62 protein-coding genes and 1 pseudogene (2 of these 63 running past the window's edge) are annotated in these 52,844 nt (G+C 69.0%); 35 read left to right on the plus strand and 28 right to left on the minus strand.

The features are described from left to right. A protein-coding gene (locus DU502_RS03150; RefSeq protein ID WP_121919823.1) for a helix-turn-helix transcriptional regulator crosses the window boundary here: on the plus strand, positions 1-520 show its 3' portion. The gene continues 257 nt to the left of window position 1, outside the view; the window shows 520 of its 777 coding nt (coding positions 258-777); its start codon lies beyond the left edge, outside the window; its stop codon occupies positions 518-520. 38 nt (positions 521-558) lie between these two features. Next, a complete protein-coding gene (locus tag DU502_RS03155; protein WP_121919822.1) occupies positions 559-1,086 on the plus strand; it encodes a DUF5817 domain-containing protein in 528 nt (175 codons plus the stop codon). Between the two features lie 202 nt (positions 1,087-1,288). Here DU502_RS03155 and hmgA read toward each other — a convergent pair whose 3' ends face one another. Further along, the gene (hmgA, locus tag DU502_RS03160; protein WP_121919821.1) at positions 1,289-2,506 is read right to left on the minus strand and encodes a hydroxymethylglutaryl-CoA reductase (NADPH); all 1,218 of its coding nucleotides are present in this window, start codon (positions 2,504-2,506) and stop codon (positions 1,289-1,291) included. A gap of 80 nt (positions 2,507-2,586) precedes the next feature. On the opposite strand from hmgA, the gene DU502_RS03165 reads away from it, so the two are divergent. Continuing rightward, positions 2,587-3,039 carry a YbhB/YbcL family Raf kinase inhibitor-like protein gene (locus tag DU502_RS03165; RefSeq protein WP_121919820.1) on the plus strand — a complete coding sequence of 151 codons (453 nt, stop codon included), beginning with the start codon at positions 2,587-2,589 and terminating at the stop codon, positions 3,037-3,039. On the opposite strand, the gene DU502_RS03170 is transcribed toward DU502_RS03165, so the two are convergent. Further along, positions 3,036-3,557 carry an archaemetzincin family Zn-dependent metalloprotease gene (locus DU502_RS03170; protein WP_121919819.1) on the minus strand — a complete coding sequence of 174 codons (522 nt, stop codon included), beginning with the start codon at positions 3,555-3,557 and terminating at the stop codon, positions 3,036-3,038. The genes DU502_RS03165 and DU502_RS03170 overlap by 4 nt on opposite strands. A gap of 39 nt (positions 3,558-3,596) precedes the next feature. Between DU502_RS03170 and DU502_RS03175 the strand changes: the two genes are divergently transcribed. The 6 genes from DU502_RS03175 (at position 3,597) to npdG (ending at position 6,969) form a co-directional block, all read left to right on the plus strand. Further along, on the plus strand, positions 3,597-4,010 hold the full coding sequence (locus DU502_RS03175; protein WP_121919818.1) for a UPF0146 family protein: 414 nt from the start codon (positions 3,597-3,599) through the stop codon (positions 4,008-4,010). A gap of 56 nt (positions 4,011-4,066) precedes the next feature. Then, positions 4,067-4,681, plus strand: coding sequence for a beta-class carbonic anhydrase (locus tag DU502_RS03180; protein ID WP_121919817.1), 615 nt, complete (start codon positions 4,067-4,069; stop codon positions 4,679-4,681). A gap of 48 nt (positions 4,682-4,729) precedes the next feature. Next, positions 4,730-5,095 carry a VOC family protein gene (locus tag DU502_RS03185; protein WP_121919816.1) on the plus strand — a complete coding sequence of 122 codons (366 nt, stop codon included), beginning with the start codon at positions 4,730-4,732 and terminating at the stop codon, positions 5,093-5,095. A 46-nt stretch (positions 5,096-5,141) separates the two neighbouring features. Next, the gene (locus DU502_RS03190) at positions 5,142-6,002 is read left to right on the plus strand and encodes a TIGR01548 family HAD-type hydrolase (RefSeq protein WP_121919815.1); all 861 of its coding nucleotides are present in this window, start codon (positions 5,142-5,144) and stop codon (positions 6,000-6,002) included. Positions 6,003-6,004: 2 nt separating this feature from the next. After that, the gene (locus tag DU502_RS18105) at positions 6,005-6,178 is read left to right on the plus strand and encodes a DUF7534 family protein (protein ID WP_166033616.1); all 174 of its coding nucleotides are present in this window, start codon (positions 6,005-6,007) and stop codon (positions 6,176-6,178) included. 122 nt (positions 6,179-6,300) lie between these two features. Next, on the plus strand, positions 6,301-6,969 hold the full coding sequence (gene npdG, locus DU502_RS03195; protein ID WP_121919814.1) for an NADPH-dependent F420 reductase: 669 nt from the start codon (positions 6,301-6,303) through the stop codon (positions 6,967-6,969). Here the strand turns inward: npdG and hisE are convergent. The 4 genes from hisE to DU502_RS03215 form a co-directional block, all read right to left on the minus strand. After that, positions 6,966-7,274, minus strand: a complete 309-nt coding sequence (hisE, locus tag DU502_RS03200) for a phosphoribosyl-ATP diphosphatase (RefSeq protein ID WP_121919813.1) — start codon at positions 7,272-7,274, stop codon at positions 6,966-6,968. The genes npdG and hisE overlap by 4 nt on opposite strands. Then, positions 7,271-7,900: a pyridoxal 5'-phosphate synthase glutaminase subunit PdxT gene (pdxT, locus tag DU502_RS03205; RefSeq protein ID WP_121919812.1), complete on the minus strand. Its 630-nt coding sequence runs from the start codon at positions 7,898-7,900 to the stop codon at positions 7,271-7,273. Before pdxT ends, hisE begins: the two co-directional genes overlap by 4 nt. Then, positions 7,901-8,062, minus strand: a complete 162-nt coding sequence (locus DU502_RS03210) for a preprotein translocase subunit Sec61beta (RefSeq protein WP_049935049.1) — start codon at positions 8,060-8,062, stop codon at positions 7,901-7,903. Between the two features lie 73 nt (positions 8,063-8,135). Beyond that, entirely contained in the window at positions 8,136-9,542 is a 1,407-nt protein-coding gene (locus DU502_RS03215) for a hybrid sensor histidine kinase/response regulator (protein WP_121919811.1), read from the minus strand. Positions 9,543-9,769: 227 nt separating this feature from the next. On the opposite strand from DU502_RS03215, the gene DU502_RS03220 reads away from it, so the two are divergent. After that, positions 9,770-10,036 carry a thioredoxin family protein gene (locus tag DU502_RS03220; RefSeq protein WP_121919810.1) on the plus strand — a complete coding sequence of 89 codons (267 nt, stop codon included), beginning with the start codon at positions 9,770-9,772 and terminating at the stop codon, positions 10,034-10,036. A 74-nt stretch (positions 10,037-10,110) separates the two neighbouring features. After that, a complete protein-coding gene (locus tag DU502_RS03225) occupies positions 10,111-10,731 on the plus strand; it encodes a methyltransferase domain-containing protein (protein ID WP_121919809.1) in 621 nt (206 codons plus the stop codon). A 36-nt stretch (positions 10,732-10,767) separates the two neighbouring features. On the opposite strand, the gene DU502_RS03230 is transcribed toward DU502_RS03225, so the two are convergent. After that, the gene (locus DU502_RS03230; RefSeq protein ID WP_121919808.1) at positions 10,768-11,220 is read right to left on the minus strand and encodes a type IV pilin; all 453 of its coding nucleotides are present in this window, start codon (positions 11,218-11,220) and stop codon (positions 10,768-10,770) included. Positions 11,221-11,235: 15 nt separating this feature from the next. Continuing rightward, the gene (locus tag DU502_RS03235; RefSeq protein ID WP_121919807.1) at positions 11,236-12,678 is read right to left on the minus strand and encodes a DUF7096 domain-containing protein; all 1,443 of its coding nucleotides are present in this window, start codon (positions 12,676-12,678) and stop codon (positions 11,236-11,238) included. A gap of 212 nt (positions 12,679-12,890) precedes the next feature. Between DU502_RS03235 and DU502_RS03240 the strand changes: the two genes are divergently transcribed. The 4 genes from DU502_RS03240 to DU502_RS03255 all read left to right on the plus strand — a co-directional run bounded on the left by DU502_RS03240 (position 12,891) and on the right by DU502_RS03255 (position 16,801). Then, a complete protein-coding gene (locus DU502_RS03240; RefSeq protein ID WP_121919806.1) occupies positions 12,891-14,063 on the plus strand; it encodes a helix-turn-helix transcriptional regulator in 1,173 nt (390 codons plus the stop codon). A gap of 45 nt (positions 14,064-14,108) precedes the next feature. Further along, a complete protein-coding gene (locus DU502_RS03245; protein WP_121919805.1) occupies positions 14,109-14,900 on the plus strand; it encodes an electron transfer flavoprotein subunit beta/FixA family protein in 792 nt (263 codons plus the stop codon). Further along, the gene (locus DU502_RS03250; RefSeq protein WP_121919804.1) at positions 14,897-15,853 is read left to right on the plus strand and encodes an electron transfer flavoprotein subunit alpha/FixB family protein; all 957 of its coding nucleotides are present in this window, start codon (positions 14,897-14,899) and stop codon (positions 15,851-15,853) included. The genes DU502_RS03245 and DU502_RS03250 overlap by 4 nt, the downstream gene beginning before the upstream one ends. Before the next feature lie 105 nt (positions 15,854-15,958). Next, a complete protein-coding gene (locus tag DU502_RS03255) occupies positions 15,959-16,801 on the plus strand; it encodes a polyprenyl synthetase family protein (protein WP_121919803.1) in 843 nt (280 codons plus the stop codon). 15 nt (positions 16,802-16,816) lie between these two features. Here DU502_RS03255 and DU502_RS03260 read toward each other — a convergent pair whose 3' ends face one another. From DU502_RS03260 to DU502_RS03290, 8 genes are all read right to left on the minus strand, one after another. Continuing rightward, positions 16,817-17,938, minus strand: a complete 1,122-nt coding sequence (locus DU502_RS03260; RefSeq protein WP_121919802.1) for a DUF373 family protein — start codon at positions 17,936-17,938, stop codon at positions 16,817-16,819. Between the two features lie 61 nt (positions 17,939-17,999). Continuing rightward, entirely contained in the window at positions 18,000-19,907 is a 1,908-nt protein-coding gene (locus DU502_RS03265; protein ID WP_121919801.1) for a DUF2070 family protein, read from the minus strand. Between the two features lie 123 nt (positions 19,908-20,030). Then, positions 20,031-20,579: a GMP synthase subunit A gene (locus DU502_RS03270; protein WP_121919800.1), complete on the minus strand. Its 549-nt coding sequence runs from the start codon at positions 20,577-20,579 to the stop codon at positions 20,031-20,033. A 46-nt stretch (positions 20,580-20,625) separates the two neighbouring features. Then, positions 20,626-21,294 carry a DUF7097 family protein gene (locus DU502_RS18605; protein ID WP_241966786.1) on the minus strand — a complete coding sequence of 223 codons (669 nt, stop codon included), beginning with the start codon at positions 21,292-21,294 and terminating at the stop codon, positions 20,626-20,628. Between the two features lie 40 nt (positions 21,295-21,334). Continuing rightward, positions 21,335-22,489: a multicopper oxidase domain-containing protein gene (locus tag DU502_RS03280; protein WP_121919799.1), complete on the minus strand. Its 1,155-nt coding sequence runs from the start codon at positions 22,487-22,489 to the stop codon at positions 21,335-21,337. A 161-nt stretch (positions 22,490-22,650) separates the two neighbouring features. Beyond that, positions 22,651-22,821: a hypothetical protein gene (locus tag DU502_RS18110; protein ID WP_166033618.1), complete on the minus strand. Its 171-nt coding sequence runs from the start codon at positions 22,819-22,821 to the stop codon at positions 22,651-22,653. Beyond that, a complete protein-coding gene (locus DU502_RS03285) occupies positions 22,822-23,031 on the minus strand; it encodes a zinc ribbon domain-containing protein (RefSeq protein ID WP_121919798.1) in 210 nt (69 codons plus the stop codon). 84 nt (positions 23,032-23,115) lie between these two features. Continuing rightward, a complete protein-coding gene (locus tag DU502_RS03290) occupies positions 23,116-24,072 on the minus strand; it encodes a hypothetical protein (protein ID WP_158601146.1) in 957 nt (318 codons plus the stop codon). 169 nt (positions 24,073-24,241) lie between these two features. Here DU502_RS03290 and DU502_RS03300 point away from each other — a divergent pair, with 169 nt between their 5' ends. From DU502_RS03300 to DU502_RS03310, 3 genes are read left to right on the plus strand one after another with little or no spacing between them, the layout of a single operon-like run. Beyond that, a complete protein-coding gene (locus DU502_RS03300; protein WP_124897003.1) occupies positions 24,242-24,967 on the plus strand; it encodes a hypothetical protein in 726 nt (241 codons plus the stop codon). 30 nt (positions 24,968-24,997) lie between these two features. Beyond that, positions 24,998-25,342, plus strand: coding sequence for a DUF192 domain-containing protein (locus DU502_RS03305; protein WP_121919794.1), 345 nt, complete (start codon positions 24,998-25,000; stop codon positions 25,340-25,342). Between the two features lie 34 nt (positions 25,343-25,376). Further along, positions 25,377-25,715, plus strand: coding sequence for a cupin domain-containing protein (locus DU502_RS03310; RefSeq protein ID WP_121919793.1), 339 nt, complete (start codon positions 25,377-25,379; stop codon positions 25,713-25,715). A gap of 72 nt (positions 25,716-25,787) precedes the next feature. Here DU502_RS03310 and lysS read toward each other — a convergent pair whose 3' ends face one another. Together lysS and pyrH are read right to left on the minus strand one after the other, a co-directional pair. Continuing rightward, on the minus strand, positions 25,788-27,395 hold the full coding sequence (gene lysS, locus DU502_RS03315) for a lysine--tRNA ligase (protein ID WP_121920123.1): 1,608 nt from the start codon (positions 27,393-27,395) through the stop codon (positions 25,788-25,790). Beyond that, on the minus strand, positions 27,392-28,096 hold the full coding sequence (gene pyrH, locus DU502_RS03320) for a UMP kinase (protein WP_121919792.1): 705 nt from the start codon (positions 28,094-28,096) through the stop codon (positions 27,392-27,394). Before pyrH ends, lysS begins: the two co-directional genes overlap by 4 nt. Positions 28,097-28,286: 190 nt before the next feature. Between pyrH and DU502_RS03325 the strand changes: the two genes are divergently transcribed. The 3 genes from DU502_RS03325 (at position 28,287) to DU502_RS03335 (ending at position 30,844) form a co-directional block, all read left to right on the plus strand. Then, entirely contained in the window at positions 28,287-29,066 is a 780-nt protein-coding gene (locus DU502_RS03325) for a molybdopterin synthase (RefSeq protein ID WP_121919791.1), read from the plus strand. 310 nt (positions 29,067-29,376) lie between these two features. After that, positions 29,377-29,631 (plus strand): DUF7123 family protein, encoded by a 255-nt coding sequence (locus tag DU502_RS03330; protein ID WP_121919790.1) that lies wholly within the window; start codon positions 29,377-29,379, stop codon positions 29,629-29,631. Between the two features lie 85 nt (positions 29,632-29,716). Further along, on the plus strand, positions 29,717-30,844 hold the full coding sequence (locus tag DU502_RS03335) for a site-2 protease family protein (protein WP_121919789.1): 1,128 nt from the start codon (positions 29,717-29,719) through the stop codon (positions 30,842-30,844). On the opposite strand, the gene thiL is transcribed toward DU502_RS03335, so the two are convergent. Next, the gene (gene thiL / locus DU502_RS03340) at positions 30,841-31,710 is read right to left on the minus strand and encodes a thiamine-phosphate kinase (RefSeq protein WP_121919788.1); all 870 of its coding nucleotides are present in this window, start codon (positions 31,708-31,710) and stop codon (positions 30,841-30,843) included. The two genes, DU502_RS03335 and thiL, sit on opposite strands and share 4 nt — an antisense overlap. 87 nt (positions 31,711-31,797) lie before the next feature. On the opposite strand from thiL, the gene DU502_RS03345 reads away from it, so the two are divergent. From DU502_RS03345 to yqeC, 5 genes and pseudogenes are all read left to right on the plus strand, one after another. After that, a complete protein-coding gene (locus DU502_RS03345) occupies positions 31,798-32,841 on the plus strand; it encodes a lysylphosphatidylglycerol synthase transmembrane domain-containing protein (RefSeq protein WP_121919787.1) in 1,044 nt (347 codons plus the stop codon). A gap of 40 nt (positions 32,842-32,881) precedes the next feature. Further along, positions 32,882-33,337: a 30S ribosomal protein S19e gene (locus DU502_RS03350; protein WP_121919786.1), complete on the plus strand. Its 456-nt coding sequence runs from the start codon at positions 32,882-32,884 to the stop codon at positions 33,335-33,337. 57 nt (positions 33,338-33,394) lie between these two features. After that, the gene (locus DU502_RS03355; RefSeq protein ID WP_121919785.1) at positions 33,395-33,754 is read left to right on the plus strand and encodes a DNA-binding protein; all 360 of its coding nucleotides are present in this window, start codon (positions 33,395-33,397) and stop codon (positions 33,752-33,754) included. Further along, a pseudogene (locus DU502_RS03360) lies at positions 33,755-34,336 on the plus strand (DUF7411 family protein); the annotation flags it as partial. 83 nt (positions 34,337-34,419) lie between these two features. Continuing rightward, the gene (gene yqeC / locus DU502_RS03365) at positions 34,420-35,142 is read left to right on the plus strand and encodes a selenium cofactor biosynthesis protein YqeC (protein ID WP_121919783.1); all 723 of its coding nucleotides are present in this window, start codon (positions 34,420-34,422) and stop codon (positions 35,140-35,142) included. On the opposite strand, the gene mobA is transcribed toward yqeC, so the two are convergent. The 3 genes from mobA to hisS form a co-directional block, all read right to left on the minus strand. Next, the gene (gene mobA / locus DU502_RS03370; RefSeq protein WP_121919782.1) at positions 35,139-35,753 is read right to left on the minus strand and encodes a molybdenum cofactor guanylyltransferase; all 615 of its coding nucleotides are present in this window, start codon (positions 35,751-35,753) and stop codon (positions 35,139-35,141) included. The genes yqeC and mobA overlap by 4 nt on opposite strands. A 68-nt stretch (positions 35,754-35,821) precedes the next feature. Then, entirely contained in the window at positions 35,822-36,619 is a 798-nt protein-coding gene (gene truA / locus DU502_RS03375; protein WP_121919781.1) for a tRNA pseudouridine(38-40) synthase TruA, read from the minus strand. Between the two features lie 84 nt (positions 36,620-36,703). Further along, positions 36,704-38,002: a histidine--tRNA ligase gene (hisS, locus tag DU502_RS03380; protein WP_121919780.1), complete on the minus strand. Its 1,299-nt coding sequence runs from the start codon at positions 38,000-38,002 to the stop codon at positions 36,704-36,706. Between the two features lie 109 nt (positions 38,003-38,111). Here hisS and DU502_RS03385 point away from each other — a divergent pair, with 109 nt between their 5' ends. Next, a complete protein-coding gene (locus DU502_RS03385; protein ID WP_121919779.1) occupies positions 38,112-39,068 on the plus strand; it encodes an AEC family transporter in 957 nt (318 codons plus the stop codon). An 82-nt stretch (positions 39,069-39,150) separates the two neighbouring features. Continuing rightward, entirely contained in the window at positions 39,151-39,864 is a 714-nt protein-coding gene (locus DU502_RS03390) for a hypothetical protein (RefSeq protein WP_199722694.1), read from the plus strand. A 10-nt stretch (positions 39,865-39,874) separates the two neighbouring features. On the opposite strand, the gene DU502_RS03395 is transcribed toward DU502_RS03390, so the two are convergent. Next, a complete protein-coding gene (locus DU502_RS03395; protein WP_121919777.1) occupies positions 39,875-40,333 on the minus strand; it encodes a DUF3592 domain-containing protein in 459 nt (152 codons plus the stop codon). Positions 40,334-40,449: 116 nt separating this feature from the next. Here DU502_RS03395 and DU502_RS03400 point away from each other — a divergent pair, with 116 nt between their 5' ends. Both DU502_RS03400 and DU502_RS03405 read left to right on the plus strand, forming a co-directional pair. Continuing rightward, entirely contained in the window at positions 40,450-41,736 is a 1,287-nt protein-coding gene (locus DU502_RS03400) for a glucose-6-phosphate isomerase (RefSeq protein WP_121919776.1), read from the plus strand. A gap of 29 nt (positions 41,737-41,765) precedes the next feature. Beyond that, entirely contained in the window at positions 41,766-42,701 is a 936-nt protein-coding gene (locus DU502_RS03405; protein WP_121919775.1) for a CPBP family intramembrane glutamic endopeptidase, read from the plus strand. Here DU502_RS03405 and DU502_RS03410 read toward each other — a convergent pair. Further along, positions 42,698-43,672, minus strand: a complete 975-nt coding sequence (locus DU502_RS03410) for a hypothetical protein (protein WP_124897004.1) — start codon at positions 43,670-43,672, stop codon at positions 42,698-42,700. The genes DU502_RS03405 and DU502_RS03410 overlap by 4 nt on opposite strands. A 97-nt stretch (positions 43,673-43,769) precedes the next feature. Here DU502_RS03410 and DU502_RS03415 point away from each other — a divergent pair, with 97 nt between their 5' ends. Together DU502_RS03415 and DU502_RS03420 are read left to right on the plus strand one after the other, a co-directional pair. Then, complete coding sequence (locus DU502_RS03415; RefSeq protein WP_121919773.1) at positions 43,770-44,333, plus strand: NUDIX hydrolase; 564 nt, start codon at positions 43,770-43,772, stop codon at positions 44,331-44,333. Positions 44,334-44,339: 6 nt separating this feature from the next. Beyond that, complete coding sequence (locus DU502_RS03420) at positions 44,340-44,774, plus strand: desampylase (RefSeq protein WP_121919772.1); 435 nt, start codon at positions 44,340-44,342, stop codon at positions 44,772-44,774. On the opposite strand, the gene DU502_RS03425 is transcribed toward DU502_RS03420, so the two are convergent. From DU502_RS03425 to DU502_RS03440, 4 genes are all read right to left on the minus strand, one after another. After that, a complete protein-coding gene (locus DU502_RS03425; RefSeq protein WP_121919771.1) occupies positions 44,753-45,757 on the minus strand; it encodes an AIR synthase family protein in 1,005 nt (334 codons plus the stop codon). The genes DU502_RS03420 and DU502_RS03425 overlap by 22 nt on opposite strands. Positions 45,758-45,818: 61 nt before the next feature. Beyond that, on the minus strand, positions 45,819-47,045 hold the full coding sequence (locus tag DU502_RS03430; RefSeq protein WP_158601145.1) for an MFS transporter: 1,227 nt from the start codon (positions 47,043-47,045) through the stop codon (positions 45,819-45,821). A 25-nt stretch (positions 47,046-47,070) separates the two neighbouring features. Then, the gene (locus DU502_RS03435; protein ID WP_394338922.1) at positions 47,071-47,985 is read right to left on the minus strand and encodes an alpha/beta fold hydrolase; all 915 of its coding nucleotides are present in this window, start codon (positions 47,983-47,985) and stop codon (positions 47,071-47,073) included. Positions 47,986-48,005: 20 nt separating this feature from the next. Further along, positions 48,006-48,479, minus strand: a complete 474-nt coding sequence (locus tag DU502_RS03440; protein ID WP_121919768.1) for a phosphate-starvation-inducible PsiE family protein — start codon at positions 48,477-48,479, stop codon at positions 48,006-48,008. Between the two features lie 185 nt (positions 48,480-48,664). Here DU502_RS03440 and DU502_RS03445 point away from each other — a divergent pair, with 185 nt between their 5' ends. The 3 genes in view from DU502_RS03445 to DU502_RS03455 are tightly spaced (at most 1 nt apart) and all read left to right on the plus strand, a layout consistent with a single transcriptional unit that may run on beyond the window. Further along, on the plus strand, positions 48,665-49,633 hold the full coding sequence (locus DU502_RS03445; protein ID WP_121919767.1) for an AAA family ATPase: 969 nt from the start codon (positions 48,665-48,667) through the stop codon (positions 49,631-49,633). Between the two features lies 1 nt (position 49,634). Next, positions 49,635-50,672: a DUF58 domain-containing protein gene (locus DU502_RS03450; protein WP_121919766.1), complete on the plus strand. Its 1,038-nt coding sequence runs from the start codon at positions 49,635-49,637 to the stop codon at positions 50,670-50,672. Further along, positions 50,669-52,844, plus strand: the 5' portion of a protein-coding gene (locus DU502_RS03455) for a transglutaminase TgpA family protein (protein WP_121919765.1). 8 nt of this gene lie beyond the right edge of the window; the window shows 2,176 of its 2,184 coding nt (coding positions 1-2,176); the start codon lies at positions 50,669-50,671; its stop codon lies off the right edge, out of view. Before DU502_RS03450 ends, DU502_RS03455 begins: the two co-directional genes overlap by 4 nt.

The following is a 52,844-nucleotide window of genomic DNA, read 5'->3' on the forward strand; positions in this document are numbered from 1 at the left end:
CGCCGAGCGTGTTCGGCCGTTTCTGGAACACACTCCCGCCGAGGCGTTCGACCTCGATATCGACGCCCTGGCCGACGCGAACGTGGTCGCTCCCGACGACGATCCGACCGCGCCGGTCGACCGACTGATGGAACTGCGCGCCGAGGCGGCACGGCTCCGGGAGTACGCCCCCTTTCTCCTCATCGATAGCGTCCGACAACTCGCCGCCCGCGTCGACAACGGGCAATCAGCACCGGACGTGACGCTCGTGCTCGAAACCGGGCGTCCGGGTGGGACCACCCCCGAGTACCGCGAGCGTTTCGAGACGCTGGCGTCCGCCCCCAGCGTCGACATCTGTCGCTATCCCGACGGCGTCCCGTTCGCGTTCGGCGTCGCCGACGGCCACGCGTTCATCGGCGCGGCGGACCTCGACGGCATGCCCTGTGCGCTGCTCGAAGGCGACTCGCCCGAACTCGTCGCGTGGGTCGAGCGGACCCTCGACGACTACCTCGACGCGGCGAAGCCACTGACGCCCGAGTAACCCTGCCGTTCATTACCCGGACCGCGCAACTCCCCCGTATGTACGCGGTGGTCGGCTGCAACGACTGTCACGCGCTGTGGTTGCTCGAAGACCCCGACGCGGCCGAGACGGCGACCTGTCCCCGGTGCCAGCGGCGACACCGGACGGCGAAGCTCAAGCGCCTGTTCACGGCCGACGACCGCGATACCGCCCGTGAGGCGCGGGCGGCGATGCTCGCTGACGCCGCCGACGCGACGGACGCCTTCGACTCCACCCCCTCCGTGGCCGAGATGGAGGTCGACACCGACGCCGCCGTCGTCGACGACGACGAGTATCTCGACGCGGCCGGCATCGACGCCGACGAAGTCGCCGCCGCGGGCGAGCGGTCGACGGCCGGACGTGGGTCGCGGAGCCGCCCCGACATCGTCCGCGACGCCCTCCGCACGCTCGACGCGCCCGACGAAGACGACGTGGTGGCGTACGCGAGCGAACACGGCGTCCCCGAAGACGCGGCGGTCGACCTGCTCGACCGGCTGGTTCGACGGGGAGAGGTAACCGAACACGGCGGGACCTACCGGCTGTTATAACGCGCCGAGCAGGCGGGCGATGGTGAGCGCCGACGCGACGATGCCGAGGAGGAGTTTCACGAGGCGGAGCCACCGCGCGGCGCGCGCTGTCGGTGGGGAGTCGGCGTCGGACATAGTGAGTCACCGGCCGAGGCCGGGTCTGGACCGAGACGCCGACGCCGACTAAACCCGAGCCACAGCCGCTCGGTGAAACTGAAGGTAGTCAGCGCCCCAGCGACTCGTGGGCCGAGGAGAGGTGGCGGGAGCCGAGCGCCGCGAGCAGGGAGAGTTCGCCCGCGAGGGCGCCGACGGCGACACATTCGGCGAGGGCGTCGGCGTTCGATCCCGGCGGGTCGCCGCCGCCTGCCACGCCCAGCAGTTCCAGTCCCTCGCCCTGTGTCGGGAGTTTCGTCCCGCCGCCGACCGTCCCGACTTCCAGACTGGCGAGCGAGACGGAGACGTAGAGGCCGTCTTCGCGCACTTCGGCGGTCGTGATGGCGTTCGATCCCTCGACCACCTGCGCCGCGTCCTGCCCCGTCGCGAGGAACATCGCGGCGACGACGTTGGCGACGTGGGCGTTGAAGCCGAGACTCCCCGCCTTCGCGCTCCCGACGAGGTTCTTGCGCGTGTTCACTTCGGCCACCGCTTCGGGCGTCGTGTGCAGGCGCTCCTCGACGGTGTCCCGGGGAATGACCACGTCGGCGGTGACGCTTCGACCCCGCCCCTCGACGGCGTTGATCGCCGCGGGCTTCTTGTCCGTACACAGGTTGCCCGAGAGGGCGATCAGCGAGGCGGTCGTCGCCGCCTCCACCTCCTCGGCGGCCGCCCGGGTGGCGATGGTGGCCATGTTCATCCCCATCGCGTCCTTGGTGTCGTAGCGGAACCGGAGGAAGACCGAGTCGCCGACGACGTAGGGGGTCACGTCCGTCAGTTCGCCGTGACTCGTCGTCGCCTCGGCGGCCTCGCGGAGGGCGTCCTCGTTGTCCCGCACCCACTCGACGAGCGCTTCGGCTTCGGCCACGTCGTCGACGCGGAAGACGGGTGCGCGGGTCATCCCCGATTTGGTGACACGGGCCGTCGCACCGCCGGCGGCGTCGATGACGGAACAGCCGCGGTTGACGCTGGCGAGGAGCGCCCCCTCCGTCGTCGCCATCGGGAGGTAGCGCTCGCCCTCGACCGCACCGCCGTGGACGGTGACGGGGCCGGCGACGCCCATCGGGATCTGGGCCGCGCCGATCATGTTCTCGATGTTGGCGTCGGCGCGGTCGGCCGGGAAGCCGTACGCGCCGACGGCGTCGAGGTCGACGCCAGCGTCCGATTCGACGAGTCGCCGCCGGGCGGTCGCCGCCGTGTCCGCGTCGGCGTGTTCTTCGAGTTCGTGGAAGCGGAGGTCACCGTCGCGGACGCGCCGAATCAGGTCGTCCACGTTGTCCTCGGTCATGCCCGATCCGTGGCGGCCCCGGCGCCTAAGCGTTACCGATGCGCCCAAAAGGTAAACTCGCCCGCCGACGATTCTAGAGTATGGAGCTATCCAGCCCTGCGTTCCGAGACGGCGACCCCATCCCCGAGGAGTACGGCTACACCGAAGGCAACGTCAACCCGCTGCTGGAGATTTCGGACGTGCCGAGCGAGGCCGAATCGCTCGTCCTCGTCGTCGACGACCCCGACGCGGTCGAACCCGCGGGGAAGATCTGGATTCACTGGCTGGTGTGGAACGTCGACCCGACGCGCAAGCGGATTCCGGAGGACTGGTCGACCGACACGTCGTCGGCCGTCGAAGGCGAGAACGACTACGGCGAGGTGGGCTACGGCGGCCCCAACCCGCCGGACCGCGAACACACCTACCGCTTCCGCCTGTTCGCGCTCGACGACACGCTCAACGTGCGAGAAGGCGGGTCGCTCGACGACCTCGAACGGGCGATGGAAGGCCACGTCGTCGACGAGGCGCTCTACGAGGGGACTTACGCGCCTTAAAACAGCGTCCGGTTACAGGAGCCACACAGCGTCTCCTCTTTCTTGTCGACCTCGCGGACGGTGGGCGAGAAACTCATCACGCAGCGTTCGTTGTCGCAGTGTTCGAGGCCGACGGTATGGCCGATCTCGTGAACGATCTCCTTGCGGACGCGGTCCGCGAACACTTCCGACTGGGGTTTGGAGGTGATGCCGCCGTCGGAGGAGGTCTGGAGGCGATAGGTGGAGACGACGGAGCCGTTGCCGTTGAGGTAGGCGAGGCCGAACACGTAGTTGCGGCGGCGGTAGTAGAGGTCTTCGGGGGTGATGCCGATGTTCTTCTCGCCGGAGCCGATTCGACTCGCGAGTTCGATGAACTCCTCGGCCCGGTACTGCTTGCGGCTTCGGTCGTACGCGCCGTCGGGGATGGGTTGCGCGTCGTGGACGCTCACCTCGCAGTCGTAGACGGACCGAAGCCCGGCAGAAGCCTCGCGTTTCACCTGTGCCGGAACGTCCCCGATCGGCACGATGTCGACGAGCATAGAAGGCGTTAAGCGCGGCCCCGCTATAAACATCCCGACGTGACGGCCGCGCGCTCGGAACTCGCTACCCGCCTCGCCGCCTACGACCGCCTCCTCGAAGTCGGCATCGGCCGGCGTCCGGAGGTAGCGGCCACCCTCGTCGACGCCGGCTGTGCGGTGACCGCTATCGACGTGTTCGACGCTCCCGTCCCCGACGGCGTCGACTTCGTCCGCGACGACGTGGTCGCGCGGGCCGAACGGCTGGACGGCCACCCCGGCGATCCCTACCACGTCGACGCCGTCTACGCCCTGAACTGCCCGGCCGAACTTCAGCGACCCGCCCGCGACGTGGCCCGCGCCGCCGGCGCCGACTTCCTGTTCACCACCCTCGGCTTCGAGGAACCCGTGATCCCCGTCGACCGCGAGACGGTGGGCGGGGAGACGTTGTATGCCGCCACTGTGCGTCATAGATAGCGGGAACCGTTGCCGACGTGTCAACGTGCATCATGGTCGCCCCCGTACGGGTAGCTATGTCTGGCGGAGACCACGACCACGACCACGAACCGGGCCACCACCACGAGGGCGTCGACGCCGGCGTCGAGGCTCGCGACGACTGGGCGCGCCGCCGACGCAAGGGGATTCCCACCGACAAGCAACTCCTCGTCGTCGCCTGCATGGACGAGCGCATCCCCGTCGAAGAGGCGCTCGGCCTCGACCTCGGCGACGCCCAGATCTACCGCAACGCCGGCGGGAAGGTGACCGACGACGTGATCCGCTCCGCGGCGCTCACGACCCAGTTTTTCGACACCGAGGAGATCATCGTCGTCAACCACACCGACTGCGGTATGATGAGCGCGCCGGACGACGCCGTCGTCGAGGGACTGGAAGCCGCCGCCGGCGGGAGCCTCGACGACGTGGCCCTCGATCCGTCCCTCCCCGATCTGACCATCGGCGACGCCGCCGTGGCCGACTGGGTGCGCATGACGGACGATATCGACGAGGCCTGTGCCGCGCAGGTTCGCTATCTGGAGGAACACCCGCTGATCGACGCCACGGTCCACGGGTACATCTACGAGGTGGAGAGCGGCCACCTCCGCCACCCCGGCGGCCGCATCGCCGAGGAGATCAGCACTCGCGTCGAGTAATCCCAGCCGTTCGTTTACGTTTATCACCCTCCCGCCGCATCGAACCCCATGGACGTTCTCCACACCGCCATCGAAGTGTCGGATCTCGACTCGACTCGCGCGTTCTACGAGGATCTGCTCGGCCTCGAACGGTCCCGTGAGTACGAGAAGGACGGCGTGAAAAACTACTACGTCACCGGCGCGGGACCGGGCGAACTCCAGTTTCGGGTCGTCGAGTCGGTACCCGATCCTGCGGGCATCGAGCACATCGCCATCGTGGCCGACGACGTGGACGCCACCGTCGAGGAAGCCGTCTCGGCGTTCGGCGTCACCGTCGAACAGGAACCGCGGACGCTGGAGCGCGTGAACCGCCGTCTCGCCATCCTGACCGACCCCGACGGGTACGAGATTCACCTGATCGAGGATCTGGACTAGCACCGGGGATGGAAAGGCACTTGCCCCGACGACGCCGCCACCGTATATGGACGTAGATGCGGTCGTCCTCGACATCGACGGGGTGCTCGTGGACGTGGCGGACTCCTACCGCCGCGCCATCGTCGAGTCCGTCGACCGGGTGTACGGGCAGACGGTCGACGACGCGGCGATTCAGCAGTTCAAGAACGCCGGCGGCTTCAACAACGACTGGGAACTCACCTACGCTGCGGCGCTGTTCGTCCTCGCGCACGACACGGGTTACGACGCCGACGTGACGGCGTTCACCGACGCCATCGCGGAGGCGGGTGGCGGCCTCGACGCCGCCGAAGCGGTGATCCGTGACGCCGCCGTCGACGACGCAGCCGTCTTCGATCGCTGGAGCCCCGACCGCCTCCGCGACGTGTTCCAGGCGCTCTACCTCGGTGCCGACCTCTACCGCGATCTGGAGGGCGGCGAGCCACCGTTCGAGACGCGGGGCTACATCCACGACGAACCCGTCCTGATCGAGGCGGCGACCATCGACGCCCTCACCGACCGGTTCGCCGTCGGCGTGTTGACGGGGCGCCCCGCCGCCGAAGCCGAAATCGCGCTCGACCGCGTCGGTCTCTCCGTTCCCGACGCCCACCGGTTCACGATGGACGACTGGGAAGAGGGCAAACCCCACCCCCGCGCGCTGGTGACGCTGGCCGAGCGACTGGACGCAGCCAGCGTGGCTTTCGCTGGCGACACTCTCGACGACGTGCGCACCGCCGTCAACGCCGCCGAGGCCGACCCCGACCGGACGTACCACGGGATCGGCGTCCTCACCGGCGGCCTGACCGGTGAAGACGGGCGACGAGCGTACGAGGACGCCGACGCCGCGGCGGTGGTCGAGACGGTGAACGACCTGCCTGATTTACTGTCGTGAGCATGTCCCCCGACTGGCCCCGCTTTCTCGCCGTCTTCGCCGTCCTCCTCGTCGTCGTGTTCGTCGTCGGCGCCGTCGTCTCGCCGCCCGATCCGTACACGCAACTCCGTGCGGTCGGTCCGGGCGTCGTCGTCGCCCTCGTCGTCGCGTATCTGGTCGCCATCGGCGGAGAATAGGGCCACTCCCGACAGTTAGGAGGTATCGTAGCTGTCGATAGACGCTCGCCGGGCCACGGAGAGCGTCTATCACGACCTCCGATAATCCTAACTCTTACCTCTGCCGGGTCCGGATTCCGACCATGCGAATCGCACTACTCGGCGGGACCGGCGACATCGGTGAAGGGCTCGCCCTCCGGTGGGCCTACCACACCGACCACGAAGTCGTGATCGGCTCCCGCGACCCGGACAAGGCCCGCGCGAAAGCCGAGGAGTACGAAACCGAACTGTCGAGCCGTGGCGTCGACTGCAAGATCAACGGCTTCGAGAACGCGATGGCGGCCGACCGAGCGCGGGTGGTCGTCCTCGCCGTCCCCGCCTACCACGTCAGCGACACCGTCGAGGCCATCGCCGACAGCCTCGACGACGAGACCATCCTCGTCACGCCCGCGACGGGGATGCAACGCGACGACGCCGGCTTCCACTACAACCGCCCCGGCGCGGGGAGCGTGACGGAACTCGTCGCCGGCGCCGCCCCCGCCGACGTGCCCGTCGTCGGCGCGTTCCACAACCTCGCGGCCGGCCGGCTGGCCGATCTGGACGCCGACCTCGGCATCGACACCCTCCTCGTCGCCGACGACCCCGACGCCAAGGACATCGTGCGCCTCCTCGCCGACGGCATCGAGGGGCTTCGCCCCCTCGACGCCGGCGGCCTCGCCAACGCCGCCGAAATCGAGGCGTTGACGCCGCTCCTGATCAACGTCGCCATGAACAACGACGACCTCCACGACCTCGGCGTTCGGTTCGACTAGAACCGGTCTTTCAGTTCCGCTCGCAGGTCGTCGACGGTCAGATCCTTCATCGCCAAGAGAACGAGCAGATGGTAGACCAGATCGGCCGACTCCGCCACGAGTTCTTCCCGGTCGTCGTCTTTCGCCGCGAGAATGACCTCGGTCGCCTCCTCGCCGATTTTCTCCAACGTCGCGTTCTCGCCTTTCTCGTGGGTGAACAGCGACGCGGTGTAAGAGCCCTCGGGGAGTTCGTCCCGGCGATCCTCGATGGTGGCAAAGAGGGCGTCGAGGACGGCCTCGGTATCGGCGTCGGCGTCGTCGCTCACGCTTCGGCCTCCGCTTCAGTGTCGGCGTCGGCGTCGAGTCGGTCGAACAGCGCCAACCGGTGGATGCGGTAGTCGTCGGTGAGTTCGGGGTGGAACGCCGTCGCCACCACCGGTCCGTCACGCACCGCGACCGGGCGGCCCTCCCACGTCGCCAGCACCTCGACTCCCGGCCCCACCTCGTCGACGACGGGCGCACGGATGAAGACGGCGTGGAAGGGGTCGTCGAGGCCTGCCACGTCGAGGCCGGCCTCGAAGCTGTCGACCTGTCGACCGAAGGCGTTGCGGTCGACTTCGGCGTCGAGCAGATCCAGCGTCTCGACTCGGTCGTCACGGGCGTCGCGCGAGGCGACGATCAGGCCGGCACAGGTCGCGAGAATCGGCTTCCCGGCCTCGGCGTGGGCGACGATTTCCTCGTCGATGCCCTCCAGCCGCAGAAGCCGGGAGATAGTCGTCGATTCGCCGCCGGGGAGCGCGAGGGCGTCACAGTCGGGGACGATCCCCGAGTCGCGGATCTCGACCACCTCGACGTCGTATCCCGTGGCGGCCGCTGCCCGTTCGATTGCGTCGACGTGTTCGCTCACGTTGCCCTGAACGGCCACGACGCCGATCCGAACGCCCGCCGACATTTACAGCGAGACGACGTTCAGAATCTGCACGAGGACGCCGAAGAGAACGCCGAACGCGACCACGGTCTTGGGGTCGATCCGGATGGCGTTACGGTCCTCGGCGTCGAAGTAGCGAACGAGGCCCGCACTCGACATCAGGCCGCCGCTCTGGCTCCCACTCATGTGTAGGAGTGAGGACTTCCCTCGCCTAAGCGTTTCGGCTCGCATCTCCGCTCGTCGTCCGTCGGCCGACGCGTTACGCCGTCGCGGTCCCCGACACCTCGAAGCGCGCTCCCCCGGCGAACGCGGTCTCGACGCCAATATCCCACCCGTGTGCCTCGGCGATCCGTTCACAGATCGCCAGTCCGACACCCGTGCCGTCGGGGTCGGTCGAGTGTCCCATCTCGAATATCGACGTTCGTTCCGTGGTCGGGATTCCCGGTCCGTCGTCTTCGACGTAGAATCCGCCGTCGAACCGGCCGACCCTGACGGTCGGCGTGGGACCGCCGTGATCGACCGCGTTTTTGAACAGGTTTTCGAACAGTTGCTGGAGTTTCCCCCGATCCGCCACGATCATCGCGTTCTCCTCGATTCGCAGTGTGGCGCTCCCGGTCGGGACGACGCTCCACGCCTCCTCGGCCACGTCCCGGAGGTCGATCGGTTCGGGTTCCACAGTTTCGTCGTCTTCCTGTGCCAGCGACACGATGGAGTCCAGTAGCTCCTCCATTCGATCGAGTCCCCGCTTGGACGCGTCGAGCCCCGAGTAGTCGCCGGTTTCCAGCGCCATTTCGACGTTTCCGCGCGCGACGGTGAGCGGATTGCGCAGGTCGTGTGCGAGGCCCGCGATGTGTTCTTTCAACTGCTGGTTCTGTTCGAGGAGGATCTGTTCTCGATGGCGCGGGGTCTCGTCGCGTGTGATCTTGGCGTACCCCGTCACGTCGCCATCGTCGTAGAGGGCCACGATGGTCACGTCGGCCCGGAACATCGAGCCGTCCTTGTGAACCCGCCAGCCCTCGTCACGGACCCGCCCCCCGGCGGCCGCCTCGCGGAGGTTCCGCTCGGGTACGCCGGCGTCCACGTCCGCGTCGGTGTAGAAGATCGAAACGTGTTCGCCGATGATCTCGTCGCGCGTGTACCCTTTGATCGTCTCCGCCCCCGGATTCCACGTCCGGACGTGGCCGGTCTCGTCGAGCAGGAAAATCGCGTAGTTCTCGACGGCGTCGACCAGCAGTTCGAACTGGGTGTCGTCCCGGTGTGACGCTCTCTGGGCCCCTGCCTCCGCCCGACATCTGGCCACGACGGTTCGAATGCAGTCGGTTAGTTCCCGGTGCTGGGGTGTTTCCCTCCGCTTTCGGAGGTAGTCGGTCGCTCCATCGGTGATCGCGTCGCTCGCGATCGCCTCACTTCCCCGGTCGGTAAAGAGGACGACCGGTAGCGTCGGCCAGCGTTCGCGGATGGCGTCGAGCAGATCCCGGCCGCTCGCCTCCAGTCCGTACTCGCAGACCACACAGTCGATATCGTCGGTTTCGAGACGAGACAGCGCGTCGTCGGCGCCGTCCGCGAGCCGAACGACGATGTCGTCGTGGTGGTGACGGATGGACTCGCGGATCGGCGTCGTGACCGTCTCGTCGTCCACCAGCAGGACGCTGATGTCGTCGGTCATGGGAGCCGTTTCCTCCCCCCGTTTCCCGTCGTTTCGCCGTGCCCATCGCTACGCGAGATGACGTGTGTGGTTGTCGGGCACATACAGCCGGACGGTCGGCACGCCCCGGTATTATTATGGAGACGGTAATCCGGCGATAGGCACCCGTTAACTTATAAGCTCGTCCGATGGCGATTCGCCGAAGGGCAAACGCTTATCCGGGTGCCACCGGTACCGCGGGACGGATCATGACCGTTCGACTGCTCGATTTCTACGCCGACTGGTGTGGACCGTGCGACGCACAGGAGCCGATTCTCGAGGAGCTGGTCGCGGATTACGGGAACGTCGAGTTCGAGAAGATCGACGTCGAACAGGATCAGGACACCGCCAACGCGTACCAGGTGCAGTCCCTCCCGACGGTCGTCGTCGAGAACGACGACGGCGTCGTCGAACAGTTCGTGGGCGTCACCCAGCGCCCGGCCATCGAGGACGCGCTGGAACGCGCCGGCGTCTGAACTTCTCCGAATCCACGGGCGCCCCGCCCACGAATCCCCACCGTTATGCCGATCCAATCCCAACCGGGGTTTAAATGGGCATTCTCGAAGACAAATCTCGGGCGCGGCTGTTCTACAAGTATCTCTCGAAGGTGTACGACCAGGTCAACCCGTTCATCTGGAACGAGGAGATGCGCGCGGAGGCGCTCGAAATCCTCGATCTCGCCCCCGACGACCGGGTGCTCGACGTGGGCTGTGGCACCGGCTTCGGCACCGAGGGTCTCCTCCAGTACACCGACGACGTCCACGGCCTCGACCAGAGCATCCACCAGATGGAGAAGGCGTTCGAGAAGTTCGGTCGGACGGACCGGGTGAACTTCTACCGCGGCGACGCCGAGCGCCTGCCCTTCGCGGACGACAGCTTCGACGCCGTCTGGTCCTCGGGTTCGATCGAGTACTGGCCCAACCCGGTCGACGCGCTCGCGGAGTTCCGACGGGTCGTGAAACCCGGCGGCTCGGTGCTCGTCGTCGGCCCCAACTACCCACGCAGTTCGGTGTTCCAGCGGCTCGCCGACGCCATCATGCTCTTTTACGACGAGGAGGAGGCCGACCGCATGTTCGCCGAGGCCGGCTTCGAGGACATCACGCACGTGACGATGGGCCCGTCCTACAACCCCGAGATCGCGATCACGACGCTGGCGACGCTGCCCGAGTAGCGTAGCGAAACTGACGACGTTCGATCGTTACGATAGCTACACGGTGGCCGACAGCGTCACCAGCCGCCGCCCGCCGTACCGGAGTTCGACCGTCACGCGAGCGCCAGCCACGAGCGGCGGATAGTTGGTCGACGCGACCTGGAGTGACGCCCGTTCGCCGACGTTCCACGTCGGCTCGGTGGCGGGGTTGAACGGTCCGGTCGGCCCCGACCGGAACCCCCGCGCGGCGAAGAATGGGACTGGGGGTTGGTGACGGAGGGGGTCGCCGTCGACGCGGACGACCACGTCGAGGCGGCGCACGTCCAGCGGATCACCTGCCCGGTGTGCGAGAACGAGTCGGTCCCCGTCGACCGCGAGAGTCACGCCGGCGGTGACCGGCGCCGTGGGAAGCGCGCCGAGGCCGACGGCCGCGACGGTGGTGCCGAGGACGAGAACGACCACGGCGGCGACGGGCGGTCCCGTGGTGACTGCACGGTCACGGTCGGCCATGGGCGCGGTGGCGCCCTATCGGTGATAAACGTCGGCGAGTGCGGCGCTCGTCGGGGTCGGGGTCGGCGTGACAGTGCCGTTCGGCGTCGCCGTTCCGTTCGTCGCCGTCTCGTTGCCGTTCTCGCCGCCAGTGTCTCCCGTCTCGGCCTGCGCCTTCACCCGCGGCGGCGCCCCCGGATCGACGACGACGTCGACGGACTCGCCACGCCCATCGACGGTGACGGTGTACTGGCGGTACGGCGAGAGCGTCCAGAGGACGCCGTCGTCGCCCGTCGTGCCGAGTTGTCTCGGCGTCCCCGTCTCGACGGCCAGCGAGATGGCGGCGTCGACCGGTTCGCCCTCGTCGTCGACGACGCGGATCTGTGAGGGGCCGCCGGGATACGTCTGGTTCACCACGACCCGGATGTTCTCGCCGGCCCGCTCGACCCGCTGATCCGCGACCATCGAGGCGAGCGGGCGGCGCTGGTGTTCGGCGTAGACGACGCGCGCGTTGCTGTCGACGAAGGCCGTCAGGTCGCCGCGACTGTGGGCGATGCGGACGGGGTAGGTCTCGCCGCCGCCGAACACCTGCGTCTGTTCGCGTGTCGTGTTCCAGATGACCGGATAGCTCGACGATACGATGTCGAGCGCCACCTCGAGTTCGATAGCGTCACCCTCGCCGTTCCGGAGGTCGCCGCGGTAGGATTCGCGGATGTACGTGTCGTCGAGGATGGTCGTTACGGTAACGCTCTGGGGGCCGGTCGCGATGTAGAATCGGTGGGGGGCGGCCTCGCCCCGGAGGACGGTCTGTGCGTGGGCCCGCACCGGCCCGGTGAACGCGGAGAGGCGGTTGCCGATGGAGGCCAGTCGGCCCCGGTTGATGTCGAATCCACGCGTGTCGGCGGCGAGCGCTTCGATCCGGCTCCGGCGGTCGTTGAGTTCCTCGGCCGCGATGCTGACACGAACGAGCGAGACGAGCAGTTCGCGCGCACTGAGTTCGCCGCGACCGTACGCGGCGACGGCGGCCGTCTGTCGCTCGTCGAGTTGGTCGACCTGCCGTTCGAGGTCGATCAGTGCCGTCCGGAGGCGATCACGACGATCTGCGGTCGTGTTGGCGGCCTCGACGCGTTCGACCATCGCGAGCGTCCGGAGGCGGTTGGTCGTCGCGTTCGTCGATAGCCCGAGTGCGGGGCCGAGATCGACGTACTGTTCCTCTACCCCCCACCGCTCGACCGATCCGGGCGGCACGTCGAGCACGTTGATCTGCTGACGGCCTGCTTGCCCGCTGGTCTGGGCGACGGCTGGCGGGAGGGCTGCGGGGGGTGGTGCGTCGCGTTCGGGGAGTGGGGAGGAGACGCCAGTGGGGTCGTCGGCCGTCGCGGCCGCCGAGCCAACCACCGACGTGGGGAGGCCGCCGGTCGCCCCGACCACGGCGGAGCAGACGAGGAGGGCGGCCGCGATGACGGGGAGGGCTCTCATCGCCCGGCGGTACAGCCGCCTGATACTAATAAGGTCCGTTGTACAAGTCGGGCCCGGCAGTTCTCCACGCCGACGGCACGGCACCCCGGGACGTCGGCACACCGGCTCTTATAAACTCGTCCTCCGTCTCGCATCTGACGGCCGCTATCTCCGCGACAGGGCCTCTCTGACGATGGAAAGCGTTTTCCCGTCCCATCGAGACGCACGAAGTAATGCGGATTGCCGCGTTCCTCTTCGCCCTCCTCGTCCTCCTCTCCGGGACGACCTCCGCGGTGGCGGCCGCCGGCCACGGGTCCTCCATCGCTCCCTCGGCTTCGGACCCGGTGGCGGCCACCGAGCGCCCGGCACTCGTGGGTCCGCCCGTCGCCCGTATCGAGGAGCCAGCCGTCACGGAACTCTACATCGAACCCGATCCGCAGGGGAGCGCCCGGTGGACCGTCTCGGTTCGGTATAATCTCTCGTCGTCCGCCGACCGTGCCGCCTTCGTCGAGTACGGCCGTGACTTCGAATCCGGCGACACCGATGTCGGCCTCGATCTGGCCTTCTTCCGAACGCTCGCCGACGAGGCGAGCCGTGCGACGGGGCGGGAGATGGCGATCCGGAACCCGACTCGGAACGCCACGGTGCAGAACGGCACCGGCGTCCTCAACCTCTCGTTCACGTGGACGAACTTCGTGACCAACACCGAAGGGGGCTTCGTGATTCAGGAGGCGGTGTTGATGCCGGACAACCGCACCTGGTTGGCGTCTATCGGCCCATCACAGCGACTGGTCGTGGAGACGCCAGAGGGGTATCAGGTGACCGACACGCGATTCGGCCTCGACAACGGGTCGGTCGTCATTCAGGGGCCGCACACCTTCCGGGACCCGCTCACCATCTCCTACCAGCAGACGGCCGTCGAGGAACCGGAGCCGGACCCCGGACCACCGTGGTCGCTGATCGCCGGGGTACTCCTCGTGGCGCTCGCCATCGTCGCGGTCGTCGCGTACGTTCCCTGGCGTCGACCGACGACCTCTCCCTCGGAGTCCGGCCCGCCCGGGGACACGGCCACGTCGGACGAGGGAGGGGCCGAGGCTGATGGCCCGCCAGATGGGGCGGCCGAGTCGGCAACCGGTACGGATGCGGCCGAGAGCGACGAGACGGCCCCCGACGAAGCCGACGAGGCGGGCGGCATCGACCCGACCCTCCTGTCGGACGAGGAGCGGGTCGAACACCTCCTCGACCAGAACGGCGGCCGGATGAAGCAGGCCAAGATCGTTCAGGAGACCGGGTGGTCCGACGCCAAGGTGTCCCAGTTGCTGTCGACGATGGCCGACGAAGGGAGAGTAGAAAAACTCCGGCTCGGGCGCGAGAACCTCATCTCCCTGCCCGACGAGGAGCCCTGACTCGCTTCGGAAAACGTTTACTCCCGGCCGGGGGAACGTGAGGCCATGAAGATTCTCGTGACCGTCAAGGAGGTCGCCGCAGTCGCCGACGACTTCGAGATCGAGGGGCTCGAAATCCCCGAGACGTATCTCGAGTACGACCTCAACGAGTGGGACGACTACGCCATCGAGGCGGCGGTCCGCATCGCCGAGGACCGCGACGAGGAGGTAGAGGTCGTCGCCGTCACCCTCGGCCCCGAGCGAAGCGAGGAGACGATCCGCATGGCGCTGGCGAAAGGCGTCGACCGCGCGGTCCGCGTCTGGGACGACGCACTGGCCGAGGCGGACGTACTCGATCCGACCACGACCGCCCGAATCATCGCCGCCGTCGCGGAACGGGAGGACCCCGACCTCGTCCTCTCGGGCGTGCAGGCGGCCGACGACGGCTTCGGCGCGACCGGCGTCGCCCTCGCCGACCTGCTGGATATGGGATGGGCCGCGGTCGTGAACGACCTCGAACTCGGTGAGGGGGAAGCCTCGGTTCGGCGCGAACTCGAAGGCGGCGTCGAGGAACTCACGACGGTCGACCTGCCCGCCGTGCTGACGATTCAGACCGGCATCAACGAGCCCCGGTACGCCAGCCTGCGCGGTATCCGGCAGGCTCAGCGCAAGGAACTCGCCGTCCACTCGCTCGCCGATCTCGACCTCGATCCGGCGGTCGTCGACGACGCCCTGACGCTCACGAGGTTGGCGAAACCCGAGACCGAATCCGACGCCACCATCTTCGAGGGTGACCCCGGCGAGACGGCCGCGGAGTTAGAGACGGTCCTGCGGGACGCGGGGGTGGGTGCCGAATGAGCGACGTCCTCGCCGTCGCGGATCACCGCCGCGGCGAACTCCGGCCGGTGTCGTACGAACTCCTCACGGCGGGTCGAGAACTGGCCGACGCGCTCGACGGCGACCTGCACGCCGCCGTCGTCGGCGGCAACGTGGATCGGTTCGCGGACAAACTCGACTGCGAGGGCGTCGACGCCATCCACACCGTCGCAGAGGGGTCGGAGTTCAACCACGACGTGACCGTCGCCGCGGTGACGGCGCTGTTCGAGGCACTCGACCCCAGCGCGGTTGTGATGCCGAACAGCGTCAACGGGCTGGACTACGCCCCCGCGGTCGCGACGCGCCTGTCCCTCCCGCTGGTCACCGACGCCGTCGCCCTCGACTACGACGACGGCCTGACCGTGACCCGGGAGATGTACGGGTCGAAGGTCGAGACGGCGGTCGCGGTGGACGAGGGGCCGGTCGCGCTGACGGTCCGCGGCGGCGAGTGGCCGGCCGCTGAGGGCGTCGGTGAGGCCGCCATCGAAGCGTTCGAGGTCGATATCGACGAGTCGTCGATCCGCTCGACCGTCCGCGGGTTCGAGGAAGTCGGGGCCGGCGACGTGGACATCAGCGAGGCGGAGTTCATCGTCTCGGTCGGCCGGGGCATCGAGGAGGAGGAGAATCTCGAACTGGTCGAGGAGTTGGCCGATGCGCTGGACGCGACGCTCGCGGCGTCGCGACCTATCGTCGACAACGGCTGGCTGCCCAAGAACCGACAGGTCGGGCAGTCGGGGAAAGTCGTCACGCCGAAAGTGTACCTCGCGCTCGGCATCTCGGGGGCGGTCCAGCACGTCGCGGGCATGAAGGGCGCGGACACGATCATCGCGGTCAACACCGATCCGGACGCGCCCATCTTCGACATCGCGGACTACGGCATCGTCGACGACCTGTTCGAGGTCGTTCCCGAACTGATCGAGCGATTCGAATCGTAGCGGTCGAACGTCATCGCACACCCGGCCGCGGAACCGGGTGTGGGGACAGTTTCACACGCTACTATAGCGTCACGTACTTGCCCCGCCCGCCCTTTGCCCCGGTCGATGGAGTATCTGGATCGCCGCGTGGGGCTGGTGAACGACCGGCTGGAGTCGATCGTCGAGGCGGTCGAACCGCCGGAACTCGCGGCGGAGATGGATCACGTCGCGCTGTCGGGGGGCAAGCGGGTCCGCCCGGCGGTGACGGTACTCACGTGTGAGGCGGTCGGCGGGGCGCCGGACGACGCCGTGGATTTCGCAGTCGGGATCGAACTCGTCCACAACGCGTCGCTGGTGATCGACGACATCATCGACCGCTCCGCGGTCCGTCGCGGCACGCCGAGCGCGTGGGCCGAATTCGGCTACGGTCCGGCGATTCTTGCCAGCGACGGCCTCCTCGGCGAGGCCTTTGCCCTCTTTTCGGAGAACGAACGCGCGATGCGCATCGTCGCGGAGGCGATGGTGGAACTCGGCGAGGGCGAGGCGACGGAACTGGTCGCCCGCCCCGAGACGGAGGCGGAGTACATGGAACTCGCGCGCCGGAAGACGGGCGTGCTCTTCCGCGCGGCGGCGGAACTCGGCGCAGTGGCCGGCGGCGCCGACGCCTTCACCGTCGAGGCGCTGGGTGACTACGCCGAACGCGTCGGCGTCGCCTTCCAGATTCGCGACGACGTGTTGGACGCCACCGCCGACGCCGCGGACCTCGGCAAGCCGACGGGACAGGACGCGGAGATGGACCGCCCCTCGCTGGTGCAGGTGACGGATCTCTCGCCGGACGAGGCCAACGCCCGGGCTCAGCGCGCGTCGGACCGCGCGCTCGCGGCGCTCTCCACGGCGGAGACGAAGGACGTGGACGCCGTCGAGTATCTGCAGGACCTCGCGGAGTTCGTCGTGGTGCGGGAACGGTAGGCGGGACGTCGCCGTCTACACCTCTGTCGGATCGGCCCCCGACGGATACCGCGACTCCGCGATGGCGAAGGTGAGCGTGCTCAACACGCCGAGCAACGTCCCGACGGTGAGCGCTACCGCGAGGTCGGTGAGGGTGAGCGTCGTCACGCCCGGCACCGGCGGGAGCAGGAAGCCCGAGACGGCGTAGAGGACGATGGCGATGGCGACGACGTAGAAGGGCGCGTTCAGGTAGCGCCACCTGAACTCGTCGGACAGACACTCGTCGGTCACCTGCCCCAGACTGCTGGTGATGCCGGCGGCGGCGAACCAGCGGATAGCGCCGTTGACGAGCGCTGCCAGCACTGTCACGGCGGAGGGGTCACCGGGAATGCCGGCGTCGACGGTCCGGAGCGTCTCCACCCCCTCCGCGCCGCCGACGATCAGCAACGCCGCGGCGACGACGTACGTGATGATGGTCACCCGGCCGGCGTAGAGCAGGTTGCGCACCCGTTCGGCGGCCTCGTCGACCGCCGATTCGAGGCCGAGTCCCCGGAACAGCGTGTAGAGACCGAGGAGTGCGGAGATGAGGCCGAGGACGGCCGCGCCCGGCACGTCGAAGAACGTGGCGATGGTGACGAAGGGGTAGATGAGCAGGAGGATACCGAGCGGAACGAGCAAGGTCCCCCGCGTTTCCGGGTCCGCGAGCACCTGCTTCATCGTGTAGTACATCGACTCCAGGTTCTGTGCCTGCCGGACGACGACCCGGCGGACGCTGTCGACGGGCATCCGTGAGCGAATCACGGGGAGGACGGACTCGTCCTGCGCGCCGTCGGTGATGACGATGGCGCGCACGGATTCGCCGGTAGAGAGACCCGCCAGCACCGTATCCACCTCGTCGCCCACCTCCCGGGTTGCCCGCACCTCGCTTCCCTGTAACCCCGTGACTGCCGCCACCTCCACTTCCTCGTCCTCGGTGCGGCGGAGGTCGTCGCAGACGTGTATCCCTTGGAACATGACGTTCACGTCGGAGTCCTCGGGGTCCGCGGTGGCGAGGGCGACGGCGGCGTCCCTCACGGCGTCGCGGCCGACGACCGGCGTGGCGATGCCGGTCTTGCGGCCGAGGTCGTCGTCCAGGTCCACACAGAGCACCAGGAGCACGTTCGGGGGTAGGCTGTCCGGCTATTTCTGCTTTCGGGCAGTCGGATCGTTGACGTGTTCCTCACGTCAGGAAAAAGATGAGGACGCTGACCGCCATCGCGCCGAGGATGATGACGGCGGCGAGCGCTCCACCCATCGAGACGACGGCGTTCGCGTGGCTGGCGAGCGTCTCCGTGCGGTCGTTGCCGAACACCGTCACCCTCGCGCGTTCGGTCGCCAGCCCCGCCGAGACGGGTTCGAGGTCGTCAGCCGCGGCGTCGACCAGTCGCTCGACCGTCGCGACGAACTCGTCGTGGTCGATGGCCGCGCCCACTTGGTTGTCCGCCTCGACGGTGTTGACGATGTGCGTGTCGGTCGTCATCACCTCGGCCACGTCGATGGGGCCACGGGCCGTCACGGCGTCGACGACTCGACCCCGTAGACCGGGCACCATGTTGTTCCCGTCGACGAGGACGTACGCCGTGTGCTGGCCGTCGACTTCGACGACAGCGACGCGGATGCCGAGCGGGCCGATGCCGTCGAGCGCGTCCCACTCGGTCCGCTCCCACGCGACGCCGAGCTGGAGCGGGCCGGTCGGCGCCTCGCGCAACCGCTGTCCCGCCCGCTTCGCGGCGGTGATCATGTCGAACGCGCGCTGGCTACCGGGCGTGACGTGACCCAGATCCTCGCCCTCCAGCCCGTTGTTGGAGTTGTGGGCGTCGACGAGGAGGACGTCGTCGAGGCCGACCGTCCGGGCTTCCGCGGCCGCCGAGAGGCCGACGCCGTACTCCACGTCGTCCGCGAAGCCGGGCGCGTAGGTGGCGACGAGGAGCGCGTCGTCACCGAACCCCTGTCCGAGCATCGACGCCTCGCCCGCCCGCGTGCGAACGCTCCGGGTCGCCTCGTCGGCGTACGTGAGTTTCGCCTGCGCGGCGTCGATGGCGTCCAGGATGGAGTCGACTTCGCGCTCGGTGACGAGGTTGAAGTCGTGGCCGGCGGTGGCGTGCGGTGGAAAGACGAGGCCGTCGGTGTGTTCCGCGACGCGGACGGGGAAGTTGCCGCCGCCGATTTCGCCCATCGGACCGGGGTGGATCATCGGCAGGACGAACCGTGCCTTCTGCGTGCCGTCGGGGCGCTGGAAGGCGAGGACCGTCACCGGGACGACGGCCTCCTCGCCCAGTTTCTCGAAGAAGTCCTCCAACTCCCGTGATCCTTCGGCGACGTGGCCGATGAACCCACGGATGAAGTCGAGGACGGAGACGCCGAGACTGCGCTGCCACGGGCGGTCGATAACGCGGATGAACGCGTAGACGGCGGCGGCGTAGACGACGCAGGTGACGGCGAGCAGTTGGAAGTGGTTGGCGTCGATGATCCAGAGTTCCGGCGGCGCTTCCGACGCCCGCGAGAGGTAGGGCATCAGGTAGGCGTCGACGAGCGGGCCGCCGAGTTCGAGGTAGCGGACGGTCCCGCTGTAGATGAAGAGGAAGATGGCCGAAACAAGGGTCTGGAGGCTGGCGGGCACCGCGGCGATGAGAAGCGAGGACTGCGACACCGCCATGACGACCAGCAGGCGGAAGGCGAAGATGGAGGCGAGCGCGATCACTAGCGCGTCGTAGACGAACGTCTGACCGAGGGGGGTGAGCAGGGCGATGATGCCCGCCCCGATGACGATGGCGACGAGGATGAGTTCACAGAGCAGCGCCAACAGCGAGGAGCGGTTGGGTGTGAGTTTCCCGCCGACGAAGTGGTCGACGCCGGTCGTTCCGACCGACGCGATGACGGTCGGCAGGCCGATGAAGAAGATACCTTGCCACGCGTCCCGCCCGAGAATGAGCAGATTACGCCACGTCGGGTCGGTGCTGCCGGAGTCGAAGGCGGCGATGCCGGCCATGGCTGCGATGGCGAGCGCGAACCCGAGGCTGGCGTACCAGCTCGGGGCGGTGAAGATGTACCGCGACAGCCCGGCCAGATCCGACTGGGTCGCCGTCATTCAATCGCTCCGACGCGTCGGGGCGTCGTAAATCCCTCCCTTCAGAGTGATCGTCGTCTCCCTCCACTGGTGGATCGCCGGACCGTCACGGCGCCCACCGGCGACGACGGACGACTGCCCCCGTCACCGACAGCAGTCGATGAAGTTCGCGAACAGTTCGTCACCCTCCGCGGTGTGGGCGACTTCGGGGTGCCACTGGACACCGTAGAGGTCGCGGTCCGTATCGCTCATCGCCTCGATGTCACACACGTCGCTCGTCGCGGTGTGGGTAAAGCCCGTGGGGAGTTCGGTCACCTCGTCGGCGTGACTCGCCCACACGCGCGTCTCGGGGGCGAGCGATCCCACGACGGGGTCGTCCTCGTCGATGATGCGCACCGTCACGTCGGCGTAGCCGCCGTAGTCGCCGGCGCTCACCGCGCCGTCGAGTTGGGTCGCCATGATCTGCATGCCGAGACAGATGCCGAGGACGGGCACGTCCATCTCCAGATACTCCGCACAGCGGCCGATCCGATCCATGTCGGGCCCCCCCGAGAGCACGAGGCCGTCCACGTCCAGTTCCTCCGGCGGCGTCGTGTTGTCGACGATGTCGGTGTCCACGCCCGCGTCCCGGAGCGCCCGGTGTTCCAAGTGCGTGAACTGCCCGTGGTTGTCGACGACGACGATCCGAGTCATTACGGCGTCGTAGTCCGGTAGCGCGTAAAAACGGATCGAATGCGAGTCAGCGGTCGTCGCGGCCGTCCCGCTCCGCCGCCGTCCGGAACCCGAACTCCGCCTGTTCCTTGCTCCGCCGCTCCTCCCGTGCCGCCAGCGCCTCCGCGTCGGGGTTCACGTCGTCGTCGATGCGCGCCCACCCCGCGTGGACCTTCGCGTGACACCAGCGACAGAGCGAGACGGTGATCTCGTGGGCGGGGTCGCCGTCGCCTCCCTCCCCACCGCAACCGTATGACAGGTGATGTTCTTCCAGCAACGGCCGCGCGTCCTCGTGAGCCATCCGGACCTCCGCCAGTCCACAGCGCCGACACTCGCGCCCGTCGGTCGTCGAGCGGTAGTGCGGGCAGTCGCACCAGTCGGCGTCGCCGGCGACGACGCAGTCGTAGCCGTCGGCGCGACGCGCGGCCGCGAATTCGGGGTCGTCGCCGGCCGACGGCCGGCTGTCGTCGGCCTCCGGCCGACTGCCCGAGGGACTGTGTCCCTCGCTGCTCGGGGGACGTCGTCCCCCGCTGTCGCCGGCTTCGCCGGCTTCCAGAGGGATCTCCGATCCCTCGCTGTCGCCGGCGCGTTCGAGCGCGAACCGACACCGACCGTCGGAGGTGAGGTGGTCACAGCGGTCGGCGTGGTCGTAGGGATCGTCCACCCCCACCGGCGTTCCCGTGGGCGTCCGCTCCATGCTGGGGCGGTCGGCTTCCACGGGCATGAATGTCCTGTCTTTACGGCTCGTACCCCGCGTACTCCATCAACTGCCCGAAGATGTCGGTGTCCATCACCGACTCGTAGACGATGGCACCGACCATCCCGCCGGGGTAGGAGTTGCCGTTCATCGCGTGGCTCACCTTGTGACAGTGCATGAGGTAGATGCCGGGGTCGGCGTCCGCCTCGAACTCAATGGTCTTGCGCTCCGCTGGCGCCAGATCGAGGATGTCCTCCTCGTACTGGGCGGCCTCGGGAATCTTCGATCCGTCCTTCTCGACCACCCGGAACCGGTGATTGTGGGTGTGGATCGGGTGGTTCATGTAGCCGTTGTTGGCGAAGTGGATGCGGACGGTATCGCCCTGCGAGACGAGCACTGGCGACCCGTCCTCGGGATGCAGGGTCCGCGGCGCCGCCCGACCGTTGATGGTGAACACGTCGGGCTGGCGGTTACGGGGGCTGTAGCTCACCGACTCGCCCGCCATCTGCCGGTTGAGCCGGGAGTCCCAGTCCTTGACGGTCATGAACAGTTCCTGATCGGCCGGCTCGTACCCCTTCGGATCGACCCGGAAGATGCCGTACATCCCCATGTCGATGTGGCGGTGGGTCTGGTAGTGACAGTGATAGAGGTGGGTGCCGGGCACGTTCGCGGGAATCTCGTAGGTGTGTTTCTCGCCGGGCATCACGGTGATGCCCGTCGTCGTCGGGACGCCGTCGTTCTCCCACGTCTTGCGGACGCCGTGGAAGTGGACGGTGTGGGGCATGTCGGCGTCGGTGTTGTCGAGGGTCACCTCGATATCCTCGCCTTCCGTCGTCCGGATGATGGGACCGGGTACGCTGGGGGCGCGGTCGTCGGCCTGCCACGCCCAGACCCGCGGCAACTCGACGGGCCCGCCCATCGAGTCGCCGGGGTGGACGGGGAGCGTCGAGGTGACTGCACGGAGCGTCACCTGGTTGCCTTGGTCGGTCACGTCGACCACCTGCGGCTTGGCCGCCTGCGGGAGCGATGCCGCCGATCCCGACTGCTGGGCCGCCGTCGCCGCCGCCGCACGCGAGGGGTCCGTGTTGGTCGGGGCGGCACAGCCCGCGAGGCCGAGCATACCCGCCGTACCGGTCGCCTTCATGAACTGCCGCCGCGAGAGATTCGTTCCGGGTGCGCCAACTTGGTTCGTCATAACGAGTAGGCGTCTGGGGGGGATAGACAAGCCACGCTCGACGGTTCTCGGGGGTCGGCAACGACGCAGCGAATCCCCGAACCGGTTCGGGTGGTATAAATACTCTCTGCGGCCGACGCGACGAACTGTCGAATATGTTCGGGTAAGATACGTCCCGGCCGTCAGCGGCGGTCGCGGTCGTCGGTGTCACGCCGCGCGGCGCGTTCGGCCGCGTCCCGATCCATCACCTCGCGGTTCTCGTGTTCGGCGCGGACCAGCCAGTAGAGCAGGAGAGGACCGCCGACGCCGAGGAGGAGGAAGACCAGAACGAGGACTCCACCGCCGCCCGCCATCTACCCGAGGAAGACGTCGACGATGTCGCTCCCCGACGATCCCACGTCACGGTAGAGTTCCGAGTAGCCGCAGTTGGTACACGACACCACGCGGAAGGAGTTGGTCTGGATGTCGAACATCTTGCTGAGGCCGCCGCCGGTGGTGGAGATCGTCCCCACGTCGGTCTCGGTGTGGCCGCATTTGGGGCAGCCGCGGTCGTCTGACTCCATAGCCGACCGATCGACTGGCACCACCCAAAAGCCACCGGTAGCTCAAATCCGCGTTTGTGAGACGTGCTCACACGGGGCAGGCCGCTACGAGTTGCTGTCGTAGATGACCTCGGCTTCGGCGGCGCGACTCGACGCCAGATCCATCAGGTCGTCGGCGATGTCCTCGAAGGCCTCGGCGCGGTCCGGGAGATCCGACAGCCGGTCGTCGAGGCGGTCCTCCACGTCGGAGAGGAGTTCGTACGCCCGGTCGGCCGTGTCGGCGGCCTCGTCGTACCGGCCCTCGCCCTCTTCCTCGCGGGCCTCCTCGATCAGCGAGACGCCGTCGTGGATATCCGTGGCGTCGGTCCCGAGGTTCTCCAGCGTGCTCGCCTCGTCGGTCAGCTGCGTCACCTTCGCCTCGTACTCGTCGGCGTCGATGGCGTCGGTCACCGACGCGCTCTCGACGTCCATCTCCTCTTCGATCGTGGCCGTCGGCTCGTTCACCTCCTCGCTGGCCGTCTCGACCCGTTCGATGTCGTCCGCGGCGTCGTCGAGTTCGCGCTCGTCGAGGTGGGTGTACACCTCCCTGAGAGCGCCGTGGCCGTCGACGAGCCACGACTGGGCGTCCGTCGCCAGCGTGAGGAACTGCTGCATCGTATCGAGCGACGCGATGGCCGCTCGCTGGTCCTCGGTCGTCGCCTCGGCTTCGGCCGCGTGGATGGCACGCTGAACGCGGTCGAGTCGGAGGAGCACGTCACGCGCTCGGAACTCCTCGGTCTCGGCGGTCACCGACAGGAGGTCGTCGGTGACGCCGCCAGTGTAGACGTAGATCGCCTCGGTGAGGCGATCCTGTGCGTCGTCGATGTGCTGAGCCGCCTCCGGCGACGCCTCGGGTTCGGGCGTGGCGGTCGGTTCCGGCGTCTCGGTCGGAGTCGGTTCGGGCGTGGCGGTCGCGGTCGGTTCCGGTGTCTCGGTCGCCGTGGGGGTCGGCTGGCTTCGCTGGCCGCCGAAGCAACCGGCAACGAGGGGGGTCAGGGCAGCGAGGAACGCGCGTCGATCCATACGCCACGCCTACACGCCGATCGGGTAAAACGTATCGATACTGTCAGACGTGCGTTAGACGCCAACACGACGAAAATAGATGTTTCAGACAGTCTGTGCGACGCGCGTCAGACATATATCAGATTTCGATGAAAACATATAGGTCGTCGTCGCTGCACAGGTGGACACGATGACCCTCCTTGCGTCCGACGCCGCTCGCTCGCGGGCGGCCGCGCTCGTGGTCGCGCTGTTCGCCGTCACTGCCACGTGGAACGTATCGCTCAACACCGTCCTCGCCCGCTCCGGGGTGGCCGAGGCCGTCCGGGTCACGTACGACCTGACGCTCCCGCTCTCGATGACCGAAGCGGGGGCCGTCCTCGCCGTGTCGACCGTCGCCGTCGTCGTGGTCCTCGCTGCACTGGCGCGCACGTTCGCGCCCGAAGTCGATGCCCTCGGCGGCAGCGAGACGCCCGCCGAGACCGCCGCCGCCTTCGCGCGGGCCGTCGTCGTCGCCGTCGGCGGCCTCCTCGCCGCCGCGATCGGCCTCGCCGTCTTCGTCGTCCCCGGCCTCGTCGTTCTCGTCCACCTGCCGCTGGTGTTCGTCGCCGTCGCGGCCGACGGCGAGTCCATCGGCCGGGCGGTCGACCGAACGTGGACGCGAGCCCGCGGCTCTCGCGCCCGCGTCGCGGCCGTCGGCCTCGCCGTCGTCGCCGTCCCCCTCGCCACCGCCGTGGTCGCCACGCTCACGGCCCTGCTCCTGCCGGTCGTCGAACTCGCTCTCGGCACCGCCGTGACCACCGTCGCGGCCGCGGCCGGCGTCGCCGCGTTCACCGCCATCGCCGACTCGATCAACGGGACCGGAACCGACCGGTCGCGGACCGACCGGGTCGCGCCGACCACCTCCCGTCAACTCTAACGTTTTCCCGCCCGCGTCCCACATGTCGGTATGACACGCATCGTCCACGACGGCGACCACGTCCTCGCGACCGACGCGACCGTCGCCGACTCCTTTCTCGCCAAGGCACGGGGCCTCATGTTTCGCCGTTCCTTTCCGGACGGCTCGGCCCTCGTCTTTCCCTTCGGCGGCGCCGCATCCCGGACGCTCCACATGGTCGGCGTGCCCTTCGATATCGACGCCATCTGGCTCCGTGAGGGGCGCGTCGAACGCGTCGCGCGCCTGTCGGCGTGGACCGGCCTCGGCCGCGCGACGGCCGACACGGTGATCGAACTCCCCGCCGGCGCCGCCAATGGGGTCGACGAGGGGGACGTGGTTCGGGTGGACGAGGCGTGAGGAGATTTATCATCTCCCGCTCTCCCCTACCTGTATGGACATCCGTTCGAACGACGAGGTGGAGATAATCGAAGCGGTGCCGGACGTACACCTCTCGCAACTGGCTTCGGGCGAGAAGATGAGCGTGCAAGGCTACACCATCGACGCCGGGGCGTCGGTGCCCGAGCATAGCCACCCACACGAACAGGCGGGCTACGCGTGGCGCGGCGAGGCCGTCTTCATCATCGACGGCGAGGAACACGTCGTCTCCGCGGGCGACTCCTACGTCATCCCCGGCGGCGACCCCCACCGGGTCGAGAACCGCGGCGACGAACCCTTCGAGGGCGTCGACATCTTCAGCCCGCCGCGGACCGACCCGGACTGGAAGGACTGATACGCCCGCTCGAAACGAGGGCGGGACGACCGACCGGGAGGCGCCGACAGCCCTCCCGGGTTTCGACCGCGCCTACCCCTCTCGCCGCAGCCGTTTCACCACGAACGACTCGTCGAGTTCGCCGAGGAACTCGCCCAGCCGCGGCCCCTCGGTGTCGTCGAAAAAGAGGCGGTAGCCGGCGGCGAAGAAGTCACCCACCTCGATCCCGTGTTCGCGGGGAATCTCGTACATCTGCCCCTGAATCGCCTCGCCGTCGTGGCCCTCGGCGACGAAGTCGGCGAGGTCGGAAAGCGCCGCGGCCACGTCGGCGTCGAAATCCGTCTCGGGGAGGTCGGCCTGCAGGCGGTAGTTGTAGGCGTTGTCCATGCGCTCCGCCCAGGTGCGCGCGCGTTCGACCCGTTCCAGCGCCGCCTCGACCGCCCACGCCGGCGTGTCGTCGTCGATGAAGTCCTGATTGTGCGCCATCCGCACCCGCAGGTCCCGGTCGTCGGTCATCCCCAACACCGCCGCGAAGGTGTACGGCAGGCGCACCCGTTCCTCGCGCACCTCGTCGACGAGGAAGGGATACGCGCGGTCCGCGAGGGGTTGCAGATCCTCGTCGTCCTCCTCGCCGAAGTAGACGCGTTCGAATCGGTCGAACTCGTCGACGAGGAGGTCGATGCGCTCCATATCGAAGTCCTTCGCGCGCTTCGGGTTGCGGACGAAGAAGTAGCGCAGGACTTCGGGTTCCAGCAGGGCAAGCACCTCGTCGACGGTGACGACGTTGCCGGCGGAGGAGGAGAGGGGTTCGCCGTTGAGTGTGAACCACTCGTAGGTCATCGGCACCGGGGGTTCGATGTCGAGGACGCGCCGGGCGATTTCCTCGCCGCTCGGCCACGACCCCTCCGCGTGGTCCTTGCCGAAGGGTTCGAAGTCGACGCCGAGCACCTTCCACTGGGCCGGCCACTCGAAGCGCCACGGGAGTTTGCCCTCCCGGAGCGTGGCCGTCCCTTCGTGGCCACAGCCCTCGATGTGGTCGCCGCCGGCCTCGAGGCCGGAACACCGGTAGTCGACCGTGCCCGCCTCCAGATCCACGTCGCGCACGTCCTGGGTCAGCTTCCCGCACTCGGAACACTGGGGCATGAAGGGGACGTAGTCGGCGTCGACGCCGTCCTGATACTCCGCGAGAACCTCGCGGGCGAGATCACGTTTCTCCAGGACTTCGCGCGTGACGGCCTCGAACTCGCCGGAGGCGTAGAGGTCGGTGTTGGAGACCATCTCCACCTCGACGCCGACGGCCTCGGCGCTCCGCGCGAGGAGGTCGGTGAAGTGTGCGCCGTAGGAGTCGCTCTCGCCGAAGGGGTCGGGGATGTCCGTGTAGGGCGTGCCGAGGTTGCGACCCAGTGCCCCGGCGTCCACCTCGCCGAGACCGACGAGGTTCCAGTCCGAGTCCGCGAGCGTCCGGGGGACGCTCCGCAGGGCGTCGCGGTCGTCGCTCGTGAACACCTGGCGGACCTCGTGGCCGCGTTCGCGGAGCGTCGCGGCGACGAAGTAGCCACGCATGATCTCGTTGAAGTGGCCGAGATGGGGGACGCCGGAGGGGGAGACGCCGCCCTTGATCACGATGGGGTCGTCGGGGTTGCGCGCCTCGATTTCGTCCGCGATGTCGTCGGCCCAGAAGGCGTTGTGTCCGTCGCTCATGGCCACGCGGACTCACAGCCGTCGGGCACCACGTCGGTGCCGGAGTGGTCGCCGTCGAGGACGGCGCTGGCGATGCGCTCGGGGTCGGTCCCGTCGAGGACGATGGTTCGCATCTTCGAGCGCTCGATGAGTTTCGCCGCCAGCAGATCGACGGGGGCGGAGGCACCGGCGCCGCGACTCATCGGCGCCACGAGGTCGACGAGTTCCGTCCCTGTGAGCCGGCCGTACTGCTCGGCGTCGGGGTCGCTGTCAGGGTCGGCGCTGAACACGCCGTCGACGCTCGTCGCGTAGACGAGGAGGTCGGCGTCGACGTACTCCGCCAGCGCCGCGGCGACGGCGTCGGTGGTCTGGCCGGGCATGACGCCACCCATGACGGGCACGTCGCCGCGGCGGAGCGCCTCGCCCGCTTCCTCGTACTCGTGGGCGGGTGAGGGGGCGGCGCGGTCGTCGAGCGCCGCGATCAGCAGGCGCGCGTTGATCCGCGTCACGTCGATGCCGATCTGATCCAACTGTACCTCGTTGGCGCCGAGCTGGCGCGCCGTTCCGATGTAGTCGCGGGCGGTGCCGCCGCCCCCGACCACCGCGCCGACCTCGCAGCCCTCGTCGAGAAGGCGTTCGACCGCCGCCGCGTGGCCTGCGACGCGGTCGGCGTCGAGGTCGGGCGCGAGGACGCTCCCGCCGATAGAGATCACGACTCGCATTGCCGAGGCGTAGCCACGAGGCGGGCTTAAGGGTTGTCAAGCGAATATCGTGCGTCATACTGTCGGCTGTAAGTCAATCAAGATATTCGCCATTTACGTTGCGAACAGCTTGAAACAGTTACAGCCGGCAGTATCACTCGTTCTCGCCCCGTCGAGACACAGTTAAGGGTCCGCGTCCGCTTTTCCGGGTATGAAGACGCTCAACCTCGTCGGCCCGGACGCCGTGGATCTGGCCGACCGACTCGTCCCCCGACTCGACGGCCGGGTCGCTACCGTGGAGACCCTCCCGGAGACGGCCGCCCGCGACACCGACGCCGGCGCCGCCTACGGCCTCTCGGCCGACGGATCGTGGATCGGCGCGGGCGACGGACAGACCCTCCCCGCCCTGCTCGACTCGCTCGTCCCCGACTACGACCACGCCCTCACCGTCGGCTTCGAGGACGCTCGCCTCCCGACTGTCGTCATCGGCGACGCCGACCCCGTCGGCGACGTGGTCGCGACGCTCCCGAACGCTGAGGCCGACCTCGACCCGATTCTCGACGCCGTGGCCGACTTCGAACCCCGCGTCACGCTCGAGTCGCTCGTCGAACGCGCGAAGGCGTCTCCGCTCGCGGAACGCTCCGGCGCCATCGCGACGTTCACCGGGCGCGTCCGGGTGAAAGACTCCGACGACGACACCCCGACCACCCAACTGGAGTTCGAGAAGTACGAGGGCGTCGCCGCCGACCGGATGCGCACCATCCGCGCCGAACTGGAGGAACGGGAGGGCGTGTTCGAGGTGCTGATGCACCACCGCACCGGCGTCATCCGCGAAGGCGAGGATATCGTGTTCGTCGTCGTCCTCGCCGGCCACCGCGAGGAAGCCTTCTGCACCGTCGAGGACGGCATCAACCGCCTCAAAGACGAGGTGCCCATCTTCAAGAAGGAGTCGACGACCGAGGAAGAGTTCTGGATCCACGAACGGACCTGACGACGATCCTCGGCCGATAGCGCCTACCCCCGGCCCGTCGCGCGCCCCGTATTCTCCGGTTCTGTGGACGACGAAATGCGCCCGATTCACCGGATTCACCCCCGAAATCCCGGTTTTCGACCCGAATTTAATTCTTGAAAAAGAAAAAGAAACAAATTCTCAAAACGGTCTGTGAAATGTCTAAGCAGTTCGTGAAACGTCTTGAAGATTTCACGAAACCGGGTAAATCGATAAAACTGCCCGAACTGCTCCGAACGTTCCTCCCTTTATAACATCCTCCGGGCTATACGATGGATCGAGGCGACAACAAATGAGCGCAACCGCAGATCCCTCCACCGAGACCGACGACAGTGCGTCCAAAGAGGAGCGTCTGAAGGAGTACCTGCTCTCGAAGGCGCAAGACGGTGAACTCTACTTCAAGAGCAAGTTCATCGCGGACGAGGTCGGCCTCTCGCCCAAAGAGATCGGTGCCCTGATGGTCAAGCTCCGCGACTCCGCGACCGAGCTCTCCGTCGAGAAGTGGTCGTACACGAGTGCGACCACGTGGCGCATCGAACCCGCATAACCCGGTCGCCGCTGGTCCCCGCCGCGCGCGTACCGTAACAAACGCTTCACGGGTTTTATACTGCTGAGCGACGTACCGAATACTGATGGACGGAGCCGATGGACCGCCGTCTGGCGCCCTCGATGCGGTGTTTTACGTCCGTGAGACCGAACGCGACGGCGACCGGTTTCGGTACTACGGCGAGCCGCTCGTCCCGCGCAGTGCGCTGGCCGACGAACTCCGGGAGCCGTTTCGCCGCGCCGGCTACCGTCTCGACCTCGAAGCGGGACGGGAGCCCTACGAGACGGCCGTGGTCGCGACCCCCGCCGACGGGCGGATCGACGGGATTCCGTGGACGAATCTCGCGCTCTTCGTCGCAACGATCCTCTCCACGCTGCTCGTTGGCGCCGTGGCGTGGTATTACATTCCGCCGGGCGACCTCGCGTCGAACCCCTTCCTCGCCCTGCGAGCGTGGCCTTTCACCGCCGCCGTTCTCGGCGTCCTCACGGCGCACGAACTCGGCCACTACCTCGCCGGCCGCTACCACGGCGTCGACGTCTCCCTCCCCTACCTCATCCCCTTCGTCGTCCCCTTCGGAACGCTCGGGGCGATCATCCGCATGCGCGGCAAGATGCCCGACCGCAAGACGCTGTTCGACATCGGCGTCGCCGGCCCGCTGTCGGGCCTCGTCGCCACCGTCGTCGTGACCGCTATCGGCCTCTCGCTCGACCCCATGACGATCCCTGCGCGCGTCGTCAACTCCCCCGGGCAGATCATCATCTTCAACAACCCGCCGTTGCTCGACCTCATCGCGACGGCGCTCGGGCAACCCACGAGCTACGCCGACCCCACGAAGACCGTCCACCCCGTCATCATCGGCGGGTGGGTGGGGATGTTCTTCACCGTCCTCAACCTGCTCCCGGTCGGTCAACTCGACGGCGGGCACATGGTGCGAGCGATGCTCGGCCGCCGACAGGAAACTGTCGCGTCGCTCGTCCCTCTCGCGCTGTTCGCCCTCGCGGCCTACCTCTACTACGTGCGAAACCTCGCGTTCAACGAGTCGGTCGGGCTGTGGGCCGTCTGGGGACTGTTCGCCACCATCATCGCGTACAACGGCCCGGCCAACCCCGCCGACGAGACGCCGCTCGGCTGGAAACGCCAGCTCGTCGGCCTCGTCACCTTCGCCCTCGGCGCGCTCTGTTTCCTGCTCGTGCCCATCCAGCTGTTAGGTTAGTGGGTGTAGCCACGGTCGGGAAGGGGCTCGCCGTCCGCGAGTACCTCGCTGTCCGTCACCGTTCCGAGTCTGGTGAGCGACACGCCCACCGCGTCGCGCACTCCGTCGACGGCCGCCGGCGACGCCGTGAACACGAGTTCGAAGTCCTCGCCGAAGTACGTCGAGAGTTCGCGTCGCTCCGCCTCGTTGGCGGCGACGGCGTCGACGCTCGGATCGACCGGGAGGCGGTCCCACTCGACGTGGAAGCCGCAGTCGCTCGCCGCCGCGAGCTGGTGAAGCGAGCGTGCGAGGCCGTCCGAGGAGTCCATCATCGCGGTGGCGACGGACGCGAGTTGTCGGCCCGCCGCGACCCGCGGCTCGAACTGAAAGAGCTCGTTCCCCCGGCCGACGTTCCCGCGGTCGAACTCGCGGACGGCCGCACCCGTCCGTCCGAGCGTCCCGGTGACGTAGATGGCCTCGCCAGGTGACGCGCCCGAGCGGTAGACGGGGTCCTCGGCCTTCCCGACGACGGTGCCGGCGACCGTGAACTCGTCGTGGTTGTCGAGATCGCCACCGACGTATTCGGCACCCGTCAGGGCGCACACGTCGCTCGCGCCGTCGACGAACGCCCGGATTTCGTCGGGGTCGAACGTCGGCGCGCCGTAGGCGGCGACCGCCGCCGTGGCCGCCCCACCCATCGCCGCCACGTCCGAGAGCGACGCGCCGATGGTTCGCCACCCCGCGGTGTACCGGGTCGTTCCCGGCGGGAAGTCCGTCCGTTCGTGGAGCATGTCGGTCGTCACCACCAGCCCGTCGATCACCGCCGCGTCGTCGCCCGCCGGACCGAGTTCGTCGGCGAGCATCCCCAGCGCGCTCCGTTCGTCCATGGACGGCGTTCGCGGGGACAGGGTAAAAAGGCCCGACGAGTCACGTGAGTCGGAGGCTTAATCCGTCGGCTTCCCCTCCGCAGACACATGGCAGGCGGACGGATTCGAGCGACGATACTCGGGTTCGCTGCCGCGCTCGTCGTCTTCGCCGTCCTCTTCTCGCTCGCGGGCGTCGACGACCTCGTCTCGCAACTCACGAACGCCGACCTCCGCCTCGTCGCGCTGGTCTTTCTCGTGACGCTCGGCTGGCTGGCGGCGTGGGGCTTCTCGTTGCGGACCGTCCTCGACGTCCTCGGCGTCTCGCTCTCGGTCCCGCAGGCCTTCCTCGTGTTCACCGGTGCGATGTTCGCGAACAACGTCACGCCGTTCGGGCAGGCCGGCGGCGAACCCATCACCGCCCTCCTCATCTCGCGCGTGGCGGACACGGAGTACGAGAAGGGCCTCGCCGCCATCGCCAGCGTCGACACGCTCAACTTCGTCCCCTCCATCACCATCGCCGTCATCGGCGTCGGCTACTACGTCACCGAGGTCACGCTGGGCACGAACCGCCGACTCGAACTCGCGCTGGTCGCGGTCGCGATTCTCGCCGTCGGCGTCCCCACGCTCGTCTATCTCGGCTGGCAGCGCCGCTACCGGCTCGAATCGAAGGTCGTGGGCGTCGTGACGCCTCTCATCCGCCGGGTCGCGACGCACCTTCCCCGCGTTCCCGTTCCGACGGCCGGTGGCATCGAACGCCGGATCAACGGCTTCTTCCGCGCCATCGAGCGAGTGGCGACCAACCCCCGCGGCCTCGCGCTCGCGCTCGGGCTGTCAGCTATCGGCTGGTTCTGCCAGATGCTGGGCCTCTGGCTCGCCTTTCGCGCCATCGGGACGCCGATTCCGCTCTCCGTCGCACTCTTCGTCGTCCCCATCGGCGCCATCGCGGGCGTGACGCCGCTCCCCGGCGGCGCCGGCGGCATCGAGAGCGTCCTCGTCGTCCTCCTCGTCGCTGCGCCGCTCCCGTCAGTCACCGAACCCATCGCCCTCGCCGCAGTCGTCGTGTTCCGGGGCGCGGTCTACTGGACGCCGACGGTGCTCGGCGGCCTCGTGACCGGCGTCGTCGGCCTCCGGTCGCGCCGCTCACGCACCTAATACGATGGGTTTAAACGCCGTCCGCGGGAACCCTGCGCCAATGGTAACCCTCTACGACGTGCCGGCGGACGCGCTCATCGAGGAGCTCGCGACCCGGCTCGAGGACCGCATCGACGCGCCCGACTGGGCCAACTACACCAAGACCGGTGTCAGCAAGGAACTCCCGCCCCAGCAGGACGACTTCTGGTCGGTTCGCGCCGCCAGCCTCCTGCGGAAAGTCGCCGTCGACGGCCCCGTCGGCGTCGACCGCCTCTCGACGGCCTACGGCGACCGCAATCAGGGTTCGACCCGCTACCGTGTCGCCGCCCCGCACGCCGACGCCGGCAGCAAGAAGATCATCCGCACGATCCTCCAGCAACTGGCGGACGAGGACCTCGTCTCCACCGCGCAGGGCGAGGGCCGCGTCGTCACGCCAGACGGCCAGAGCCTCCTCGACGAGGTGGCCGCCGACGTGCTCGACGACCTCGACCGCCCCGAACTCGAGAAGTACGCCTAACGGTCGACCGCCACGACCTCCGAAATCGTTTTCACCGTTTCGACGGAATTCATACCCATGAGTGGAAACCCCGACGACGACCGACTCGAAGAGCTCCGCCAGGAGAAGATGCAGGAACTGAAAGAGCAGGCTCAACAGGGCGGTGCCGGCGGTGAGCGCGGCGAGGCCCAGCAGGCCGCTCGCGAACAGGCCGAAGCCCAGAAACAGGCGCTCCTGAAACAGCACCTCACCGACGGCGCACGCCAGCGCCTCAACGCCGTCCAGATGTCGAAACCCGAAGTGGCCGAACAGGTCGAACAGCAGGTCGTCGCGCTCGCCCGCAGCGGCCGCATTCAGGACCGCATCGACGAGGAGCAGATGCGGAAACTGCTCAAGGAACTCACCCCGGACAAGAGCTTCGACATCCGTCGGCGCTGAATGGACGTCGCCCTCCTCTACAGCGGCGGCAAGGACTCCACGCTCGCGGCGCTTCTCCTCGACCGATTCTACGACGTGACCCTCGTCACCGGTACCTTCGGGGTCACGGACGACTGGCGGCACGCCGAACGGGCCGCAGAGCGCCTCGACTATCCCTTTTCACACCTCGAACTCGACCCCGCCGTCGCCGCCGACGCCGTCGACCGCATGCTCGACGACGGCTACCCCCGCAACGGCATCCAGATGGTCCACGAACACGCGCTCGAACGCGCCGCCGAACTCGACGCTACCGCCGTCGCCGACGGCACCCGCCGCGACGACCGGGCGCCGACGATTCCCCGCTCGACCGCCCAGAGCCTCGAAGACCGCCACGGTGTCGACTACCTCGCCCCCCTCGCCGGCTTCGGCCGTGGAGCCGTCGACCGCCTCGTCGAGGCCACCCTCGACGTGGAGACGGGGCCGAGCGAGGCCATCCCGCGGGCCGATTACGAGGCCGAGTTGCGGGCGCTTCTGGTCGAACGTGGTGAGGTGGTCGAGCGCGTGTTCCCGCCCCACGACCAGACGCACGTCCGCGGAATCCGTCGTCCGTCGGACGACGCCGACTCCCGTGATCCGTCGGATCACGCCCCCGACACGCCGAAGTAACTGGACGCGAAAGCGGCGCTATGGATCTCATCGAGGCGCTGTCGGCCGACGTGCCCCTCGTCTGCGTCGTCGGCGCCGGCGGCAAGAAGACGACGTTGTACGCACTCGCCAACCAGCTCGACCGCGCGGTCGTCACCGCGACCGTCCGCATCCCCATCTTCGACGAGCAGGTCGCGGCCGTCCGCGTCACCCGCGACCCCGTCGGCGCGCTCCGCGACAACGACGACTGGCCGCTCGGACTCGTCCCCGAACAGGAACGCGACGACCGCTACCTCGGCTACGACCGCGAGACGGTCACCGCCATCCGCGCGACGCCCGGCCACGGCCCGGTGCTGGTCAAGGCCGACGGTGCGCGCACCCGCCTCCTGAAGGCGCCAGACGAGCGCGAACCGCAGATTCCCGCCACCGCCGACACCGTGATCCCCATCGCCAGCGCCCGCGTCGTCGGCGAACCGCTCGACGACGATCACGTCCACCGACCCGAGCGCGTCGCGGAATTGACGGGGCTGGACCTCGGTGACCCAATTCGCCCCGAAGACGTGGCCACCGTCCTCGCCAGCCGTCAGGGCGGCCGCAAGCGCGTCCCCCCGAGCGCGACGGTCGTGCCGCTGATCAACATGGTCGACGACGACGAGTTGGCGGAGACGGGGCGACGGATTGCCGCGGCCATCCACGACCGCGCCGACGTGCCGCGAGTGGTCCTCGCACGAATGATCGAGCCGACGGTCGTCGACGTGATCTAACGCAGTCGCTCCGCCGCGTCCGCGAAATCCGTCTTCGTGTTGCAGTTCTCGAACGTGTCTGGGTGGCCGTGTTCGCGCACCTCCGCGGCGTCGACGACGACGAAATCGAGATCGAACAGCGGTGCGACGATGCGCTCTTTCCCCGCGTCCAGCGCCGCCTCGCAGGCGTCGGCCATCGCTGCCGCCCGGTAGACGGCGTGGGTGGTTTCGAACCACTGGTCCGGGCGAGGCACGGCGGCCTCGTGGCCCTCGGCACGCTCGAACAGGTAATCCACGAAGTCGGCGTCGACGAAGGGCATGTCGCAGGCGACGACGAAGGCGTACTCCCCCGCCACCGCTCGGAGCCCCGTCGCCATCCCCGCCATCGGCCCCTCGTCGGGGTAGTCGTCCTCCGCGAACGTGACGGGGACGGCCACGCCGTCGAGGGCGTCCTCGATGGCCGCTCGTTGGGCGGCGCGACAGTTGATCACGACGGCGTCGACGACGGGTGCGACCCGGTCGACCACCCGCCGGATCATCGGCGTCCCCGCGAGGTCGGCCACGGCCTTGTCTTCGTCGCCGAATCGCGTCGACCGCCCCCCGGCGAGCACGACGGCAGTGCGCTCGGACATGGCGACGGCTACACGCCCCCTCCATTTTACGTCGTCGGGTCGTGCTCTGTGCGACCGCACCGCTTCGGTCACTCGACGCCGCGCCACAGGTCGTCGACGACCCGCGCAGCCGTCTGTGCCTCCACGCGCCGCTCGCCGAACGCCTCGCGGGCGCTCGCGACGGCGTCGGGGTCGGGATCGAACGTGAGGTCGGGATACGTCACCGCGGCGAGGACGAGCGGTGTCGCCGGTGCCGTCGGGACGCCCTCGCCGCCGTCGAGCGGATCGGGGCCGAGGACGCGCTCGACCCGGTCGAGGTCGCTCGCGCCGCTCCCCACGGCCTGTACCAGCGCGACGATGCGGCGGACCATGTGCCGGACGAACCCGTCGGCCGCGAACGTGAGCACGAGAAAGTCGCCGTCGCGGACGTACTGGGTTTCGAGCTCCCGGACCGTCCCCTCCGTGTCCGTGGTGAGGTTGTGGAAGTCGTGTTCGCCCGCCAGCGCTTCGAGTGCCTCGCGGACGCGCTCGTCGTCGCAGTCCGGGGCGTAGCAGTGATAGCGATAGATCCGCCGGGTCGCGTCGAGGGTGGCGTGGAAGTCGTCGGGCACGTCGGCGCTGGCCCACGCCCGGATGGACCCGGGGAGGTCCCCGTTCAGCGCGGCGGGCGTGAGCCACTCCGGCGCCTCGAAGGCGACAGTCTGGGCCAGCGCCGAGACGCCCGCGTCGGTTCGCCCGGCGGCCGCGTAGCCCGACGGCTTGGCCCCGTCGAGGACGCCGAGATCACGGAGCGCGTCGAACAGAACGTCTTCGACGGTCGGCACGTCGGGCTGGCGCTGGAAGCCCGAGTAGGGGCGGCCGTCGTACGCGAGGCGGAAGGCGCGCATCACGCGACGATGGGGCCGCCCGGAAAATAAAGGCGGTCAGATCAGGCCGGGACGGCCGCGTCGTCGACGTCCGTCACACCGTTATCAGGCGAAGTCGCCGTAGGTCGGGCGCTCCCGGTCGCCCGGGAAGTCGTCGACGGGCGCGGTAGTCTGGTCGCCGCTTTCCATCGCCTTGATCGTCACCTCGCCGTTCTCCAGGTCACGCTCGCCGACGATGACGACCGTCTCGGCGTTGACGCCGTCGGCGTAGGACATCTGTGCGCCGAAGCTCCGCCCCGCGAGGTCCGTCTCGACGACGTGGCCCCGGTCGCGCAGGTCGCGCGCCACCCGCGCCGCCGTGGCACGCGTGTCGCCCACCGAGAGGACGTAGTAGTCCGTCGAGAGCGCCTCCTCGGGCCAGACGCCCGCCCGCTGGAGGAGCAAGGAGAGCGTGGCGTGGCCGGGGGCGACGCCGACGGCGGGGGTGGGCTGGCCGCCGTAGCTCTCGATCAGGTCGTCGTACCGCCCGCCGCCGAAGACGGCGCGGGACACCTCGCCCTGCGTGTCGAAACACTCGAAGACGGTGCCCGTGTAGTAGTCGAGTCCGCGGGCCGTCTCCAGCGAAACGGTGCAGTAGTCGCGGACGCCGAAGTCGTCGGCGGCGTCGAGGACGTTCTGGAGGTTGGTCACCGCCGTCGCTACCTCGTCGGTGCCCGCGAAATCCGTCAGTTCGCTCAAGTCATCGGTTGTCAGCAGGTTATCGAACTGCTCGGCCTGATCGTAGGCGAGGCCAGCCTCGTGGAGCAGGTCGTAATACTGGGCGGGGTCGATCTTCTCGGACTTGTCGACGGCACGGATCGCGTCTCGAACACTCACGTCCGTGTCGAACGCCCGCAGGAGGCCGCCGAGGATGTCGCGGTGGGAGACGCGGAACTCGAAGTCCGAGCCCTCCAGCCCGAGTGCCGTCAGCGCGTCCGCCGCGTAGGCCAGAATCTCGGCGTCAGCCTCGGGTTCCGCGGACCCGAACACGTCGACGTTGGTCTGGTAGAACTCGCGGAAGCGCCCCTGCTGGACCTGCTCGTACCGCCAGAACGGCCGGGTCGACATCCACTTGATCGGCTTCTGGAGTTCCTGCCCCTTCGCGACGACCATCCGCGCCACCGTCGGCGTCAGTTCCGGCGTCATGGCGACGTGGCGGCCGCCCTTGTCCTCGAAGGCGTACAGTTCCTCGACGATCTCCTCGCCGCTCTTGTCCGTGTAGAGGTCGACGGCCTCCAGCGCCGGCGTTCCGATCTCTCGGAAGCCGTACTGCCGGGCCGTCTCCTCCAGTACGTCGGCCACGGCCCGCCGAGCGGCCATCTCCTCGGGGTAGAAGTCGCGGAACCCCTTGAGTCGGTCGTACATACCGCGTCGTCGGCGCCGGCCGCGCTTGAAACCTGCCCTTTCAGTATCGCTACCGGAAGCCCTTGCTCCCACACGGAGATTGAGACACTTCCCCGGTGATTCGTCCGGCATGTCCCTCGTTTCGGCGTTCACCTCGGCCATCCTTCCCATCGTGTCGGTCATGGCTCTGGGCTATCTCCTCGCCTCGGTCCTCGACGTGGCGGTCGACCCCCTGAACACCGTCGCGCTCTATCTGTTCCTCCCCGCGCTCATCTTCCACAGCATCGTCACGACGACGCTCTCCGGCGGCACCGTCGCGCGCATCTTCGCCGGCGTCGGCCTCTTCGTCGTCGCCACGATGGGCCTCACCGAACTCGTCGACCGGTTGCTGGGCGTTCCCGAACCCTACCGGAGCGCAGACGTGTTGGCGGGGGCGCTCCCCAACGCCGGCTTCTACGGCATCCCGCTCGCCGAGTTCGCGTTCGGTGACGTGGGGCGGACGACCGCCGTCATCTACATCACCGCACAGGCGTTTCTGATGTACACCCTCGGCATCTACGTCGCCTCCCGCGGCGGCGGCGAGGCGGGCATCGGCGCCGTGAAGGAGATTTTCCGCCTGCCACTGGTGTACGCCATCTTCGCCGCCGGCATCGTCCGCTTTCTCGGCGTCGCACCCCCGACCGACGGCACCTTCATGTCCACTACCCGCCTCGTCGGCGACGCCTCCATCCCCCTGATGCTCGTCATCGTCGGGATTCAGCTCTACGGGCTGGAGTACGGCAACGTCAGCCGGGTGATCCGGCCGTCAGCCGTCAAACTCGTCCTCGCGCCGCTCGCCGGTCTCGCCGTCGCCCTCGGCCTCGGGAAGTTCGGCGACCCCGCCGTCGCTCGCGTGTTCGTCCTGCTCTGTGCGACGCCCGTCGCGCTCATCCCCCTCGCGCTCACCCTCTCCTACAGCGACGTCGCGGCGCGCGAGGGCCTCTCCGCCTCGGAGTATCTCACCATGACCATCTTCGTGACGACCATCGCGAGCGTGCCCGTGCTGACCGTCCTGATCACGCTGCTTCGGAACGGCGCCGTGTTGTGATGGGTGAACGTTTTTGCCCGTCCGGTCACCTTCGACGTACATGGCTACGTCGAGGGCGACCGTCCGCGGGTCGATCAGGGGTATGGGCCAGCGAGCCAATCCGGCCTTCGCCGTCGGCGCCGTCGCCGTCCCCGCTGCCGCCCTCGTCTACGCCCTCCTCTTCGCCCCCGTCGTCCACCACATCTACGTTCACGTGATGGCCGGGGTGCTGTGGACGGGCATCGACCTCTTCATGGCCATCGTCCTCGGGCCAGTTCTCGGCGGCCTGTCCGTCGAGGAACGCGCCAGCGTCTTCCAGCGTTTCACGCCGAAGATGGCCTTCCTCATGCCGTCGCTCGCCCTCGTGACCATCGTCGGCGGCGTCACTCTCGCCGAGCGACTGGGCGTCTTCCCCCACGCCCAGCCCTGGATCGCCCTCCTCACGCTCGCGACGACCGTTCCCGCGCTCCTCCTCATCGGCTGGCAGTTCGACGCGCTCGACGATCCGCGGTGGCTGGCCGCCTTCGCCATCGCCCTTCTCGGCGGCGGCGCCTACCTCGCCGTCACCGCCAACGCCTTCGGGATGACGAGTCCGACTATCCTCCTCGCGCTCGCCATCGTCACCGTCCTCTCGGTCCTCGGGTTCGGCGTCCTCCTCCCCGGCGAGGTGCGTATCTACCGCCAGTTGGCGGCCGGCGACCCCGACCCCAACGTGATCAGCCGGATCGGGATGCGAAACGCGCGGCTGAGCGGCCTGCAGGGCCTGTTCCAGCTCGCCATCGTCGTCGTGATGGTGTATCTGCGGTGGGGGGCGTAGGGCCGCGCGGTCACGTGAGCGCCGACCGTCCCCCGGCCACGACGAACAGCGCGCCGACGCCGATCAGCAGGAACGGCTTGTTGGAGCTCTCGCGCTGGAGATACCCCTTCGCCGGCGAGTCGGTCGGAACGTACACCGTCACGGTGTCGCCCGCGTCGTACCCCTCCAGTTCGGCTCTGGCCGCGCTCTCGGTGTCGAACTCTCTCGCGAGCGTCCCGGGATACACGTTCGAGGCGGTGTAGGTCTCCCCCTCGTAGGTGTAGTTGAACGTCGCCTGCGGGGTGTAGGAGACGCCTTTCGTCGAGTGTTTCTCGATGGACGTTGACGTAATGGTCCCCTCGACCGTCTCGGCGGAGGAGAGCGCTGCCGACTGCGTACTGTAACTGTACGCGCCGAAGCCGATCGACGCGAGACCGATCAACAGCGTGAGGGCGATGCCGACTCGCCCGGAGGGCCCGTTGATCTCCATACGCGACGCGAACCACGCCGCCCCTGTTAAAACCCGGTCCAGCGCGTCGCGTGCGGACGCCGGCTGCCAGCGACGAACGGGAAACCGTTTTGCCGGCGCGCGTCCCCGCTCTCCCCATGTACGTCGACCTCGGCAACGCGCTCGACGCCGAACCGCGCCTCACCCGCGAGGCGCTGGATCGTCTGGACGAGCGCGTCGCCGACGCCCACGAACGCATCGCTCGCGGCCGCGCCGACGCCGACCACGGCTACGCGGCGCTGAACCTCCCCGACACCGCCGACCCCGACGCCGTCTACGCGGCGGTCGACCCCTTCGACGATCCACAGGCCGTCCTCACCGTCGGCATCGGCGGCAGCGCCCTCGGCGCCGCGACGCTCACGGAGGCGGTCGGGTCGGGTATCGACCACTACATCCTCGACAACGTCGACCCCGCGCACGTCGACGCCCTCCTCGACTCCCTGCCGCTCGCCGACACCGTCGTTCACGTCGTCTCCCGGTCGGGGACGACGGCGGAGACGCTGGCGAACTTCCTCGTCGTCCGCGACGCGATGGATCGGGCTGGGGTCGACTGGACCGAGCGGACGCTGGTCACGACGGGCGAGTCGGGCAACCTCCGGAACCTCGCGGACCGCCACGACCTGCCCGCCCTCGACGTGCCCGCGGGCGTCCCCGGCCGCTTCTCCGCCCTCTCGACCGTCGCGCTCCCCGTCGCCGCGCTCGCCGGCGCCGACCTCGACGCCCTCCTCGACGGTGCTCGGTCCGAGGCCGACGCGCTCGCCGGGTCGCTGTTCGAGTCGCCAGCCTACGCCTACGGCGCCGCCTGCTACGCGCTCGAACGCCGCGGTGCCGGCGTCAACGCCGTCATGCCCTACGCCGAGTCGCTCGAATACTTCGCGGAGTGGTTCGCGCAACTGTGGGCCGAGAGTCTGGGCAAGGACGCCGTCGGCCAGACGCCGGCCCGCGCGCTCGGCGCGACGGACCAGCACTCCCAGCTCCAGCTCTACCGCGCCGGCCCGCGCGACAAACTCGTGACGCTCGTCCGGCCGCGCGAGCGCCCCGACGTGTCCATCCCCGAGACGGCCCTCGACGGTCTCGCCTACCTCGGCGGCGGGAGCCTCGGTGAACTACTGGACGCGGAGTTCGAGGCGACGGAGGCCAGCCTCGCCGCCGCGAACTGCCCGAACGTCCGTATCGAAGTCGACCGGATCGACGAGCGTGGCGTTGGCGAACTCCTCTACGGGATGGAGGCTGCCTGCGTGCTGTACGGCGAACTCGCCGGCGTCGAGACGTTCACCCAGCCCGCGGTGGAGTGGGGCAAACGCGCCGCACGCGGCCTGCTCGGCGGCGGCGACTTCGAGGAGGCCGAGGCGGTGGGCGAGAAACGGCGCTTGCTCATCGACTGATACTTACTTCCGGGGCGACTCCCTCCCGTATGGTCAACGAACTCGCCGCCGCGGCGATGCTCCACCTGCTCGGTGGGATGGTCCTCGCGACCCTCGTCCACCAGGACGCGTCGCTCCGGGGCCACGACCAGCCGATGGCGCTCGCCGCCGGGACGCTCGTCCTCGGCCTCGTCGGCGCCATCGGTTACTACGTCTTCCGGGAGCGAATCGGTGATCTGCCCCCGGACGCCGACCGGGTTCGGGCGCCGATCGGCACTCGGCTGTGGGACCTCCTCCGGGGTATCCTCCTGATCGTCGGTGCCTTCCTCTCTGCGGTCGCCATCGTCGGCCTCGGAGTGAACGCGCTCGTTGGTGTGGGCGTCCTCGAACGCGGCACCCTCCAGTACCGGGTCGTGGCGTCGGTCCTCCAGTTCGTCGGCTTCGGCGTCGCCGTCGCCGCCTACCTCGCCATCACTCGCGACTGGGACCTCGTGCAGATCCGGCTCCCGACGCTCCGGAGCCTCGGCCTGATCGTCGTCGGCGTCGTCGCCCTCGTCCTCGCGCAACTGGCTATCGCTCGTCTGCTGGCCGTCCTCGGCATCACGGTCGCTCAGAATCAGGTCGTCGTCACCGGGCAGCAGGACCCGCGGTACTTCCTCTATATGATCCCCGTCGCCATCCTGCTGGTCGGGCCGTTCGAGGAACTGGTCTTCCGCGGCGGCGTGCAGGGCATCCTCCGGCGGACCTGGGGCCCCTCGGTCGCCATCGTCGTCGCGAGCGTCCTGTTCGGCCTCGTCCACTGGGTCGCGCTCACGGGTGGCGGCGGCTCTCGAATCCCCTACGTCACCGTCGCGGCGACGCTCGGTCTCGTCCTCGGTTACCTCTACGAGCGGAGCCGCAACCTCGTCGTTCCCGCGGTGGTCCACGGTCTCTACAACACCGTCCTCTTCGGCGCGCAGTACCTCACGGCGACGGGGATGGTCTAACGAACCTCGATCCCGAGTTCGTCGAACTGCGACTGCACGAGGCCCTCGACGGCGGCCCAGTCGACGGGCGGTTCGTGCTCGTCCAACGTCGACTCGAAGTCGTCGAGCGAGTCGGCCACCGCCTCGCGTTTCCGCTCGAACCCTTCCACCTCGACCGTGGCGGCGTCGAGTCGCTTCGAACACTCCTCGTGGCGTTCCTCCAGCGCGTCGAGTTGGTCGCGGAGGGCGGTCAGTTCGGCCTCGTAGTCACCCTCCTGTCGCTCCAGCCACGTTTCGAGTTCCGCGATGTCCGACCGGAGTTCGTCGAAGACGAGCGTCATCATGCGCTGGAGGTGGTACGCCGCGAGCCACGCGTCGAACGGGTCGGTCGTGCCGGTCCGTCCCGTTTCGAGACGCGCGAGGAGCCCGTCCGTGTTGTCGAGATACCGTTCGAACCCCTCGATTTCCTCGTCGAGGTCGTCGATCCGCGCCGCAGGGTCGTCCAGCCACGTCTCGAACATGTCGAACTCCTCGTCGAGGTGGTGGAGGCCGTGTGCGACTTCGTGGATCTGCCCCTGCGACTGCCGCAGTCGTTCGGCGGCCTCGTAGCACGCGACGGGCGAATTGGGTCGCTTCGCCGTCTCGTCCAGCCGATCGGCTGCGGCCGAGAGATCCGACCGCATGCCGTCGAGGTGGCCCTCGTACTCGTCGAATCTGGCCTGAACCTGATTCCCCTCGCGGTCGACCGGATCGAGCGACGCACGAATCTCGTCGAGACGGGTGGCCGCCGCGTCGACGTCCTCGACCGTCGACCGGTGCGTCTCCCGACACGTCCGGTGCCAGTCGACGATGGCGTCGACCGTGAGCCGTCCGTCCTCGGCGTGGTCTTCGATGGCGGCCAGTACGTGTTCGGCGGCGTCGATGTCGTCGCGTGCCGCGACCCGTTCGCGGACGGTCGCGACCTCGAACGCCCGGTCTCGTTCGTCGCTCATTGCCGGCCGTTCGAGCGACACGGGTTTAGTCGATTCGAACGCCGCCGTCGGCGCACGCATCGAAGACACCATTAGTCTCCCCTCCGACACGCCGGACATGAGTCCGAATCAGGGGGATGCTGGGGCCCATCCCAACGTCGAACAGGAGGTCATCGCCGTCGACGCCGACGACCAAGAGCAGGACACCGTCAACCGCCTCGACGCCCACACGGGCGACGGCATCCGCCACCGTGCCTTCACCGCACTCGTCTTCGACGGCGAGGGGCGTATCCTCCTCGGCCAGCGCGCGCCCAACAAACGTCTCTGGGACACCCACTGGGACGGGACCGTCGCCTCCCATCCCCGCCCGGGCCAGACCCAGAAGGAGGCCACCCGCGAGCGACTGGTGGACGAACTCGGCGTCACGTCCGACCAGTACAGCGACCTCCGCGTCACGGACAAGTTCGAATACAAGCGCTACTACGAGAACGCGGGGCTGGAGTGGGAGGTGTGTGCCGTGCTGAAGGTGACGCTCGACGACACGACGCTCGACCCCAATCCGGAGGAAATCGACGGCCGGCTCTGGGTGGACTACGATCACCTCCACGAGCATCCGAAGGCGTACCGCCAGCTCCGCCTCTGTCCGTGGTTCGAAATCGCGATGCGTCGGGACTTCGACTGATCGGTCGTGACTTCCGACGACACGCTTCGTCTCGCCGCCGGGGTCCGTGACGCCCTCCTCGACCACGCCCGGGAAGGGGCCGACCGGGAGCCACCGGAAGAGATCTGTGGCGTCCTCGCCGGCGAACGCGGCCCCCCGGACCGCGTGACCGGTGCCCGGCGCGTCCCGAACGTCGCCGGCCATCCCCGCACCGAGTACGAACTCGACCCCGCGGCGACGATGGACGCCATCGACCGGATCGAGGACGCACGCGGTGACGCCGTCGGCTTCTATCACTCCCATCCCGAGAGCGAACCGGTGCCGAGCGCGACGGACCGCGCCCGCGCGACGTGGGAGGGCTACGTCTATCTCATCGTCTCGCCGCCAGACTCGCTCCGCGCCTACCGCTACACCGGCGCTGGCTTCACCGAGATGCCGATTCAGGTCGAGAGTTCGGAGTAGGCCGCCCACGCCGCATCCACGTCGGGCGCCTCGATTCGCTCGCCGTCGACGACGACGCCCTCGCCCTCGGTGACGCGGCCGACGCGAGCAACCGCTGTGCCCCGATCCTCGAGTGCCGACAGTACCGCGTCGGTCCCCGCCGGATCGACCGTCAGTACGAGCGTCCCCGATGCCGTGGCGGTCCACGGGTCGATGTCGAGAGCCGAACACGTCGCCGCGACGCCGGGGCGCATCGGCACCCGATCCTGCTCCACCTCGAACCGGACGCCCGCGCCGGTCGCCATCTCGACGAACGCGCCGTAGAGGCCGCCCTCGGTGGCGTCGTGCATCGCCCTTACCGGCCCCGCGGCCGCTGCCGTCATCGCGTCGCGGACGCAACTCGCCTCGTCGAGGCGGGCCTGTGCGGTCCGGAGGGTGTCGGCGTCGAGGTCGGTCCGGTCGGGAAAGAGCGTCGTCAACAGGCCCGTCGTCTCGACGGCCGGCCCGTTCGTCACCAGCAGGTCGTCGCCGGGGCGGGCACCGTCGGGCCGGATCACGTCCGCGGGGTCGCCCACGGCGAGCGCCGTCGCGCCACCCACCCACGGGAACGAACACCCCTCGTAGCGGGCGGTGTGACCGGTGACGACGCTCACGCCCAGATCGGCGGCTTCGGCGTGCAACCCCTCCCACACCGCCGCGAACTCGTCGTCCTCCATCTCCGGTGGCAGCGAGAAGGAGACGGCGAGATGCGAGGGTGGCAGGCCGCTGACCGCCACGTCCGCGAGGACGACGTCGAGTGCGAAGCGGCCGGCGCGCTCGAAGCCGAGCGCGGGGAGGACGGAGACGGGGTCGGTGGCGATGGCGACGGCGCGACCGCCCACGTCGAGGAGGCCGAAGTCGACGCCGGGCGTCGGGCCGAGACGCACGTCGTCGCGGCCGGCGCCCAGTCGCGGGCGGACGTACGTCTCGAAGAACTCCCGGTCGATCTTTCCGAGGCGTGGCATACCGTCGCTCGCCGCCCGCGGGTGAAAGGCGTGGCGAACGAACCGGCGATCCTCGCCGGTCTCAGTCGGCCAGCGTCGCCCGCCGGTCCGCGAGGACGATGGCGACGACGCCGACGGCGACAGCCCCGCCGACGACGGCGAGGAGCGTCCCCCGGACCGCAGCCTCGAAGCCGTAGCGCGGCGTCGCGACGGCGACGGCGGCGCCCATGACGATAGGGGTGAGCGTACTGCCGAGCCGGCCAGCGGACTCGCCGACGCTGACGAGCGAGCCCCGGAGTCCATCCGGCGCGAGCGTCGAGATGGTGCTCCGGTAGAGCGTCAACACGATACCGAAGCCGGCACCGATGACGACGGCGCCGACGCCCGCCACCGCGAGCGACGGTGCGAGGGCGATGCCGCCGAGGCCGAGTCCCGAGGCGGCCGTCCCGACGAGGAGGGGAACCCGACGCGTCTCGAAGGCGGCCGTCAGGCGGCCCACCTGCGTGCCGCCGACCGAACTCGCCACGCTGGCGACGCCGACGAGGGCGCCGGCCGCCCCGGGCGTTCCGTCCAGAAATCGAACGACGACGATGGAGTTGTAGGTCAGGAAGCCGAACCAGAGGACGGAGGGGACGGGTCGCCCGAGCAACACGAGCGCGATGCGCGGTCTGCGGAGGACGGCGGCCAGTCGGTGCCAGTCGAGGCCACCGTCCGCGTCGGCCGTCTCGGGTTCCTCGAACCACAGGTGGACGACGAGCGCCGCCGGGATGCCGAGCGCGAAGAGGGCGAAGGGGAACTGCCAGGCGAGCGCGACGAGGAGGCCTGCGAGGGCGGGAAAGAGGGCGAGCGAGAGACCGACGGTCGTGAAGCGAAGGCCCTGTGCGGTCGCCTCCCGGTCACCCGTAAAGAGGTCGCCCGTGGCGGCGATGAGCACCGGTGCGATGCCAGTGAACCCGACGCCTTGCAGGAGCCGGAGCGCGACGACGGCCCGGAAGTCGGTGGTGAAGGCGAGCGCAGCGCCCGCGGCGCCGAAGATGGCCAACCCCACCGTGAGGACGGGTTTGCGCCCGTAGCGATCCGACACCAGCCCGACCAGCGGGATGGCGACGATGGCGGGCGCAGTGAAGGCGGCCATCACGAGGCCGATACGCGCCTCGCTCACGCCGTAGACGCCGACGAGCGAGTCGAGGAGCGGCGAGACGAGCGACGACCCCATCGGAGAGACGACGCTCCCGAGCAGGATCACCCGAAAGCGCGGGTCGGCCAACACGTCCGCGTCGTCGCCGGCGAGTCGCGATACGAGGCCCACGGTGATCGCAGCGGGCGGGCAGATTTCAGGGCATCGGTCCGCGTTCGAACGCCTCGCGCAGGTGGACGGCCACCCGGTCCGGGTGTTCGTGGTGGACCCAGTGGGTGCCGTCGTCGATCAGTATCGCTCGGCCGTCCCGACAGTAGGCGACGCTCTCCCGCGCCATCTCCGTGCGCAGGAACTCGTCGCCCGTGCCCCAGAGAACGAGCGTCGGCGGATCGACCGGTGCCGTCCGATCCGGCAGGCGATACCGCGCCGCGGCCCGGTACCAGTTCACCATTCCCCCGATTGCGCCGGGCTTCTCCCACGCCGCCCGGTAGCGCTCGAAATCCTCGGCGTCGAACGTCCCCGGTCGGCTCGATTCGCGCATCGTCCGCTCGAACAGCCGCCAGTTGCCGGCGCGGGCGACGCGTTCGGGCAGGCGCGGCAGTTGAAAGAAGCCCATGTACCAGCTCCGTCGCCGCTGGTCCCACGACCGACGGAGCGTCCGCTGCATGACGGTCGGGTGCGGAACGTTCACCGCCGTCAGCGTCGTCACGCGCTCGGGGTGGTCGAGCGCCAGCCACCACGCCACGGCGGCGCCCCAGTCGTGGCCGACGACGTGCGCCGCGTCGTGGCCCGTCGCTTCGATCAGCCCCGCTACATCGGCCGCGAGCGTCGGCAGGCGGTACGCGCCGACGCCGGCGGGCTTCGTGCTCTCGTTGTACCCACGCTGGTCGGGAACGAGGACGCGGTAGCCAGCGTCGGCGAGATTCCGGGCGACGGGGAGCCAGCCGTACCAGAACTCGGGGAAGCCGTGAAGCAGGACGACCGGCGGGCCGTCGTCGGGGCCGAGGCGGACGACGTGGAGGCGAACGCCGTTAGTCTCGACCGTGGTCGATTCGCCCTCCGACGGACGGGGGCGTGCGGGGTCGGTAGGCACGTCCGGACGTACGGCCACGAACACAAAATATGCTGGCGTCAGCTCATGAGTTTCTTCCCGTGGCCCCGTTCGACGAGGAGCAGTCCGCCCAGTCCGAGGATGAGGGTGGTGTACGCCACCGCGGCCAACAGGGCGTCCTGTGTGGTCGCGTACTCGCCGGTCCGGAAGATGATCGTCTTTCGAACCATCGCGATGACGCCGGTGTAGATGACCAGCCGGACGATCCGTCTCGTTTCGCTCTCCTCGGTGTACGCGATGACCGTCTCGTACACCTCGACGATGATGAGCAGGAGGAGGCCGGTGTCGATGAAGCCGATGACGACGAGCGGGTCGGTGATCCGACCGCTCTGGACCGCCTGTACGATCTGGATGATGAGGTCGACGACGCCGATGGCGAACAGTAGCGCGAACACCGCGGCGGCGACGAGTTCGGCCGCGTGGATGAACCGGTTGGTTACGTTGGTGACGCGCCCCGGCGATGGTCTGTCGCGCCCCTCCGGTTCGTCGGTCATACGATCACGCCTCCGCTTCGATTCCGAGACACGTAATAGCGTACGTGAGCGCGGGGTAAAAGTCGGCGGTCGGTCACGGCATCGACTGGCCGAAAGTATAGGTGCGTCGGGACGTTAGACACGGCAACTCGCCGTCGGTCGGTCGCCCGGACGACCGGGAATTGCCGTCGGCCCGACTCCTATCCATGACGGACGCAGGGACCCCGAAACCGGAATCCGACGACGTAGCCGGCCACGACCCGCTGTCGGTGTCGGCGGCCGCGACGCTCACCGACCGCATCATCGAGAACGTCGAGGAGGTGATCGTCGGCCAGCACGACGCCATCGAACACATCCTCGTGGCGATGCTCGCGCGCGGGCACCTCCTGTTAGAGGACGTGCCCGGCGTCGGCAAGACCGTCCTCGGTCGCGCCGTCGCCACCTCCGTCGATTGCTCGTTCAAGCGCGTCCAGTTCACGCCCGACCTCCTCCCCTCGGACGTGACCGGCGTCAACGTGTTCAACCAGAAGACCCGGGAGTTCGAGTTCCGCCCCGGCCCCGTCTTCGCCAACGTCGTCCTCGGCGACGAGATCAACCGCGCGCCGCCGAAGACACAGGCTGCCCTGCTGGAGGCGATGGCCGAAGAACAGGTGACGGTCGACGGCGAAACGCGCACGCTCCCGAACCCGTTCACCGTCATCGCGACACAGAACGACGTTGAGCCCGGCCGCACCTACGACCTACCGATGGCCGAAATCGACCGGTTCATGAAGAAACTCCGCTTGGGCTACCCGAGCGAGGACGAGGAGACGGCGCTCCTCCAGCGCGTCGCGGGCGACCACCCCATCGACTCGCTGGAACCCGTGGCGACGCTCGACGACCTGCGCGGCGCCCGCGCGACGGTCGCGAACGTCACGCTGAGCGAACCCGTCCGCCGCTACGTCTCGCGGCTGGCGACACACACCCGGAACAACGCCACGCTCGGCGTCAGTCCGCGTGGTGCTATCGCACTCGTTCGCGCCGCGCAGGCGCGGGCCATCCTCGACGGCCGCGACTACGTCATCCCGGACGACGTACAGACCGAGGCACCGAGCGTCTGGAGCCATCGCATCGACGCCGACCGACCGGGCGAGGCCGTCGTCGACGCCGCGCTCGAATCGGTTCCGGTCGAGTGAGATGCGCCGCATTCGCCCGACTCGACGGGGGTTCGCCGTCGTCCTGATCGTCGCCGTCGCCGCGGGCATGAGCACGACGTTCGGTTCCCGGTCGCTCGACGCGATGATCCTGCCGGCCGTCGTCGCGCTCGGTGGTGCCGTCGTCCAGCTCCTCCTCCTCGACGCGCCGACGGTAACCCGCGGGACGCCACCGGCCGGCGATCCGGGCACGACGGGGACCGTCTCGCTCGCCGTCGACGCCGACACGTCCGCCACGGCAACCGTCCGCGACCGCCTCCCGCCGGGGCTCGACGGCGACGCGCGCGGGACGGTCCTCGTCGGCGGCGAGCCCCTAACCTACGACGTGACTTACCGCGAGCGCGGCGTCCACGACCTCGGCCCCGCGGTCGTTCACGCACGGGACGTGCTCGGGCTGGCCCGACGCGAGTTCGTCACGGCGGGGCGTGACTCGGTGGTGGTGTATCCGCGCGTCTTCGACCCCTCGCCCGCGGTGGCGGAGCGCCTGCGCGGCCTCTCGACCCCTGCGGACACCGCGGAACGTGGCGCCTTCGACCACCTCCGGGAGTACACCCGGAGCGACTCCCTCCGCGACGTACACTGGAAATCGAGCGCCAAGCGGGACGACCTCGTCGTGCAGGAGTTCGTCGACGACGGGGACGGACCGACGGTGACGGTGGCGGCGAGCGCCGAGGCCGGCCGCGCCGACCGGATGGCCGAGGCGGCCGCCACCGTCGGCTACACCCTCCTCGCGGAGGGGGCGGGTGTGGTGCTCACGACGCCGAGCGGCCGAGTGACGCTGGCGCCGGGTGAGACCGGCCGCCTGCTCGCCCACCTCGCCCGCGTCGGCGACGGGGCGGTCCCCGACCGCGACGCCGACGTGATCGTCCGCGCGGCCGCCGACGGGACGACGGTCCGTATCGACGGCGCGTCACTACCGTTCGATCCGGAGCGTCGGCGGTCGGTGGCGAGCGGGAGTGACGACGAGAGTGACGGTGGCGTGCCGGTCGACACCGACCGCGCCGTGGAGGTGTCGGCGTGAGCGTCGACACCGCGGACCGGTCGGGGGTTCTCCCGATCCAGCCGGATTTCCGCCTCGTCGCGTTCGCCGCACTCGTCGTCCTGACCGCCTCGTACGGGAGCATCCTCTATCACGTGACCGACGTGGTCGGCGGGGCGCGGCTCATGCTGGTGGTCCTGATCGGCTGTGCGACCCTCGCCGTCGTCGTCGGGCGTATTCTCCGGGTGCGGACGGCGCTCTTTCTCACCTGCCTGTTCGTCGGCGGCGGCGTCGTGGTCTACTTCCTCTCGGTGCCGGCGAGTCAGCGCGCGCTCCTCTCGCCCGCTCGCGTCCTCACCGACACCGTGGCCCTGCTCACCGGGCTGTCGGTGCTCCGACTGACGCAGGCGAACGTCTGGGCGCTGTCGGTCGCGCCCACCCCCGTCTTCCTCTCGTGGTATCTGGCCGTCCGCCGGCGGTACGTCGGGAGCGTCGTCGTCGGCGGGGCGGCGCTCTCCCTCCTCGTCCTCACCGGCGACGCGGGGACGCTCACGACGCTCGCGGGCGTCGTCGGCGCGGCGGGCGTCGTCGGGTTCGGTACGCTGGATCGCTACGGCGGGACGGCGGCGCAGGTCGACACGCTCGTCATCCTCTTCGTGGTGATGGTCGTCGCGGCGTCGACGCTGTCGCTGGCGGCGCCGACGCGGGCGGGGCCCGTCCTCCCCGACCGTACCTCGCCAACCGGCGTGACCAGCTTCGTCGATTCGGGCGACAACGTTCAGGTCGTCGGGACGATTCGCCTCTCGCCGCAGGTGCAGTTCACCGTCGAGAGCTCCGGGGAGGCGTACTGGGCGACGGCGACGTACGACCGCTACACCGGGTCGGGGTGGGTCCGCACGGGCGATACCGACCCGTACGTCGGACGGTTGGGCCAGCCACCGGGCGGTGGGCGCGAACTCCAGCAGACCGTCACGGCCGAGACGGAACTGGGGGCGATGCCGGCAGCGTGGCGTCCGACGGCCGTCGAGGGCCTTCCGAACTCGCGCATTCGTGTCACGCCGCAGGGAACGCTCCGTCCGGCGACGACCATCGACGCCGGCGAGTCGTACACCGTGACGAGTCGGGTGCCCGACGCCCCGCCGGCCGAACTCCAGTCGGCGGGCACCGACTACCCGGACGACGTGGTCGAGACGTACACCCGTCTCCCCGCGTCGACGCCCGACCGCGTCGCTGAACGGGCGGCGAACGTGACGGCCGACGCCGAGACTCCCTACGAGAAAGCCGTCGCCATCGAGTCGTATCTGGAGTCGAGCAAGCGCTACTCGCTGACCGTCGAGCGCCCCGAGGGCGACGTGGCCGACGCCTTCCTCTTCGAGATGGACGCCGGCTACTGCACCTACTTCGCGACGACGATGGTGACGATGCTTCGCGCCGAGGGTGTGCCCGCCCGGTTCGTCACGGGCTACACCCCCGGCGAACGCGTCGGCGAGGACGAGTGGGTGGTGCGCGGCCTCGACTCCCACGCGTGGGTGCAGGTGTACGTTCCGGACGAGGGCTGGGTCCGGTTCGACCCCACGCCGGCGAACCCCCGTGAATCCGCGGAACGGGCCCGGATCACTGACGCCCGCCAGAGCGGCGAGGCGGGCGTCGACACCGAGAACTCCGGACAGTCGACGCCGACGCCGACGCCCACCGGCGGCGGCGACGACGGGGGGTCGGACACCGACACGACGCCGACGCCCACCGGCAACGCCTCCGTGGGCACCGGCGATCCGGGCGCCATCGGCGACACCGACCCCACATCGACGACGAGCGACGACGGGTTCGAACTCCCGTCGACGGAGACGCTGGCGCTCTGGGGAGTCGTCCTCGTCGGCGTGGGCGCGGTCGTTCGTCGCACGGGTGCCGGCAGGCGGGCGATCCGGGCGGTGTGGCTCCGGCGACGCGGGCCACGCCGCGACCCCGATGCCGACGCGGTGCGGGCGTTCGAGCGCCTCGCCTACCTGCTCGAACGACAGGAGCGCCCCCGGCGACCGAGCGAGACGCCGCGGGCGTACATCCGGCACGTGACGAGCGACGACCGAGCGAGGCGGGTGCTCCGGGCGTACGAACGCGCCCGGTACGGCGGCGGGGTGGACCGGGCCGAGGCGGACGCCGCGGCCGACGCCGTGGGCGAACTCGTCCGGGAGCGGACGCTCCCGACGCGGCCGTTCG

Origin of the sequence: Haloplanus aerogenes (assembly GCF_003856835.1) — an archaeon.
GTDB classification, from domain to species: Archaea; Halobacteriota; Halobacteria; order Halobacteriales; family Haloferacaceae; genus Haloplanus; species Haloplanus aerogenes.

What these genes read in the sequence shown, in the direction of transcription:
- DU502_RS03155 (WP_121919822.1), top strand. Translation starts at nt 559, where the DNA reads ATGTACGCGGTGGTCGGCTGCAACGACTGTCACGCGCTGTGGTTGCTC.
- hmgA (WP_121919821.1), bottom strand. Translation starts at nt 2,506, where the DNA reads ATGACCGAGGACAACGTGGACGACCTGATTCGGCGCGTCCGCGACGGT.
- DU502_RS03165 (WP_121919820.1), top strand. Translation starts at nt 2,587, where the DNA reads ATGGAGCTATCCAGCCCTGCGTTCCGAGACGGCGACCCCATCCCCGAG.
- DU502_RS03170 (WP_121919819.1), bottom strand. Translation starts at nt 3,557, where the DNA reads ATGCTCGTCGACATCGTGCCGATCGGGGACGTTCCGGCACAGGTGAAA.
- DU502_RS03180 (WP_121919817.1), top strand. Translation starts at nt 4,067, where the DNA reads ATGTCTGGCGGAGACCACGACCACGACCACGAACCGGGCCACCACCAC.
- DU502_RS03185 (WP_121919816.1), top strand. Translation starts at nt 4,730, where the DNA reads ATGGACGTTCTCCACACCGCCATCGAAGTGTCGGATCTCGACTCGACT.
- DU502_RS03190 (WP_121919815.1), top strand. Translation starts at nt 5,142, where the DNA reads ATGGACGTAGATGCGGTCGTCCTCGACATCGACGGGGTGCTCGTGGAC.
- DU502_RS18105 (WP_166033616.1), top strand. Translation starts at nt 6,005, where the DNA reads ATGTCCCCCGACTGGCCCCGCTTTCTCGCCGTCTTCGCCGTCCTCCTC.
- npdG (WP_121919814.1), top strand. Translation starts at nt 6,301, where the DNA reads ATGCGAATCGCACTACTCGGCGGGACCGGCGACATCGGTGAAGGGCTC.
- pdxT (WP_121919812.1), bottom strand. Translation starts at nt 7,900, where the DNA reads ATGTCGGCGGGCGTTCGGATCGGCGTCGTGGCCGTTCAGGGCAACGTG.
- DU502_RS03210 (WP_049935049.1), bottom strand. Translation starts at nt 8,062, where the DNA reads ATGAGTGGGAGCCAGAGCGGCGGCCTGATGTCGAGTGCGGGCCTCGTT.
- DU502_RS03215 (WP_121919811.1), bottom strand. Translation starts at nt 9,542, where the DNA reads ATGACCGACGACATCAGCGTCCTGCTGGTGGACGACGAGACGGTCACG.
- DU502_RS03220 (WP_121919810.1), top strand. Translation starts at nt 9,770, where the DNA reads ATGACCGTTCGACTGCTCGATTTCTACGCCGACTGGTGTGGACCGTGC.
- DU502_RS03225 (WP_121919809.1), top strand. Translation starts at nt 10,111, where the DNA reads ATGGGCATTCTCGAAGACAAATCTCGGGCGCGGCTGTTCTACAAGTAT.
- DU502_RS03230 (WP_121919808.1), bottom strand. Translation starts at nt 11,220, where the DNA reads ATGGCCGACCGTGACCGTGCAGTCACCACGGGACCGCCCGTCGCCGCC.
- DU502_RS03235 (WP_121919807.1), bottom strand. Translation starts at nt 12,678, where the DNA reads ATGAGAGCCCTCCCCGTCATCGCGGCCGCCCTCCTCGTCTGCTCCGCC.
- DU502_RS03240 (WP_121919806.1), top strand. Translation starts at nt 12,891, where the DNA reads ATGCGGATTGCCGCGTTCCTCTTCGCCCTCCTCGTCCTCCTCTCCGGG.
- DU502_RS03245 (WP_121919805.1), top strand. Translation starts at nt 14,109, where the DNA reads ATGAAGATTCTCGTGACCGTCAAGGAGGTCGCCGCAGTCGCCGACGAC.
- DU502_RS03250 (WP_121919804.1), top strand. Translation starts at nt 14,897, where the DNA reads ATGAGCGACGTCCTCGCCGTCGCGGATCACCGCCGCGGCGAACTCCGG.
- DU502_RS03255 (WP_121919803.1), top strand. Translation starts at nt 15,959, where the DNA reads ATGGAGTATCTGGATCGCCGCGTGGGGCTGGTGAACGACCGGCTGGAG.
- DU502_RS03265 (WP_121919801.1), bottom strand. Translation starts at nt 19,907, where the DNA reads ATGACGGCGACCCAGTCGGATCTGGCCGGGCTGTCGCGGTACATCTTC.
- DU502_RS03270 (WP_121919800.1), bottom strand. Translation starts at nt 20,579, where the DNA reads ATGACTCGGATCGTCGTCGTCGACAACCACGGGCAGTTCACGCACTTG.
- DU502_RS18605 (WP_241966786.1), bottom strand. Translation starts at nt 21,294, where the DNA reads ATGGAGCGGACGCCCACGGGAACGCCGGTGGGGGTGGACGATCCCTAC.
- DU502_RS03280 (WP_121919799.1), bottom strand. Translation starts at nt 22,489, where the DNA reads ATGACGAACCAAGTTGGCGCACCCGGAACGAATCTCTCGCGGCGGCAG.
- DU502_RS18110 (WP_166033618.1), bottom strand. Translation starts at nt 22,821, where the DNA reads ATGGCGGGCGGCGGTGGAGTCCTCGTTCTGGTCTTCCTCCTCCTCGGC.
- DU502_RS03285 (WP_121919798.1), bottom strand. Translation starts at nt 23,031, where the DNA reads ATGGAGTCAGACGACCGCGGCTGCCCCAAATGCGGCCACACCGAGACC.
- DU502_RS03290 (WP_158601146.1), bottom strand. Translation starts at nt 24,072, where the DNA reads ATGGATCGACGCGCGTTCCTCGCTGCCCTGACCCCCCTCGTTGCCGGT.
- DU502_RS03300 (WP_124897003.1), top strand. Translation starts at nt 24,242, where the DNA reads ATGACCCTCCTTGCGTCCGACGCCGCTCGCTCGCGGGCGGCCGCGCTC.
- DU502_RS03305 (WP_121919794.1), top strand. Translation starts at nt 24,998, where the DNA reads ATGACACGCATCGTCCACGACGGCGACCACGTCCTCGCGACCGACGCG.
- DU502_RS03310 (WP_121919793.1), top strand. Translation starts at nt 25,377, where the DNA reads ATGGACATCCGTTCGAACGACGAGGTGGAGATAATCGAAGCGGTGCCG.
- lysS (WP_121920123.1), bottom strand. Translation starts at nt 27,395, where the DNA reads ATGAGCGACGGACACAACGCCTTCTGGGCCGACGACATCGCGGACGAA.
- pyrH (WP_121919792.1), bottom strand. Translation starts at nt 28,096, where the DNA reads ATGCGAGTCGTGATCTCTATCGGCGGGAGCGTCCTCGCGCCCGACCTC.
- DU502_RS03325 (WP_121919791.1), top strand. Translation starts at nt 28,287, where the DNA reads ATGAAGACGCTCAACCTCGTCGGCCCGGACGCCGTGGATCTGGCCGAC.
- DU502_RS03330 (WP_121919790.1), top strand. Translation starts at nt 29,377, where the DNA reads ATGAGCGCAACCGCAGATCCCTCCACCGAGACCGACGACAGTGCGTCC.
- DU502_RS03335 (WP_121919789.1), top strand. Translation starts at nt 29,717, where the DNA reads ATGGACGGAGCCGATGGACCGCCGTCTGGCGCCCTCGATGCGGTGTTT.
- thiL (WP_121919788.1), bottom strand. Translation starts at nt 31,710, where the DNA reads ATGGACGAACGGAGCGCGCTGGGGATGCTCGCCGACGAACTCGGTCCG.
- DU502_RS03345 (WP_121919787.1), top strand. Translation starts at nt 31,798, where the DNA reads ATGGCAGGCGGACGGATTCGAGCGACGATACTCGGGTTCGCTGCCGCG.
- DU502_RS03350 (WP_121919786.1), top strand. Translation starts at nt 32,882, where the DNA reads ATGGTAACCCTCTACGACGTGCCGGCGGACGCGCTCATCGAGGAGCTC.
- DU502_RS03355 (WP_121919785.1), top strand. Translation starts at nt 33,395, where the DNA reads ATGAGTGGAAACCCCGACGACGACCGACTCGAAGAGCTCCGCCAGGAG.
- yqeC (WP_121919783.1), top strand. Translation starts at nt 34,420, where the DNA reads ATGGATCTCATCGAGGCGCTGTCGGCCGACGTGCCCCTCGTCTGCGTC.
- mobA (WP_121919782.1), bottom strand. Translation starts at nt 35,753, where the DNA reads ATGTCCGAGCGCACTGCCGTCGTGCTCGCCGGGGGGCGGTCGACGCGA.
- truA (WP_121919781.1), bottom strand. Translation starts at nt 36,619, where the DNA reads ATGCGCGCCTTCCGCCTCGCGTACGACGGCCGCCCCTACTCGGGCTTC.
- hisS (WP_121919780.1), bottom strand. Translation starts at nt 38,002, where the DNA reads ATGTACGACCGACTCAAGGGGTTCCGCGACTTCTACCCCGAGGAGATG.
- DU502_RS03385 (WP_121919779.1), top strand. Translation starts at nt 38,112, where the DNA reads ATGTCCCTCGTTTCGGCGTTCACCTCGGCCATCCTTCCCATCGTGTCG.
- DU502_RS03390 (WP_199722694.1), top strand. Translation starts at nt 39,151, where the DNA reads ATGGGCCAGCGAGCCAATCCGGCCTTCGCCGTCGGCGCCGTCGCCGTC.
- DU502_RS03395 (WP_121919777.1), bottom strand. Translation starts at nt 40,333, where the DNA reads ATGGAGATCAACGGGCCCTCCGGGCGAGTCGGCATCGCCCTCACGCTG.
- DU502_RS03400 (WP_121919776.1), top strand. Translation starts at nt 40,450, where the DNA reads ATGTACGTCGACCTCGGCAACGCGCTCGACGCCGAACCGCGCCTCACC.
- DU502_RS03405 (WP_121919775.1), top strand. Translation starts at nt 41,766, where the DNA reads ATGGTCAACGAACTCGCCGCCGCGGCGATGCTCCACCTGCTCGGTGGG.
- DU502_RS03410 (WP_124897004.1), bottom strand. Translation starts at nt 43,672, where the DNA reads ATGAGCGACGAACGAGACCGGGCGTTCGAGGTCGCGACCGTCCGCGAA.
- DU502_RS03415 (WP_121919773.1), top strand. Translation starts at nt 43,770, where the DNA reads ATGAGTCCGAATCAGGGGGATGCTGGGGCCCATCCCAACGTCGAACAG.
- DU502_RS03425 (WP_121919771.1), bottom strand. Translation starts at nt 45,757, where the DNA reads ATGCCACGCCTCGGAAAGATCGACCGGGAGTTCTTCGAGACGTACGTC.
- DU502_RS03440 (WP_121919768.1), bottom strand. Translation starts at nt 48,479, where the DNA reads ATGACCGACGAACCGGAGGGGCGCGACAGACCATCGCCGGGGCGCGTC.
- DU502_RS03445 (WP_121919767.1), top strand. Translation starts at nt 48,665, where the DNA reads ATGACGGACGCAGGGACCCCGAAACCGGAATCCGACGACGTAGCCGGC.
- DU502_RS03450 (WP_121919766.1), top strand. Translation starts at nt 49,635, where the DNA reads ATGCGCCGCATTCGCCCGACTCGACGGGGGTTCGCCGTCGTCCTGATC.